Here is a 52,045-nt window from a genome sequence, read left to right as displayed (position 1 = left end):
CCTCCCGCAGTTGCGCTTCACTTCGCTCACTGTGGTCAGCTCGCGGCGGGACTTGCACCCGCAGGAGTGCGCCCATGCTGGGCGCACCAAAAAAAATGCCGCTCAGTCTGAACTGAGCGGCATCAATATCCAGGCAGGGCGAAAATCGTAATGCCTACAGGAAGCGGTCGAGGATCTTGCGGGTGTTCTTGTCGATCTCGAACATGTCGCGTATCAAAAAGTGGATGCCGTGGTTATCGGCGATCAACAGCGAGGTGGCGCCGATGCGGCGGATGTCTTCCTCGCCTTTCAGCACGAACTGGGTCGGACCACGGTCCGTTTCCACCTGCCAGGTGCAGGGCGTGGCGTAGCTGCTGACGCTGACCACGCGTGAAATCTCGGGCATGAATTCGCGCCCTTCCAGTTCTTCCTTCACCAGCGTGCGGGCAGGTTCCGGCAAAGTGTCGACGTGATCGATCCACGCCACTTCCTTGCCGTCGCCCTGGACCAGCGAAATGCCTTCATCGGGCGACTGGATAGGGAAGGCGCGCACGGGCGCCACTCCGTGGTAGACCTGGCCGTCTTCGGCCGTCATCACCAGCTTGCCGAAATTGTCACGCGTCAATGTAAATGTGGTGCTGGCCATGCTTATTCCTTGTCTTCCAGTGCGAGTTCGGCGTTGCGCGCCTGCGCTTCATAGAGGCGGAAATAGGCGCCCTCTTTCGCCATCAATTCATCGTGGCTACCCACTTCCACTACCTGGCCACGGTCCAGCACCACCAGGCGGTCGGCCCGGTGCAGGGTCGACAACCTGTGCGCGATGGCAATCGTCGTGCGGCCCTGCACCAGGTTGTCCAGCGCCTTCTGGATCTCTTTTTCGGTTTCCGAGTCCACCGACGACGTGGCTTCATCCATGATCAGGATGCGCGGATCGATCAACAGCGCGCGGGCAATCGAGATGCGCTGGCGTTCGCCGCCAGACAAGCCCTGTCCCCGTTCACCGACCATGGAATCGTAGCCTTGCGGCAGGCGCAGGATGAATTCGTGGGCGTGCGCGGCGCGCGCGGCGGCGATGATTTCCTGGCGCGTGGCGTGTGGTTTACCGTAGGCGATATTTTCAGCGATGGTGCCGAAGAACAGGAAGGGCTCTTGCAGCACCAGGCCGATATTGCGGCGGTAGTCGGCCACGGCGAACGAGCGGATATCGACGCCGTCAAGCAGGATCGCGCCTTCCGAAGCGTCATAGAAGCGGCAGATCAGGTTGACCAGCGTGCTCTTGCCCGAACCGCTGTGGCCCACCAGGCCGATCATTTCACCGGCCTTGATGTTGAGCGTGATGCCACGGTTGACGGCGCGGTTGCCATAACGGAAACCGACTTCGCGCAAGTCGATCCGGCCTTCGATCTTGTCCAGCTTGACCGGGTTGGCCGGTTCCGGCACGCTCGACACGTGGTCGAGAATGTCGAAGATGCGCTTGGCAGCCGAGGCCGATTTTTGCGTCACGGAAACGATGCGGCTCATGGAATCGAGACGGCCATAGAAGCGCGTGCTGTAGGCGATGAAGGCGGTCAGCACGCCGACGGTGATTTCGCCGCGCGACAATTGCCAGATGCCGAAGCACCAGATCACCAACAAGCCCATCTCGGTCAGGAACGATACGGTCGGAGAGAACAGCGACCAGACTTTATTGAGCTTGTCGTTGACGGCCAGGTTGTGCGCGTTGGCTTCGCGGAAGCGGGCAGCTTCGCGCTTTTCCTGGGCAAACGCTTTGACTACGCGGATGCCGGGAATGGTATCGGCCAGCACGTTGGTCACTTCGCTCCACACGCGGTCGATCTTTTCAAAGCCGGTGCGCAAACGGTCGCGCACCAGATGGATCATCCAGGCGATGAAAGGCAGCGGCGCCAGTGTCATCACGGCCAGCCACGGGTTCATCGACCACAAAATGGCGCCGGTCATGATGATCATCAGCACGTCGGAAGCGAAATCGAGCAAATGCAGCGACAGGAAGACGCAGATGCGGTCACTGCCGCTGCCGATACGCGACATCAGGTCGCCCGTGCGCTTGCCGCCAAAGAATTCCAGCGACAGCTTCATCAGGTGTTCATAGGTGGCCGAACGCAGGTCGGCGCCCATGCGTTCGGAGACGATCGCCAGGATATAGGTTTTCCACCAGCCCAGCAGCCAGGCCAGCAGGGCTGAACCCAGCAGGCCGCACATATAGTAGACCACCAGCCAAGGATCGATATGCTTGCCGTTTTGATACGGAATCAGCACATTGTCCATCAGCGGCGCCGTCAGATACGGCGGGATCATGTGGGCGCCAGTACTGAGCAGCATCAGGAAGAAGCCCAGCGCCAGCTGGCCACGATAGGGATGGGCAAAGCGCCACAGGCGCAGCAGGGTCCAGGTAGATGGCGGCGTGTGCAGCACCTTGGCGCAGATCGGGCATTCTTCCTGGTCCGGCTCCAGAGGCGCCTTGCAGCTGGGGCACACTTCCTGTTCGGCTTCCACCACCGGCTGCCCCGTCAAATGGCTGTCGAGGCGTTCGACGAATTGCTCCAGCACGCGGATCGCATGCAGGTTCTGCCCCAAAGTAAAGCGCCACGACGCCAGGCGGCCGTGGTCATCGAGCAATTCCAGGTGGCCGACACCGGCGTGGTCATGATGCGTCAGGCGCAGGCCGGGACGGTAAGACCAGCTTTGCCACGCGCTTTCGCCGGGTGCGCGCGCTAACAGACGCTTCTCGGTAACAACTATTAAGCCTTTTGTGAAACGTAATCGTGCATCGAGGTCAACCTCAACGCTACTTAAAACGTTCTCCCCTGGAGAAAGATTCTTTTCCACTTCCGCCAGCCACGTTTCTGGCAATGTTGTCGGTAACGAGTTGGCAGGAATGGTTGTTGCAGGAACACTCAGTTCAGTTGTCATCGTAAAGCATACTCCGGCTCAAGGCCTGGCCCTCAGGGGCGGGATTTTGGGGGATGGGGCTTCGCCCGATCAATGTTTGTATTCTTGTATTGCGCGGTGGCGGCTGGCGGAATGCCAGGGCAGTTCCTGTATTGTATCGAATGGATGCGTGCCGATCAGAGTTTGACTAGGCAAAGACGCAAGAAATAATCAGACACCGCTGCGCTTTTGCAAGTATACAACAGCTCGCTGTTGCGTAAATGCTGGTTATTCTGGCAAAAACACTATCTTTATAACAATGATGACAATAAAAAATAGCAACTGGAGTCAGAATACAATAAGCAAACGCGACAAAAGGCCGCCAAAAGTGGCACACTGCGCATACCCGGGATAAAGAACACAGCACGAGCCTGAAAAGTCTCTGTAAGCCACCCTATAAAGTATCTGGCGCCCAGACGCCTGGCTTGTTATCAAGAAACCACTTACATGATCAAGAAGAAGAACATCGATTTTCTCCGCATTACCCATTTGCGCGGCCCCAACATCTGGACCTACCGCCCGGTGATTGAAGCCTGGGTCGATATCGGCGAACTGGAAGACTCTCCCTCCAACACCCTGCCCGGCTTGTACGAGCGGCTGATCGCCTGGCTGCCAGGCTTGATCGAGCACCGCTGCGGCGTGGGTGAACGGGGCGGCTTCCTAGAACGTCTGCGCGATGGCACCTGGGCCGGCCATGTGCTGGAACACGTGGTGCTGGAATTGCAAAACCTGGCCGGCATGCGCACGGGCTTTGGCCAGACACGTTCGACCAGCCAGCGCGGTGTCTACAAGATGGCGTTCCGCACGCGCGAAGAGCAAGTGGGCCGCGCTGCCCTCGACACTGCCCGCACGCTGCTGCTGGCCGCCATCAACGATGAAGCCTACGACCTGGAAGCGGCCCTGGTGCCGCTGCGCGACATGGTGGACTCGCGCTGCCTCGGTCCGAGCACGGCTTCCATCGTCGATGCCGCCACCGAGCGCCGCCTTCCTTCGCTGCGCCTGAACGACGGCAACCTGGTGCAACTGGGCCATGGCGCCGCGCAGCGCCGCATCTGGACGGCTGAAACCGACCGCACCAGCGCGATTGCCGAAGGCATCGCCAGCGACAAGGACCTGACCAAGTCCCTGCTCAAATCGTGCGGCGTGCGCGTGCCCGATGGCAGCCTGGTGCGCAGCGCCGAAGCGGCCTGGGAAGAAGCACAGGACATCGGCCTGCCCGTCGTACTGAAACCATACGACGGCAACCATGGCCGTGGCGTCTCGCTGAACCTGATGACCGAAAGCGACGTAAAAGCCGCCTACGACCTGGCGGCGCGCAAGGGCGACAGCTCGGCCGTGCTGGTGGAAAGCTTCATCACGGGCGACGAACACCGCTTGCTGGTGGTCGGTAACAAGCTGGTCGCCGCGGCCAAGGGCGAATCCTTGTGGGTCGATGGCGATGGCGTCTCGACCATCCTGGCACTGGTCAACACGCAGATCAATACCGACCCGCGCCGTGGCGAAGGCGAAGACTTCCCGCTGGGCGTGGTCAAGCCGCATGAATCGGGCGAAGTCATCCTGGAACTGGAACGCCAGGGCATGACCGCCCTGTCCGTGCCGCAAGCTGGCCAGAAAGTGCTGATACAGCCGAACGGCAACGTGGCCATCGACGTCACTGACGAGGTACACCCATCGGTCGTGCATGCCGCCCTGCTGGCCGCGCGCGTGGTCGGCCTGGACATCGCCGGCATCGACCTGGTCACCACCGATATCACGCGTCCACTCGAAGAACAGCGCGGCGCCATCATCGAAGTCAATGCCAGCCCCGGCCTCTTGGCCCACATCAAGCCTGGCGTGGGCAAACCGCGCCCGGTCGGCACGGCCATCGTCGAGCATCTGTTTGCGTCTGACGAATCGGGCCGCATTCCACTGGTCGGCGTCACGGGCACGCAAGGCGCCAGCCTGATCGTGCGCCTGCTGGCCAAGCTGCTCAGCCTGTCGGGCAAGCACACCGGCGCCGTCTGCGGCGAAGGCATGTTCCTCGACCAGCGCCGCGTCACCAGCAGCGATTGCGTGAACTGGGATGCGGGCCAGCGCCTGCTGATCAACCGCAGCGTGCAGGCAGCCGTCTTTGAAAGCAATCCGCGCATGATCCTGGCCGAAGGCCTGGCCTATGACCGCTGCCAGGTCGGCGTGGTCACCGACATGGGCAGCCTCGATAGCGTCAAGGATTTCGACGTGCAGGGTGCCGACGCCTTGTACAAGGTGGTGCGCAGCCAGGTAGACGTAGTGCTGTCGACCGGCGTGGCCGTGCTCAACGCCAACGACGCCCAGGTACTGGAACTGGCCGACCTGTGCGATGGCACGGTAACCCTGTACGCCCAGAACGGCAGCCTGCCCGCCATCACGGAACACCTGGCAGCCGGCCGCCGCGCAGCCTTCGTGCGCGAGCACCACATCGTGCTGGCCGAAGGCGGCATCGAAACCGTCTTGCTGTGCCTGGACTTGCTGAAACCGGCCACCGCCGGCCATGTCGACAGCGTACTGGCAGCCGTGGCGGCTGCCTGGGCGCTGGACCTGTCGGCAGACCTGATCTGCGCCGGCCTGCGCACTTTCGATGCAGCGCCTGGCAGTGTCGGGAATTAAGTCGGCAACTAAACTGAGCCCAGTTTTAAAATAAGCCCCGTTTCGGCCGGGCCCCAAGAACATAACAGGATTAACGGTTTAACTATGGAAGTATCTCGCGTACGGGCCTTGCGTGGCCCTAACCTCTGGAGCCACGACACTGCCGTGGAAGCCATTGTGTCCTGCACCACGCAGGAACTCGACATCGCCCAATTGCCTGGATTCGAGGCGCGCCTGCGCAACCTCTTCCCGCAACTGAGCCCGCTGCAGCCACTGGGTAACTACAATGCCGCGCCAATGGCGCAAGTGCTGGAACTGGCGGCGCTGGGCCTGCAGGCGCAAGCCGGCTGCCCCGTCACCTTCAGCCGCACCACGCCTACACTGGAAACCGGCATCTTCCAGGTGGTGGTCGAATATTCGGAAGAAGAAGTGGGCCGATTGGCGCTGAACCTGGCGCAGCAGCTGTGCCGCGCCGCGCTCGACGACGCGCCGTTCGACTTGCCCGGCGCCCTGCAGCAATTGCAGGACCTGGACGAAGACGTGCGCCTGGGCCCATCGACGGGCGCCATCGTCAACGCCGCCGTGGCCCGCAACATTCCGTTTCGCCGCCTGACCGAAGGCAGCCTGGTCACTTTTGGCTGGGGCAGCAGGCAGCGCAAGATCCAGGCCGCCGAAATGGACGGCACCAGCGCGATTGCCGAAGCCATCGCGCAAGACAAGGAACTGACCAAGAAGCTGCTGGACTCGGCCGGCGTGCCGGTGCCGCAAGGCCGTGTGGCGGTTGACGCCGACGACGCCTGGGCAGCGGCCTGCGAAATCGGCTTGCCGGTGGTCGTCAAGCCAAAAGACGGCAACCAGGGCAAGGGCGTGACGGTCAACGTCACCACGCGCGAACAGCTGACGGCCGGCTTTATCGCGGCGCAGGAATTCCGCGACGACATCCTGATCGAACGCTATCTGCCGGGCCATGATTTCCGCCTGCTGGTGATCGGCAACAAGATGGTGGCGGCAGCGCGCCGCGACCCGCCACAAGTGGTGGGCGACGGCCAGCACACAGTGCGCCAGCTGGTCGATCAAGTGAATCAAGACCCGCGCCGTGGCAGCGGCCACGCCACCTCGCTGACGAAAATCCGTTTCGACGACATCGCCCTGGCCAGCCTGGCCAAGCAGGGTTATGTGGCCGACTCGATTCCGCCGGTCGGCCAGCGCGTCATCCTGCGCAATAACGCCAATCTGTCGACCGGTGGCTCGGCGACCGACGTCACTATCGACGTGCACCCTGAAGTGGCAGCGCGCGCGGTAGCCGCCGCGCACATGGTGGGCCTGGACATTTGCGGCGTGGACGTGGTTGCCGACAGCGTCTTGAAACCGCTGGAAGAACAGAATGGCGGCATCGTTGAAGTCAATGCTGCACCGGGTTTGCGCATGCACCTGGCGCCTTCGTTCGGCCGGCCACGCCCGGTCGGCGAAGCGATCATCGCGGCCATGTTCGAAGAAGGCGATGACGGCCGCATCCCGGTCGTCGCCGTCACGGGCACCAATGGCAAGACCACCACCGTACGTTTGATTGCCCATTTGCTGACGGCTTCCGGCCTGCGCACGGGTATGACGAATACGGATGGCGTGTATATCGAAGGGCGCCAGATCGACAGCGGCGACTGCAGCGGCCCGCGCAGCGCACGCAATGTGCTGCTGCACCCTGACGTCGATGCCGCCGTATTCGAAACGGCGCGCGGCGGCATGCTGCGCGAAGGCCTGGCCTTCGACCGCTGCCAGGTGGCAGTGGTGACCAATATCGGCGCCGGCGACCATCTGGGCCTGAACTACATCACCACCGTGGAAGACCTGGCGGTATTAAAACGCGTGATCGTGCAAAACGTGTCCGACAGCGGCGTGGCCGTGCTGAACGCCACCGACCCGGCGGTCGCCCGCATGGCGAAAAACTGCAGCGGCTCGGTGACTTTCTTCGCCGCCGACAAGAGCCATCCGGTGATGGCCGCGCACCGCGCCCAGGGCAACCGCGTAGTCTACGTGGAAGACGGCAAGCTGGTGGCCGCCGAAGGCAAGCAGCGCCATGAAATCGCGCTGTCGCAAGTGCCGATCACCCGTAACGGCGCAATCGGCTTCCAGGTTGAAAACGTGATGGCCTCGCTGGGCGCTGCCTGGGCCGTGGGCCTGGACTGGGATGCCATCGCCAGGGGCTTGAAATCGTTCGCCAACGAAAACGACAATGCGCCCGGCCGCTTCAATGTGTTCGATTACAGGGGCGCTACCCTGATCGCCGACTACGGCCATAATCCGGACGCCATCCTGGCGCTGGTGCAGGCGGTGGAAAGCATGCCGGCCAAGCGCCGCTCGGTGGTGATCAGCGGCGCCGGCGACCGCCGCGACGAAGACATCCGCCAGCAGACGGAAATCCTCGGCGCCGCCTTCGACGACGTGCTGCTGTACCAGGACCAATGCCAGCGCGGCCGCGCCGATGGCGAAGTGGTGGCCCTGCTGCGCCAGGGTTTGACGGGCGCCAAACGCACCAGCCATATCGATGAAATCAATGGTGAATTCGTTGCCATCGACAAGGCTTTGGCGCGCCTGGGCGAAGGCGATCTGTGCCTGATCCTGATCGACCAGGTGGAAGAAGCGCTGGCGCATATCGCCCAGCGCGTGGCAGAAGCGTAAGCGTTCCTGCCCCATATGACGGCGCCCTTGCGGCGCCGTTTTTTTTGTCGGGGCGCACGATACATGGTGCAAAAATCTGGTCAAAGTTGATCTGGCTCAATATCAAACGACAGCTCCCACCTAAGCTGATGGCTAGCCAGGAGGTGCCAATGGGCAATATTTTTACAGTCGACAGCACGCTATTTTCCCCTGATATCCCCGCACGGCTGGACATGCGTACGGCCGCACTGGTCGAGCATGCGCTGGCCTTGCAGGAAATGGCCGGCACGGGCGCCGCCGCCCTGTTCCTGCATTGCCACGACGTGGGGCTGGAGATCGCCTTGCGCATATTGACCACCGGACCGCGCCGGCAAAGCACCGCCCCCCATTTGTTTGCCCGTTTGCGGCCCAGGACTGGCAACAGCCGTGATGCACCGCACTATTGATGCAACATCGCATGTTTCAAGTGACAGTACCGCCCTCCAAACTCACCGAAAGCAGCCCATGAGCCATGTCTTCCACCGTAGCCTGAGCAGCAACTACCCGATCGCCACCGGCGGCGATGGCCCCTATCTGATCGATGCCGATGGCAAGCGCTACCTGGACGCCTGTAGTGGCGCGGCCGTCTCATGCCTCGGCCATTCCGATGCAGCCGTGATCGCCGCCGTGCAGCGGCAAGTGGGTCGCATGGCGTATGCGCACAGCGCCTTTTTCAGCAGCCAGCCGATGGAAGAGCTGGCCGACTTTTTAGTGGCTAGAGCGCCGGCCGGCATCGACAGTGTGTATTTCGTTTCGGGCGGTTCGGAAGCGGTGGAAAGCGCCCTGAAAATGGCGCGCCAGTATTTTGTCGAACGGGGCCAGCCGCAGCGCCGTCACCTGATCGCGCGCCGCCAGAGCTATCACGGCAACACCCTGGGTGCGCTGGCCACCGGCGGCAACGCCTGGCGCCGCCAGCAATTCGAACCCTTGCTGATCGGCGTGACCCACGTGGCGCCCTGCTATGCCTGGCGCGACCAGCAAGTCCATGAAACGGATGGCGATTACGTGGCGCGCCTGGGCCAGGAGCTGGAAGACAATATCGTCGAACTGGGGCCGGAAAACGTCATGGCCTTCATCGCCGAACCCGTGGTCGGCGCGACTGCCGGCGCCCTGCCCGCCGTGGCCGACTACTTCAGGCATATGCGCGCCATTTGCCAGCGCCACGGCATCCTGTTCATCCTCGATGAAGTCATGTGCGGCATGGGCCGCACGGGCAGCCTGTTCGCCTGCGAACAAGAAGGCATCACAGCTGACCTGATCTGCATCGCCAAGGGCCTGGGCGCCGGCTATCAGCCGATCGGCGCCGTGATGGTGTCAAAAGATATCCGCGACACCATCCGCGCCGGCACCGGCTTCTTCCAGCACGGCCATACCTACATCGGCCACGCCACCGCCTGCGCCGCCGCACTGGCCGTGCAACAACAAATCGAACAACGCGATTTATTATCGAATGTGCGGGACATGGGTGACTTGCTGCAGCAGCGTTTGCGCCAGCGCTTCGGCGGCCACCCCCACGTGGGCAACATCCGTGGCCGGGGCCTGTTCCTGGGACTCGAACTGGTGCGCGAGCGCGGCAGCAAGCAAGCGTTCGACCCCGCGCTGCGCCTGCACGCGCGCATCAAGGCGCAAGCCATGCAGGCGGGACTGATGTGCTACCCCATGGGCGGCACCATCGACGGCCTGCACGGCGACCACGTACTGCTGGCGCCGCCCTACATCATCGACGCCAGCCATGTCGAAGAAATCGTCGACAAGCTGGGGACAGCGATCGATACCAGCCTGGCGTAAATCTTCTCTTCAGCCGCGCCCGCTTGTTCCCACCGTGGAAATCAGGCTGGCGCCGCAACTGGTCTTGTGGCCGTCAAACGCCACGGGCACACCGTCGATCAGCACATTGGGGTCTCCCTCGGCAATGACGCAGCGGTCGTGCCCCCGTATAGGACAGCTGCAGGCATCGCCCTTGCGCGCCACCGCCAGACCCAGCACCGTGGTCTTGGGCGCCGCCCCCGCCACCTTGCCGCCATGACTGGTGGGATCATTCAAGCGTATCACGCCGCGCATGGCCTTCTCCTGTGAATGTTTTTCATTGCGAAAACCCCTGCTGGTATTCCCGTGCATCATGGCGCAGCCCCCACCATGGCAGATAGGCATAGTTGCCGCTACGCGCGCGGAACCACGGCTTATCGGCCTGTATCGGCCGCACTACCGCTGGCGGCGCCACCACCAAGGCCACAGGCGCAACCAGGTCGCTGGTGCCGGCCACCAATACCGGCTTGCCGAAGTGATGCGCATAAGCGATCCCCAGCGCCACACTCGTCAAAGCCGTGCCGGCGCCTGTCTCGCCCAGCAAGGCTGGCATATTGAAGCTTTGTTTCAGGAAATCGAATTCCGGCAATTGCATGGTCAGCGTTTGCGCCAGCGGGCCGATACGGTCCGAGACATCCTTGCTGGTATTGCCCGCATCGTGGATCACATAGCCGATATCAGTCTCCGGCCGATTAATCTTGCCGGCCGCCTCGCCAATCGCCGCCGTCCACGCCTGCACAGAACGGGAAGGCTCGCCCTGCTTCGCTTCGAATGCACTCACGTTTTTCGTGACCGGATAGCCGAGCCAGGCCAGCGGCGCCCGCTCCGTTTGATAGTCAGGCCCGGCCAGCACCAGCAGCACCAGATTTTCATTGATCTGCCTATCCTTGGGCCGGCTGGGCGCATCCCAATTCATGGCCCAGACGGTTTCTTTCGGATGCTGTTGCAGGTAATCGAGGGCGGCGGACAGTGAAGTAAAGCCCGCGTTGGGGCCACCCATGGTGACGCGGACATCGGGCGGAGTTGAACGGGTCCACAGCGTAGGTGAATAGACATTGCCGATGCTAAAAGTATTGGCGACATATTCACGGACGAAATCTGCTGCTTCTACCGGGTCGAGCTTGCCTTCTGGCAGTGCATATTCGATATGAATACCGGCCAACTCACGCCAACGGGACTTATTTTTAGCAGAGTGAACGTTATAGAAATATTCTGGATCTGAGTAATAAATATCATGGAACAAATTCATTGCTATACGAATGTATTTCCTATGATAGCCTCGAAACGTTTCAGCTCCCTCATTTCCAGCAGCGATAGACCCGATACTCTGTAACTTTAAATATTTCTCAGGTTTTTCTCTGACCATATCATCGTCCGGATTTGGCTGCGCCAGTCCCAAGGTCCATAACAATTGCCACTCAGTCGGATAATCCTTGCGCTGCAAAGGATTCAACCATTGCAAGCCAACCACTTGCGCCATGAACGGGCCGCTGCTTTTCATGTCATCGCGGGCAGGCATCGATGCACAAGCACCGAGTAAAAGAAAAACGAGAATGCCGCTCAGCGCTTTCATTGCGAAAACCCCTGCTGGTATTCCCGTGCATCATGGCGCAGCCCCCACCATGGCAGATACGCATAGTTGCCAGTACGGGCTCGGAACCATGGTTTATTCGCCTGTATCGGCCGCACTACCGCTGGCGGCGCTACCACCAAGGCCACAGGCGCAGCCAGGTTGCTGGTGCCGGCCACCAGCACCGGTTTGCCGAAGTGATGCGCATAAGCGATCCCCAACGCAACATTGGTCAAAGCCGTACCGGCGCCCGTCTCGCCCAGCAGGGCTGGCATATTGAAACTTTGTTTCAGGAAATCGAATTCCGGCAATTGCGTGGTCAGCGTTTGTGCCAGCGGACCGATACGGTCCGAGACATCCTTGCTGGTATTGCCCGCATCGTGGATCAGATAGCCAATGTCGGACTCTGTCCGGTTGATCTTGCCGGCCGCCTCGCCAATCGCCGCCGTCCACGCCTGCACAGAACGCGAGGGCTCGCCCTGCTTCGCTTCGAATGCACTCACGTTTTTCGTGACCGGATAGCCGAGCCAGGCCAGCGGCGCCCGCTCCGTTTTATAGTCAGGCCCGGCCAATACCAGTAGCACCAGGTTTTCATTGATCTGCCTATCCTTGGGCCGGCTGGGCGCATCCCAGTTCATGGCCCAGACAGTTTCCTTTGGATGCTGTTGCAGGTAGTCCAAGGCGGCGGACAAGGAAGTAAAACCGGCGTTGGGGCCACCCATGGTGACGCGGACATCGGGGAGCGTGGAGCGGGTCCAGAGGGTGGGGAAACTGGGGTTGCCTATGCTAAATGTACTACGGACATAATCCTGTAAAAAAGCGCCTGACTCCACCGGATCAAGCTTGCCTTCTGGTAGCGCATATTCGATATGGATACCGGCAAGCTCACGCCAACGGGACCGGTTTTCAGCCGAGTGAACATTGTAGAAATATTCAGGATCTGAATAGTAAACACCGTGAAAAAGATTTATTATCTTTCGAATGTACTTTCGATGATAACCAACAAAAGTCTCTGAACCCTCATTGCCAGCGGCGACAGGAGAGATCGCCTGTAATTTCAAATATTTTCCGGGCTTTTCTCTGACCATATCGTCGTCTGGATTTGGCTGCACCAACCCCAAGGTCCACAACAACTGCCATTGTGTTGGGTAATCCCTCCGTTGCAAGGGGTTAAGCCATTGTACGGCTACTACTTGCGCCATATAAGGCGGCTTAGCAGTTTCAGAAGATGCAACGCTAGCATTCGAGGGCGTAGTCGCCGATACGCGTAAGCGCGCGCAAGCAGCTAAAAAAGTTAAAGCCAAAAATGAAATCAATGCATATAGGAAAAGGGTTTTCAACATACCAGATTCTCCATTATCAATATAGATTCATCCATGAGCTAACTCGCCCGATGTAGGCGTAGCACTTCGTGGCGGGTTTTGACGCTGATCGACGATTGAATCGGGCATACAAGCAGGACAATCAGAGCGCCCTACCCATTCTGATATCGAGACTTCATCAAGCGTGGCCTTAGCAAAATATTCTTCAAATATCTTTGCAGAATTAGTTTCACCCACCCACTCCAACAACCGCCAATCCGCCGCCACCCTTAACTTGCGCAACGCTTCCGGCTTGATACGGCACTCGCCCACCGGCACGTCATAGGCCAGCGCCCGCTCGGCGTGCATGGGGTTGGTCATGATGGTGGAATGGTCGGTGGCGTAGCTACCCACCTGCTCGGCCATCCTTTCCTTGATCCGCGTGCTGCGCCATTGCAGGAAAGCCGCGTCAGGCGTGGCGTTGGGCATTTCCTGCTGCACCTTTTGTCCGGCCGGGCTTTTGTTTTCCCGCTGCGCCAGGGCGCGTATCTCCGCCCGCTGCTCGAATTTCAGGCGCGCTTCGTCCGCCGCCGTACCCTTGGCGCTATCCATCCGTTTGGCTTCAAGCTTGCCTTGCTGGCCTTGCAAGCCACCCAGTGGAATTTCATGGTCGGCAAAATGATCGTCTTCCGGCGAGCGCGGCTTGCCTGCCTCGCGCGATTCGCCGACCGGGTCATAGCCTTGATCGAATTCCTCGCTTTTTTGGCCAAAACGCAAGGATTGGGGCGTGAATGGCGGCTCCAGGTCGGGAGCGTTCAATTCGATCTGCCACCCCTTATCTGGCGAACCGTTGGTCGGCTGCTGGGCCAGGCCCAGGCCAACGATCGTCAACGGCGCCGAGGCGATGGTCAGCACGACGGCAAGCCAGCTCTCGCTGGCGGCGATACCTTGCTTGATGGAATAGCTCGCATACTTTTGCGCCGGAAACCAGAAACCATCACCACCAGGCTTGGGCTTGCGCCAGTGGTCTTTCCAATAATGGTAATGACCTTGCTTGCCGACCTCAAAACCTTGCGCAAACACGCGCTGTACAAACACGCCGGCCGCATTGGTCGCCGCCAGTTCGCCGCCATTCTTGCTGCCAGGCGCAAGCGAGCCGGACAAGCCACGCCAACCCATGCCCTGGATGGCAATCGAGGACACCACCAGATCATGTGGATTGCAATACACCGTCACCCGGCCATACGAAGATTTTTTACCTCCCCGCTCAGCCCCGGCGATGCCATATTTTTCACGGTCTGCCGCAGCGGAAAAACCGTGCTCGGCATTGGCCATGCAGCGGTCGATGCGTTGGTCCGTCTGCACCTCGCCCAGGCTGGCCCGCTTGCGGATAATGTCAAAGAAATTCTTCAAGGTATCGATGCGCGCCTGCAAGGTCAGCCTGCCGGTGCTGCCGTCTGTGCCACGCAGGTTGCTGCCTACCCAGTTTTCGGAGCCGTTGCTTTCTAGCAGGCTGTACGGCGAATTGCAGATGACATAGTTATCCGCCACGCACGCCATCGCCTGCACCGGTGGCAGGCGCGCACCGAGAAAGGCGGCGGCCATCGCCACCATCGTGCCCTGGCTGTGGCAAACAATGGTCACGGGCACATCGGCCTGCTGCTGGCGTATGGCTTCGACCAGCTTGGCGAGCCGATAGGCGGCCAGCACGAAATACGGGCGCGGCGGGCAACTGAATACTTCCCGCTCGCCGAAGGGATTCATGTGCTGGATCTTGTACCACAGGAAAAGACCATCGCTGAGGCCATCCTTCCACAAGTCGGCCAGGGCGCTGCAGCCATTGGCAAACGGCCCGCCGCCCCAATAATCCTGTTCATTCAGGTAAATGCCCTTGCCATATTTTTGCAATTCCTCGCCGCAAGCCTTGTAGCCCCAGCGAAAGCGGATCACGGGCGAAAAAGTACCGGCCTCCTGGATCAAAGTATCGGCCGACATTTCCGGGTTGATGAAACCGTCGGCCGTTATTTCGGCGCCATAGTTTACCGGCGTCAATTGCCCGCCTTCCGGACCGGCGTGGACCAGGTGGGTGCACTCGCGCTTGAGGCGCGTGTTCAGGCCCGCGCACAAACCCTGCTCGCTCTGCTGATACCACTCGCCGTCGGAATTGACGCCATGCACGAAGATGACGATACCGGGCAGTGGCAATTGCTGCAGCATGTCGTGATCACCGTGATGCGGCAGGGCCAGGAAGCCGCATGCTGCATGCACGTCGATATTCGGGTCGTCGCATAGCGCTGGATGTGGATCAAAGGTCATCGCGATACCTTTTAATGTCAGGAACGGCGCACGAAGAAGAAGGTTTTCAGCTTTTGCAAATGATCGCTGAGCACCTTCGGCCCGCGTCCATCGCCGCCACTGGTAGCCGTCAAGGGGCTGCCGCCTTCGCGTTCGACATGCACTTCCACGCCTTCCACGGGCAAGCCATCGGTCGGACGCAGCAAGCGCGGCGTGCGGCCCAGGTCACCTTCACCGAAGATCGGCAAGTCCCCTTTCATGCTGCCCGGACCATTCCAGTGATGGCCATCGGTTTTCACCGTCAGCGCGCCCGGCCCGCCCAGTTCCACCGCCCCGCCCGACAGTTTCAGGTACGCGCCACCGGCCGTCATGAAGGTGATTTCGTCTTGCGCCACGCCGATCATCCGCGTACCGGCCGTGAGTTTCATTTCCTTGGCGGCATCGGCTTGCAGTGCGTCATGCTGGCTTTGCAACAAAAACTTGCCGAAATGGGCCACTTGCACGATGCCGTCCTTGTGTGCAAACAGGGAAATGCCTTTACCCGCATTCACATTGCAGCGCTGCGCCGCCGTCAGTTGCAAATGCTGTTGGGCGACCAGGTCGATATTCGCGCCCGCGTGAGTGGCGACGGTCTTGGGCGTGCTCAGCGCCACGCCGTCCGGTGCGGTAATGCTGATAGTGGCTTTATCAGCGGCAATGTCGCTGCTTAATGCACGGCTACCGGCAGGGTCCAGCGCCAGCGCCTGATGCTGGGCGGCGAACTCGCCCAGCGAACTGAATAATTCCAGGCACTCCTTCATCAAGCTCAGATGTTCAGCGCTGTCGAGTTGTTTGCCCTGCGCATCGATTCTTTTCCAGGCCGAAATCAATAGCGAACGCGCCGTGCGCAAGCTGCCGCTGGCGTCGCTGCGCAATTCAAAACCGTCGCCGCGCTGCTGGCCCGCGCCATCGCTGCGCGGCTCGACCAGATAACCGAGGTTCAATTGGGTGGCCGCCTGGTCGCTGGCCAGCTGGGCGCTAATTTGCGATGGCGTGTCGTCAAAGCGCAACTGGTTGCCGCGCCCGCCCTTTATTTCGCGGCTGCGCATGCCGGACAGATAACGGTTGCCCGGCAATCCACCACGCTGACTCAGCCCTGGCGGCACACCCACGGCGTTGTACAACTGGCCGATGATGATGGGCTGGTCAGGATCGCCACCGAGAAAATCCACCAGCACTTCCGTGCCGATGCGCGGCAAGGTCAAAGTGCCGCACTGCTGGTTGGAACCTGGACCATTGCCGGCCCAGCTGGAGGCGACGCGCACCCAGGCCGAATCGCGTTCCGTGTCAGAGGCGCCCGAGCCACCGGCGTGCGCATGGTCTTGCGCCCGCGTGGCGCCAAAGCGCAGCTTGACCCTGCCCAGGCCATCGCAATGGACCTCTTCGCCAGCCGGCCCCACCACCAGCGCACTCTGCAGGCGCACGACCGGCAAATCGCTGCGTACATCGTAGCCCGGCACGATCTCGATGCCGCGCCGCACACAGGTAAAACGGCTGCGGTAGCGCAAGGCCGAGCTGGAGTCCGCCATGCCCGGCGGCGCCAAGCCGCTATCCAAAGGCCAGCCGCTCTGGGAAAACAAGCGCTCTATCCTCGCATCCAGGCCTTTCGGCAAGTTGTTGCTGGCCAATACGCTGACCGCCGTGAGGACGAAACAACGCTCGGCCGCCGGATGGCTATCGATCTCGGCATGCCCTTCCAGGCTGAACCATTGACCAGCACAAAAGTCGCGCACGCAGGCCTCGCCCTGGAAACATTTGCTTTCCAGATCGTGGCGCGCCATGGCCAGTTGCCCAAGATAGCGCTGATCGTCATTGCTGGCGCCGGCATTGGGCATTTCCACGATGTAGTCGTCAAGGCTGGCTGCCAGGCGATTGCCATTGCCGCCCTGGTCGACCATGCCCACCGCCTGCGTGCGCATGAATTGTGGACTGTGCGGATGGCCCTCGTCCCAGCTGTAGCGTTCGGACTTTCCCGGTTGTAAACGGCGCACGGCGCTCCAGGCCGTGACCGTATCGCGTTCTTCGGTCGCATCATCGCGGTGATAACGCACTGTGCCAGCCGCGTTCTGCGGCAGCCGGCTGGCGTCATCGAACAAGAACAAGGTGTGGACAGGAAACTTTGCGTCCGCGGAAGCAGTCGAGGATCCCGGCTGGAAGCACCAGGCGATGCCCCGGCGGCGCAGCAGGCGGCGGATAAAGGCGGCATCGGATTCATTGTGCTGCATGGTGAATTCACGCACCGGCAGGTTGCGCGCCACCAGTGCCGGATCGATGGCGTAGTCCAGGCTGGCGGCCAGCACGCTATTACCCTGGCGCCATTCATCGACCAATATCTGCACCACCTGCAATTCATTCTTGCCGCGAAACACGCGCGTATTGATGCGCTTTTCCATCAAGGCCAGGGCGTCGCGCAACACCAGCTGATAGGTCGCCAGGCCACCATCGCTTTGCCCCGCGCATGCTTCGGCCACGATGCCGCAGACGCGGCGCAGCTGGCCCCGGTCTGTGACGATCTGCAACTCGGCCGGCACGGCAATGAATTGTTTAAGGGCAAGTTGCACCTCGGTCGCCACGCACAGGATGCGGTACTCGATGCCGCCACAAATAGCCTCGCTACCGCTGATGCGCTGCGGCAGCAGCACATCTTCATTGATGCCTTCCGGATAGGCAAGGCGCAGCCGCAAGGGGCGGTTATCCGAGCTCAAGGTCTTTTCAGACGTCATCCATTGCGCGAAATCTTTCACGTCAAGCCTCCCATCAAGTTGATTGATATCTGCATGGCGTCAGGCCGAGCCATCGAAGCGTATGTCGTAAGCCATATCATCACGGTCATGCTGCGGCGGTGTGGTGAGCAGAAAGGTGTCGTGCCCCAAACCAACTGGCATGCCCAGCACGCAGCCACGCACTGCTTCGCGCCGCAGCACCAGCCGCACTTCGATACTGACGGACGGCAAGCCAAACAGCGCCAGCATTTGCCGCAAGGCCAGCGCGCCTGGCCGGCCAGGCAAAAAGTCGTCATAGGCTGCGCGCGCCAAAGGCCCCAGCACCAGGCGCACGCGCAAATCCGCACGCCGGCAGCGTTCACCCAGCATGGCGCCCCGCCCCAGCAGACAATTGGCCGTCGCCAACAAGCTATGTTCCTGCGGCGCGCGCCAAAACCAGTCGCCTATCCAGCGCTGTAGCTGCACCGGCACCTCAAAATACTCGGCCAGCACAGATTGCATCACTTCGGCCGTCGCCGGACGATGGCGCAGCATGGCCGCGTAATGAGCATGCACATGGGCCGGCAAACCATCAGGCTGCTGCGCCAGCTGGGCCGGCCAGCTGCCAGCCAGGGCCAGTTGCAGCTGCAAGAAATCGCCGCCGTCCGCGTCCGCCTGGCATTCGATGCGATAGCGGGCCCAGGCTTGATAAAACAGGCCCAGGGCCCGCTGCGACAAAGTGTCCAGCCAGGCGCGCGGGCCGTCATCGCCGGTTTGCCGTTCGACGCGGTTGATCATTTCCGTGTAATGCAAGGGCAAGCTGCCATGCACGCCCAGGAAACCGGTCATGGCTGGCTGCAGATGCACGTGCATCTCATCGGTATCGCTCAGCTCCAGCCACAGCTGTTCAATCTCGCTCGCGGCAAACGACAGCGATGTGCTGCCATGCAGGCGCAGACAATGCTCGAAGACCTGTTCGTGCGACATGCCCTGCTGTATCAGCCAGGCTGCCAGCAGGCGCACCGCCTGGAAGAAATCGAAGCGGGACGGATCATCGAGCAAACGCTTGATGACATGACTGGTTAAGCCAGCGCCTGGCTTCCATTGCGTGGCAGGCAGCACAACAGCTCCTTTCCATTCTTGTGCGACAAGACGATCAAGCGGGTAAAGCTGCCCAGATGCACGTACAGGCCCAGGAAATGCTCGACCACTTGCGCAAACGCATGCAGGCCGCTGCCGACAAACGCTTCTTCATCGACCGTCAGCAAGACGTCAATACCGAATACCAGGCTGCCACCCGCCGCATCGTGCAGCCAGGTACTGGCAGAGCGATGGCGCAAGCCCATGATGCCGGCGATCTGGCGCGCAGCACTGACGGAACCCGGCAAGTTATACAGTTCCAGGATTTGCTTGAAGGCCGGCAAACCCTGCTCGCTCAGCGACTGGTGGTTCAAGGACAATTGCGCGATCAGCCGCCAGTGCGAAGCGGCCCCCGCCGGAAAACGGCAGGTACTGGTGGGTTTGCGCAGCAGGCGTACCGGCAAGGTGCTGGCCAGACCATCGTGGTGCAAATCGCCGCCAGCGGCGCCATACGCCAAACGGCTGGGCAAATCACGGTTGCTGCAAGTGAGCATGATGGACACTGTTTGCGTGACGTCGGACAAGGGCTGCATGGCGCCGTCGACAAAAGCGATGCGCATGTCGTAGCCTGGGTTGCTCACAGCCATGTTTTCATCGCGCCGCGTGACCCAATAGCGGCCCAGGCGTCCGCCCGCCTCGCCATGGCGCATCGAATAATAGGGATGGAACTCGTCGAGCGCATTACCCTGCGACGTCTCGCTGAGCACCTGCACGCTATCGACGCTGTGAATATCGTAGAACTGTGCCTGCCGCACCGATGGCAACAGCACGTGGTCGGCGCTGGTCTGGCTCAGCCGGATGGGATTGGCCGGCTGGCTGAACAAGTTAACCACCGGCGTGCATCCTGGCAACAGATGCTTGGTAGAAAGAGGCCGCAAGATGCGCGCGATATCCGAATCGGCATGCAGGTCGGCCAGCAGCAAGTGCACCGTACAACGCCGGCTGCCCGCCGCCAGATGCGGCTGCAGCGCGGCTATATCCAGGTCGACAAAATTGAACTTTTCAGGAAAGGCAAACCATTCGCCAAGCAAGCGATACGCGGGGTGAGACCTGGCCGTGTACGGTATCAAAGCTTCATCCAGGGCAACACCCACCGGTTGCAGCGGTATCTGCTTCAGCTCCTGCCAGGCGCCCTCGGCCGTTTCCACATAGGCGGCGCGCACGCGCATGAACAGGCAATCGCGCAAGGTGGCGCCAAACGAGGGCTCGCCATCAATAAACAAACGCAACGCCGGCAGCGCCAGGTCCGGCAGCGTCTGCGTTGCCCCGCTCGCTTCCAGCGTGATGCTGATGGCCGAACCAAGGCCGGGCGCAAACCGTATCGCAGCCGGCGCCGCAACGATGGACTGATAGCGCACCTCGGCCAGGCGCAGCGGCGCCACGGCCACGTCATACGCGGTGCGGAACTTGCAGGCGACGCCTTGATGCTCGGCGGTATGCATGATGGTGCCGCGTGGAATGATGGCCAGGCCGGTAGTGTTGTCGCCATCATTATCGATACGGGCAATCGAGCAAGCGGGAAACGGACGCAAATAATGGGGGAAATTGACTTCCAGCAAGGTTTCACTGAATAGCCCAAAAGCATCGGCCAGGCGCTTGGCCGTGCGTGCATTGAACATGGCAAACGCCTGCACCATGCGCGCCATGTGCGGATCCTGCGGCCCTCCTGCTACGCCATCTGCCAGGCCCAAGGCGCCGGCAATGGCTGGATAACGCCGGGCGAAAGCCTGGTTGTGCCCATTCAAGGTGCCCAGTTCGCGTTCGTAATACTGCAGCAGCTCGTCCATGCCCGCCCCTCCGCTGTGGGCGGGCGGCACATGCCGGCACGGCCCCATCCGCATTATTGGGGCAGGCGATCAGGGAGAAATTGCGTTTGGACAAAATGGCTGGCATGGCCCGGCAAGCAACACTGAAAAACTCCCCGGCTGGCCTTTTGTTCATTCCTTGCCAATATTAATTGACTTATTCGAAACAATCGTTTTAAATCAGTATGTTACTTAAAATCAATCATCTTGCGCATTCAAACACATTTAATGCTTGGTGCACATGTTGATGCACTCTCAGCCAAGGTCTATGGAATTGCTCGATCCCCTGCGTCAGCCCACTTTGCAAGACGGCAATATCAGCGAGCATTATGAAGTGCGCCGCTTGCTGGGCGAAGGCGGTTTCGGCCATGTATTCGAAGCATGGGATACCAAGCTGTGCCGCAGCGTGGCGCTGAAGCGCCTGAAACCGCAAGCCGATGTACTGCATCCCGAAAAACTCATCAATGAAGCGCGCCTGGCCGCCTCGCTGCGCCATGCCGCCTTCGTGCGTATCTTTTCCATCGAAGGCCAGGGCACAGGCCAATCCATCGTGATGGAACTGGTCGAGGGGCAGACGCTGGGCCAATTCATGCACAGCGGTGCGGCTACCGTGGAAGCGGCGCTCGATATCGGCTACCAGATCGCCGACGCCATGGACGAGGCACACGCCATGGACCTGGTGCATGGCGATTTGAAACCATCAAATCTGATGCTGGAAGCGAACGGCAAGGTGCGCATCCTCGACTTCGGCCTGGCCCGCCACATGGATCCCCAAGCCACGCAAACCACCGCCCTGTGCGACTTGCAGGGCACCATCGCCTACATGGCGCCCGAACGCCTGATGGGCCGCCTGCCCGACACGCGCGGCGACGTCTACGCGCTGGGCGCCATGCTGTACGAAATGCTGGCCGGCCAGCGCCACTTCGCCCACCTGAACGGCCTGGCCCTGGCTGCCGCCCACATGCAGGCGACAGATCCCTGGCCAGACCTGCCCGACACCGTCCCGCCCGCCATCAACGCCCTGGTCCGCGCCATGACGGCGCACGACCCGGGCGACCGCCCACGCACCATGCGCGACGTACGCGATGCGATCGGGACGCAACGCGGGGAAGCGGCAAGATCGGCAACGCCTCTTGTTAATGAGAAACTTGCGCAAAAAGAGCTGCCAGCCACCGTTTCCATCCAGCTACCCATCCCCCGCAAGCGTACATTGAAATGGGGCGCCGCCATCGCGTTGTTGGCAGTACTGGCGGGATGGCAGTTGCCAAATGTGCTGCCTGTGGTGAAATCGCTTGTAACTGGCGAAAAAGCACCGCAACCGTATTCGGAAATGGCCAGCATGGCAGCGGGTATGGAAGCACTGCGGGTGTTTGATCGCGATACCAGCCAAAGAACTGCCATCGAAGAGTTTAGCAAAGTACTAGAGCACAACCCATCAAATGCGGCAGCTGCAGCCGGTTTATCGCTAGCTTCGAGTTTACGCTATACCGGCAACGGTCGCGATGAAACCTGGCTACAAAGGGCAGATGTCAGCGCAAAGCAGGCTTTGGCGGCAGATAATCAACTCGCTCTGTCTCATGTTGCACAAGCTTGGGTATACGAAATCCAAGGAAAAAATGAAGAGGCATTACGTGAGGCGACAATATCGTTAAATTTAGAACCGAATAATTTACTAGGTTTGTATGGAAAAGCTCGTCTATATATCATTAGTCATAAATTCGAATCAGCCCACTCCATACTAGAAAAAGCAATTGCAGCATACCCTCAAGAGCGCTTGTTCAATTCCATGCTGGGCTATATGTATTACAAGCAGGGCGATTATGTTACCGCAGAGAAAATATTTCGTAACAGTATACGTATGGACCCACAATCGCCTAGTGCTTACGCATCCTTAAACGCAACATTACTTCGACAGAACCGAGGTGATGAGGCCCTACAAGTTCTACAGCAGGGCCTGCAGATACATCCACACTGGGAGTTGTATACAAATCTTGGTACTTCTTTGTTTGCAAAAGGTGACTATCTTGCTGCTGTCCAAGCATTTGAAAATGCCGTCTCCGAGAAAAAGGGAAGTCCGGGAACATATTTACTATGGGCTAACTTGGCTGATGCTCAACGCTGGGTACCTGCACAAATAAAATTATCAAGAAAGTCATATTCCCGCGCTATTGAACTGTTAAGCCCTATGCTCGCGCGCATGCCTAACGATATTACGATGAACTCACGGATGGCGCTATATCAAGCCTACGTAGGCGAAAAAAAACAAGCCTTAAACATAGTAAAACACGCGGTTAATCTGGCCCCACAAGCAGCCGAAGTCCAGTTCCGGGCAGCTCTAACATACGAATTAATTAACAACCGTAGTGAAGCGCTGAATGCGCTGATACGTGCCAGCAAGCTTGGCTACCCACTCAATCTGATCGAATCAGCCCCCGATCTGTTGAACCTGCGGCGAGATGCCCGCTACCAACAATTTCTCATTACCCTGGAAAGAGACAATAAAAAATGACCCCTGTAAGCCCTTGGATGAAGTTATCCGTACATTTTGATGCAGACCAGATCACCAACCAGCTCGACTACAGCTTTACCTCATGCGATGGCACGGCCGATCCTCGCCACGGTCCCTATATGGGCGGCGTGCACTTCCAGAAAGGCCAGCATGTATATCTGGATGTCACCTGCTGCGGCTCCAAGGATAGTGGATTCACCTCGTTCCAGATCGTCGATTGCTGCATCATCACCTTGCCGCAACTGACACAGATCGGTCCGAAGGTCCCCACCATTTATTCACCACCGTCGCCATTTCTTCAGTCTGTGGGCGCCACCTATCACTTGCCGCTGGATTTTGAGATCCAAAAGCTGCTGGGTGAACCGGCCGAACCGCCGCTGCACCATATCCGCCAGGAATGGAAACACAATCTGGACGTAGGCTATGCCTCCGGCCGCTGGGAACTGTCATTCGTTATTACCGTGCGCATCATGCGCGGCGAAGACACTCAACCGGAATTGCGCGTATTTTCCTTCGACCCGGAAAGCTCAGTTGGTGGCGACGTAATGATGTAACTCTTAGCTGAGACATAGCCTGTAGTATATCGATCCTGTCTTTCATGCACGCCCCTTCCTTAACTAAGCGATGTCACAGGGTTATGCATAGCCTCACCTGCATAGCCCGTCCATCGAAATAAATACCAACCTGGCTGACCTTTTGCTGTGATGCCGAACAACAGCGGCATCAATGCTCGTTCAAGCTATGCACAGTGAATGCGGCGCGTCAGACGCCCTTCCATCAACGTTCCCTAAAAAAATAAATTCCCCGCTACACGCGTGCGGCGCTTTTCTTTCTCTATAATATATTGCGCTACGGAAACATTTGCATTTATTGCTTTTGTTTCCCAGGCTCACAATATTTCACCAACCACATCTTGCGAGATCGCCATCATATGAGCACCTTCTTCGAACTGGAAAACCAGCGCCGCAGGCAATGGTTGAAATTGCTTGCTGCATCGGCCGCTGCAGGCGGACTGAGCGCCTGTGGCGGGGGTACATCAAATACCCCTGCTGCGCTCGCTGGTAATACTACGGTCGCCGTCCCGGCGCCGCAGCCAGCCCCTACCGCGGCGGCGCCAAAAAGCGCCAAGCGCGGCATCGCCTATGACTTGTCGGATCCTGCCGACTTCTCGGCGCTGTTGCCTGGCGTGAGCTGGTGGTACAACTGGGGCAGCCGTCCCAACAGCGCGGTGCCAAGTGACTACGCCACGCGCTACAACATGGATTATTATCCGATGCTGTGGAATGGCAATTTCAACGATGCCGACACGGTCACTTATCTGAAGGCCAATCCCGGCATCAAGTACTTGCTGTTATTGAACGAACCGAACCTGACGGACCAGGCCAATTTGACGCCGCAACAAGCTGCCGCCCTGTGGCCGCGCTATGAGGCGGTAGCCGCCAGTACCGGCGTCAAGCTGGTCGGCCCGGCCATCACCTGGGGCACCATGCAGGGCTTCAGCGATCCCGTGGTCTGGCTGGACGCTTTTTATGCGGCCTACCAGTCTGCCAATAACGGGCGTAATCCGCAGATCGACTACCTGGCGTTTCACTGGTATGACTATGGCCTGGGCGGCCAGCTCGATCGCCTGCTCAAATACGGCAAGCCATTCTGGGTCACGGAAATGGCCAACTGGCATAGCCAGAATGACGGCGCGCAAATCGATACGGTGGCGAAACAGAAGGCGCAGATGGCCGAGATGGTGGCCCTGTGCGAAGGCCGCGCCGACGTGTTCCGCTATGCCTGGTTTATCGGCCGCATGAGTCCCGATCCGCACTTCACCAGCCTGCTGGGCGCCAGCGGCCAGTTGACGGAGTTGGGACAATATTATCTGTCCTTGCCGTTCAATACCGCCAAGCAATAAGCCAAATCACAACAGGCCAACGCCGGTTTCCCGGACGCTGGCCTGTTGCCTGTCAATTTCTTGCCTATTTACTTCTGCAACGTCACCACGCCGCACGCCAGGCGCGCGCCCGAATTGCCGGTCGGCTGAGTCTGCAAGTCGTCCGCGACTGCATGCAAAATCACGCTGCGGCCAGCCAGCGCATTCGGCGCAGCCGGGTCCAGGGTCAGCTGCGTCAGCGGAATATCGATAGTAAAATCCACATTGCCATTGGCGTCCGCCGTCACGTTGCCGAAATCGCCCACATGGTGATGCATGGCGTGCGGACCGCCATGCTCTTCCTTGGTCGGATTAAAGTGGCCACCGGCGCTGCTGCCATCGGCCGAGCTGCAATCTCCATGCTCATGCACATGGAAACCATGCAAGCCCGGCGGCACGCCTTGCGCATGCAGCGACACGCTCAGATGGTCAGCTTGCTGCACCACCGTCAGCAGGCCAGTGGCGGTGTTGCCTGCCGTCGGCTGCAGTTGCGCCTGGGCAGTCGGCAAGTTGGCGGGCGTAGTAGCGCAGGCGCTCAGCGCCAGTGCGGTAAAGCCGATCATGGCAGGGTAGAAAAATTTCATTGTGAATCCTTGAGTGTGGAATTAACCGTTTATGCCTGCAACACGGCAAAAGGTTCAATCGGACACAAAATCAATTTACCATCACCACCGCCTGGCCCACATACGCCCTGCCTTGCAACTGCTGCACCAGCCATAGCGCCAGATCAGCCCGCGTCACTGCGCGGCCGGTTTCGCCCTGCTCCAGCACGTGCACGCTAGCTATCGCCGGGCCATCGATCAGGACCGGCGCGCGTGCAATCACCCAGTCCAGTGCGCTCTCACGCACGATGGCCTCCATCGCATTCTTGTCTGCAATGATGCCGCGCAAGAATGTCGGCATCAGCAGCCAGCGATACCACCACGGCGCCTGCCGCGCGCTATCGGCAACACCCATCGCCGAGACTACCACCAGCCGCCGTGCCCCCGCCCTGTCCATGGCGCTGACGATATGGCGCATGGCTACACGCTCCAGTGTCTGATATTTCCACGGCGCCACGCCGCCGATGCACTCCACCACCGCTTCCTGCCCCTGTATGGCCAGCAACACATCTTCCCCGTTCAATGCATTGCCCTCGATCACACGCACGCCGGCGCGCTGGAAACGTGCGGCATTGCGCACCAGCACGCTCACCGTATGGCCCAGTTCAAGAGCATGCTCCACCACCAGGCGGCCCGTCCTGCCATTGGCGCCAAGAACCAAAACCTTCATCGACTGCCCCTTTTTCATTGATCCATGGGGAAAATGGCGACCGCCGCCAGACAGTGGCACCCGTCAGTTCCTACCCTGCTTGCTTAAATAAACGCGTCGCGTGCGGCACGGGCGCACTCGCCATCCTGTTCATCCGTCGCCCCGGCCGACCCCACGCCGGAGCAACCGATGCCGGCGATCAACTGGCCTTGCTGGTCGCGCAAGACTGTCACGCTAGCCATCGGCAATATCGCGCGCGCCTGCATCACGGACAAGGCTGCAATCGTGGCAGCAGGCATCTGTTGCAATTTATCGCCATCCTGCCGCAGCAGCGCAGCCGTGTAGGCTTTTGACTGGGCAACCTCGATCGACAGCCAGTGCGTGCCCTCCATGCGTCCAAACGCAAACAGGCGGCCGTCTGCATCAACGATCGCGGTCGATACCGCAATGCCCAGCGAGCGCGCCTTGTTCTGGCTGGCGGCGATCATGCTCTGTGCAATTTCCAGGTTTAAAGACATGTTGTACTCCTCTCAGGCGCCAGGCACGATATCGGTCGACGCGGCCAGCTCCTGCTGCGCTTCGACGGCCGCCAGGCGCTCCGTCAATGCCTTGCGGATGATGCCCCAGGAATCGCTGCCCAGCACGATGCGCCTGGGCGCAGGCGTTTGTTCCACGCTGTCGATGATGATGGAGGACATCTTTGTCGGATCGCCCAGAGGCAGACGCGAGGTGTCCTTCAGCATGGCATGCACCATCGCTGCCGGTGTGCCCTGGTAAGCGTCCAGCGGCTGGCCCAGTTGCGCGCCGCCGTGGCGGAAATTGGTACGGGCGCTGCCCGGCTCGATGATGGTGACGCCGATCTGGAAAGCGGCCAGTTCTTGCCCGATAGACTCCAGGAAACCTTCCAGTCCCCATTTGCTGGCGTGATACAACGATCCGCCCGGCAAGGTTGCCTGGCCGCCGAAGGTCGACAGGCCGATGATGCGGCCGCCGCCCTGCGCCCGCAAGTGGGGTAAGGCGGCCCGCACCAGCATGATGGGACCCAGCAGATTGGTGGCCAGCTGATGCACCACCTGCTCATCGCTCAGTTCTTCAGCCGCGCCAAACAAGCCGTAACCGGCGTTGCTGACGATGGCGTCGATCTTGCCCAGCTCGTCAAATGCGGCGCCCACCACCTTTTGAATCTGCTGCGTCTGCGTCATGTCCAGCTGGGCCAGCCACAAACGATCGCCATACTGTTGCTTCAGATCAGCCATCGTTTCCAGCTTGCGGACGGTGCCTGCCACGCGGTCGCCGCGGGCCAGTAATTGTTCCGTCATCAAACGGCCGAAGCCACTGTTGACGCCGGTGATAAACCAGGTACGTTGCTGTGTCATCTCATGCCTTTCAAAGTAATGCCGTTGGATACTTCATGGACCGGCGCTGAATCGCCGTCTGTTGAAAACAGCATCCAGCGCCGGAAGACTGAAGAATAGTCCCTCCACACAAGATTTTGAATGCTTGAGCGTCGATGATTCATGCGCTAAAATCTGAATATGATGCTCGATCCTTTTTCCGACCTGTTAAAACTGCTGAGCGCGCAGTCGGTGATTTCCGGCGGGCTGATCGCTGGCGGGCCATGGGCGGTGGCGATCCCCAGCTCCGACAAGCTCAAGTTCTGGGGCATCGTGCGTGGACACTGCTGGCTGGTGCTGGAGGGGCAGGACGCGCCGGTCGCGGTCAGCGAAGGCGATGTATTCCTGCTGCGCGCGGCGCGTCCCCATGTCATCGCCAGCAGTCTCGATGTGGCGCCCATCGACCTGGAGCAACTATTAGAAAAGCGTCAAGGTGCGATTGCGCGGCATGGCGCCGGAGAGGAGTTTTTCATGATCGGCGGCAAGGTTGATCTGTCCGACGACAATGCGCAGCTGCTGCTCGATGAATTGCCACCGCTGATACATATCCAGGCGACATCGCCACATGCGCCCTCGCTGCACTGGCTGCTGCAGCAGCTGGTCAGGGAGCGCGACGGCAACCATCCGGGCGTCGCTGCCGCGTCTGCGCAGCTGGCCCATCTGATGCTGATTCAAATCCTGCGGGCCTATTTCGAGAACGCCGAGTCGATCGCCAGCGGCAGGCTGCGCGCCATCGGCGACCGGCGGCTGGCGCCCGCCCTGCAATTGATCCATGGCGATCCGGGACGCGCCTGGCAGCTGGCCGAGCTGGCGCAAGCGGCCGCCATGTCGCGCGCGACCTTTTGCGCCTATTTCAAGAACATCGCGGGCGTAGCGCCCATGGCTTATCTGACCGAGTGGCGCATGCGCCTGGCTGAACGCCTGCTGCGCAGCGAGCGCACGTCCGTCAGCGCGATTGCCGCCTCGCTCGGCTATGGCTCGGAGAGCGCCTTCAGCAATGCCTTCAAGCGCATCAACGGACGTTCCCCCAGGCACTACCAGCGCGCGCTGCAAGCGCGCCAGGAGCAACACGTGGCAGCTTACTGACCGGCCTGCAGTCGCTTCCACTCTTTGACGTAATCGATAAACGCCCGGAACGCCGCTGAAGGCAAGCGCATGCGCGGGTAATACAAGGCTTCCCCATCGAAGGGCGGCGTCCATGCCGCCAGCACTTGCAGCAAGCTACCGTTGTCCAGCATGGGCTGGGCTTCGCGCTGCTCCACGCAAGCGAGACCCACACCAGCGGCGGCGGCCTTGGCAGCGAGCAAGGTACTGCCCAGCAGCAAGCGTCCTTTCACGTCGATTTCCGGCAAGGTGGGGCTCGCGGAAAACTCCCAGCGCATGATGCTGCCGCTGGGCATGCGTGCGCGTATGCATTCATGCCGCAGCAAGTCGCCCGGCGTGGCCGGTGTACCGTGGGCAGCAAGATAAGCTGGCGACGCCACGATGATCAATGCCTCCGGTATGCCCAGTGGCAAGGCCACCATATCTTGCGGCGCGATGGTGACCAGACGCAAGCCTGCGTCAAAGCCCTGGGCGATGATGTCGACCAGCCGCCCTTCCGTCACCAGATCGACGCGTACGTCAGGAAAGTCGCGCATGAAGCCGACCACGATGGGCAGCAAACGGTCGGCGCCCCAGCTGGACGCATTGATACGCACCAGTCCGCTGGGCCGGTCACGCAAGGCATGCACGCCGTCGATCGCCTGCGTGATTTCGCTCAAGGCGGGCCGTACCCGGCCCAGAAAAGCAGCGCCCGCCTCCGTCAAGGAAACGCTGCGCGTGTTGCGCAGGAATAAACGGATGCCCAGATGACTTTCCAGATTGGCCACGATATGGCTGACCGACGAGGGCGACATGGCCATCTCACGCGCTGCACCCCGGAAACTGCCATGCGTGGCCACCGCCTGCGCGACTTTCAAGGCGCGCAATCCCAAATCTTCCACTGTACGGTTTCCTTCATCAGTCTGTTCAGTACTGGCTAGCTTACATCATCAATCATTAGCCCGTACATTAGCAGCATCGAATCCAAGGAGAATTGAGTATGACCACTGTGAAAACCATTTTGATTACCGGCGCCTCGTCCGGCTTCGGTGAGGCGGCTAGCCATTTTTTTGCCAAGGCTGGATGGAATGTCATCGCCACCATGCGTACGCCGGAACAGGCGCCGACTGGGGTGGCCGAGGCTGGCCAGGTACTCGTGACACGCCTGGACGTGCAGGATAGCGACAGCATCGCCACGGCGATTGCCGCTGGCATCGCACGCTTCGGCAAGATCGACGTGGTGGTGAACAATGCAGGCTACGGCCTGTTCGGTGTGTTCGAAGGCTTGACGCGCGACGCCATCAAAAAACAGTTCGATACCAATCTGTTTGGCGTCATGGACGTCACGCGGGCGATTTTGCCGCACTTCCGCAGCCAGCGTGCAGGCACCATCATCAACGTCAGCTCGGGCGCCGGCGCCATCGGTTTCCCGATGGCTTCGCTGTACTGCGCCTCGAAGTTTGCACTGGAAGGCTATTCCGAATCGCTGTCGCACGAACTGGCGTCACTGGGCATCCAGGTCAAGCTCGTCGAACCGGGCGGCGCGATGCAAACGGGCTTCATGGCCAGGGTCGGCACGGAAAGCGCCGACTCCGCCGCCATCGCAGACTACACGCCCTTCCTGGAACACGTGGGCGCGCTGTATGCAGGCCTGGGCGCGTCAGCGGACGCCGATGCGGTGGATACCGTGGTGGCAGCCATCTACCAGGCGGCCACCGATGGCAGCAAGCAACTGCGCTACACGCCGACCCGCGATATCGCCGCCCTGCTCGATGCGCGCCGCAGCTCGTCGGAACAAGAATATCGTGCTTTAACTACCGGCTTGTTCTCGCTGCCAGCGTAAGACTGAAACTGCCATCAACCCCGGTACAGGGGGTTGCTGGCAACATAGACCAGGACCGGTGTGGCGGTGAAGCCGGATGGGGCAATCTTCGACAAATCGAAGCGCGCCTCTTCCGGGAAGGTGTCGAAATGCCAGCTGAACATTTTGTCACCGGACTTGAATTGCACGGTTTCGCCATTGCTGACACTGACATAGCTGGTATCTGCCGTGACAGTGATCACGCGGCCGGCAATACCGGTGGTCACTGGCGTGCCGTAATCGACGGAAGCGCCGGCCCAGCCTGCCGCCTGGGCGCCAGAGATTTGGGTGGCGGCAGCAAAGCCGGTGATGGCCAGAACGATAGCGGCGCGTTTCAAATTCAACATGGTCCTGCTCCTGATGGTTGGTGTGTTAATCGAGATCCTTGTCTCGATACAAACCAGTGTAAGGAGCGCCCGCTGACCTGGGCATGACAGGACCATTACAAAAAAATGACAGCCCAGGCCTCGCTGCCGGAATGACGAAACTGTCATTTCTCCGTCATTTCCGCGTCATTTTTCACTGCCTACAATAGGACCTCCATCCCATTGCAGGAAACTTCCCATGCCCATCCCCCCCACAGGCAGCAAGCAGCTGGCACGCATGCTGCCGCTCGCCGTCATTGCCGTCACGGGCGCGGCCCTGGTGGCAGCGTATGCCTACGCAGCCGGCTGGCTGAGCCCAGACCGATTGACCCCTGTCCTCATCATCGACAATTTTCATGCCGACTTTGGTCAGCATCCAGGCTTTCGCCGCAACCATGCCAAGGGCATGTGTGTCGCCGGCTACTTTGAAGGCAATGGACTGGGCACGCCCTATTCCAGCGCGGCAGTGTTTGACAAGGTGCGCACGCCCGTGATCGGCCGTTTCGCCGTTCCCGGTGGCAATCCTGCCGTGGCGGACACGGCAGGCCCCGTGCGCAGCCTGGCGCTGCAATTCACCCAGTCCAACGGTGAACAGTGGCGTACCGGCATGAACAACACACCGGTCTTCATCGTCAATACGCCGCAGGGTTTTTATGACAACCTGCAAGCTTCGCGCCCCGTGCCAGGCACGGGCAAACCGGACCCGACGCGCCTGCCAGCCTTTTTTGCGGCCCATCCCGAATCGTCCGCCTTCCGTCTATGGGTGAAGGGCCACCCGCCGACGTCTTCGTTTGCCAACACCCGTTTCTACAGCATCAATGCGTTCGAACTGGTCGATGGCAAGGGCGTGCACCATCTTGCGCGCTGGTCGGTATTACCAGAAGCCAACGCCGCACCGCTCTCGCCTGCCGCAGCCAGCGATCCGAACGCCTTGCAGGATGAGCTGGCAGAACGCCTGCGCGCCGGGCCACAACGCTGGCATTTGCAATTGCAACTGGCCAAGCCTGGCGATCCCGGCAACGACGCCACCATCGCCTGGCCAGACGACCGTCAGGTGATCGACGCCGGCGTGCTGACCCTGGAAAGCACGGTCGCGCAAGATGACGGCCCCTGCCGCGACATCAATTTCGACCCGACCGTATTGCCGCGCGGCATACAGGTGTCGAACGACCCGCTGCTGGCCGCCCGTTCCGGCGCTTATGCCCGTTCCTACAATCTGCGCACCGGCGAACAGGCGGCGCTGCACGCTACACCAGGAGCATCACGATGACATCACCGCGCTTTTCATTGACCTTGCGCCTGCTGCACTGGACCATGGCGCCCTTGCTGCTGGCCATGCTGCTGATCGGCACCGGCATGGTGGCGACCGTTTCACACTGGCATGTGACCTTGCTCAACTTGCACAAACCGCTGGGGCTGGCACTGCTGCTACTGGCCGTGCTGCGCCTGCTGCTGCGCCTGTTCAGCCCCGTGCCGGCATTGCCATCGACCTTGCCGGTCACCTTGCGCCTGGCAGCGCATGGGTCACACTGGCTGCTGTACGGCTGCATGCTGGCCATGCCGCTGATCGGCTGGGCCATGCTGTCGGCCGGCAACTTCCCGCTGCCACTGCTGGCCGGAGCCACATTGCCGCCGCTGCTAGCGCCCAATGTGGCCCATTACGCCCTGCTGCGCTCGCTGCATACCGTGCTGGGCGAGCTGTTCTTCGTGCTGGTGCTGGGCCACATCCTCGCCGGCCTGGTCCACGCGCTGCTGCTGCGTGATGGCGTGTTCGACGCCATCAGCCTGCGCCGCAAGCGCAGGCCAAAAGACGAATAAACACCGTTACAAATCGAACTGGGCCGACAGCAGCGCGGTACGTGGTGCAGCGGCGGTACTGACCGTCAACAAGGTGCTGCTGGACAACCAGTAGCGCTTGTTGAATACGTTCTCTACACTGGCGCGCAGTACCACCGGCGTGCGCAGGATCGTGGTGCGGTAGCGTGCGCCGATATCGTAGCGCTGCCAGGATGGCATCTCCAGCGTATTGGCCACGTCATACGGCGTGGCCGCCGTGTAAATCGCGCGCGCATTCACACTCAGACCGGTTACGCCCGGCAGGTCCCAGTCGGCGCCCAGGTTGAGCGTGTGCCTGGGCACGCCAATCGCGTCCTTGCCCTGGTTCAGACCACCGGCCGCACGCTGCAGCTTGGCGTCATAAAAGGTGGCGCTGGCCATCAGGCGCAGATCACGCACGGCTTCGCCAACGACTGACAATTCCAGGCCACGGTTACGCTGCCTGCCATCCATGCTGTAGATATTGCTGATCGGGTCGGTAATCGCATTCGGGCGCTCGATCTGGAATAGCGAGACACCGCTGATGACCTTGTTACGGTCCACCTTCAGCCCGATTTCATACTGTTTCGACTTGAATGGCGCAAACACTTCGCCCACATTGGCCGTACCGAGCGGCGCCGTCGAGCCGCGCGTCAGGCCGGAAGTAAAGTTACCGTACAGCGACACATCGTCCCAGGGGCGCACGACAACGCCGGCAATCGGCGACACCGCGCTTTCGCCATACGAAGTAGTCACCGCGCCCGCCGCGTTGAAGTTCTGGGCTTGCACTTTCTGCTGGCGCAGGCCGGCAGTCAGCAAGATGCGGTTATCGGCAAAGGACAAGGTATCGGTTAAAGACATGCTGGTCAGCTGGGTCGCCGAATTCTTGCTCGGTGAAACACGATTACCGCTGAGCTGATAGACCGGCAGCGGCGCGTAAATAGTCGAATCGACGGCCGTGCCCGCCGGCGCCGGCAGATAGAAACTGCCTGCTTCCTGCTCCAGGCGCGAAGCGGAAAAACTGAGCATATGTTCGATGCCTTGTGTATTAAAGCGTGCACGGGCGCCAATTTCGCCAGTCTTGCTGCGCGAGGCCGCGTCATACCAGGCGCTGCTGACGCGGATATTGCCCTTCTCATCCATCGCATCCATGCCGCGCGCGGAAGGAAAATCCTGTTCGCTGGCGCCATAGTGATAACCGGCAGCGGCGTACAGCATGACTTGTGGCGACAAGTCGTACTCCAGGCGCGAAGCGATCGTCGAGTCGCGTATCTTCAGGTCGGCGCCTTCATAAATGGCGCGGTGGCCGGAAGGCGCTGCCGGCAGGCGGGTGATGCCAGGCCGGAAACCGATCTGGGCGCGGAAATTGTCGGTATCCTCGCGTTGCGCGTAGGCATCCACCGACCAGCGCAGATTGGCTGCGCGGTAGTCCAGCGCCAGCGCGGCCAGTCCGAATTGCTGCTGGCCATTGTCGATATTGGTGTCGCCGTTGCGGTACACCCCATTAAAACGCAGGCCCCAGGCATTGTTCTCGCCAAACCGGCGCCCCACGTCGAGCTGGCCGCCCAGCAAGGACTTGCTTTCGTAGGTGGTCGTCAGGCGCGTGATAGCTTCATCCTTGGCGCGCTTGGTGACGATGTTGATGTTGCCGCCTATGCTGCCGTTCGGGCTGATCCCGTACATCAGGGTGCCCGGACCTTTCAACACTTCCACGCGCTCCATGAAGGCGGTGGGCATGCGGTTCGACGAGGCCAGTCCATACAGGCCATTCAAGCCGACGTCGCCGCTGGTGACATTGAAACCGCGTATCTGGAAATCTTCGCTGAAGCCGCCGGTCGAGGTCATGGTGCGCACCGATGCTTCGTTGACGACCACGTCCGCCAGGGTGCGCGCCTGCTGGTCTTCGAGTATTTGCGCGGTATAGTTGGTGGTGCTGAACGGCGTATCCATCAGGTCGGCAAAGCCCAGCACGCCCAGGCCGCCACTGCGCGCCAGGCGCCCGCCGGCCAGCGGGGTCTCGCCACGGGCGCCGTTGATCAGCACGCGGCTGGCCGGGCTGCTGTCATCTTCGCTCATGGCGACCACTTCCGGCAGCATGGTGCTTTGCGTAGCGACCGCCTTACGCAAGGCGTAAGCGCCGTCCGCCTGGGGCAAGGCTTCCAGCCCGCTGCCGTGCAGCAAGGCGGCCAAGCCCTCCTGGGGCGTGTAACTGCCACGGATGCCATTGCTGGTTTTGCCTGCGGTCAACTTACCGTCGATGGCCAGCAAGATGCCGGTGCTGCCCGCAAAACGGTTCAGCGCGCTGTCCAGCGTGCCTGCAGCGATCTCGACGTGGCGCCGCGTTTCCGGGTTTGCGCCCTGGGCAAGAGCGGTGGTGGAGGCGGCGGCAAGCGACAAGCCCGCGAGCAAGATGGCCTGGACGATATGACGGCGGCGGAATGGGAGCGGTTGTTGCAACATGAACAGTCTATCCTTTCAAATCAAGAGGGTGATATCTACATCCCGAATGAAAAGAAAAAAGATCTACCCATTTTTTACTTTTTTTTCGCCTGCACTGTGACCCAGTAAGGCGTCGCGTAGCTGATGCGCACCGGCAAGGCTTGTTCCAGGGCGGCCAGCACCTTGTCGGTATCGCCCAAGGGATAGCGCCCTGACACCACTTCATTGGCGACGGCAGGGTCGCAGCGGATCACCCCTTTACGGTAACGCCCCAGTTCTGCCAGGAAATCCTGCAAGCGCATTTGCTCCGCTTCCAGCACGCCATCGAGCCACGCCGGGTAATCCGACGGCAGCGCGCGCACAGCATCGGCCGCTGCCGCCGTAAAGCGCAGCTGCCTGCCTGCGGGCAGGCGCAGGGGCGCATCCGGGCTCAAGCGGGGCCGCACCTCGACGACGCCCTCGTAGACTTCCACCCGGGTATGTTCGCCACCTTGATACACGGTGAAGCGGGTGCCCAGCGCGCGCGCCATGCCATGCCTGGTGACCACCACAAAGTCGCGATGAGGTGTGGCCGGCTCATGCGCGGTGGTGACGAGAATTTCACCCTTGTGCAAATCGATACGCCGCAAGCCGGCGTCAAAGTGGACATCGAAGGCGGTGGCCGTATTCATGCTGATGCGGGTGCCGTCTGCCAGCACCAGATCGCGGCGTTCGCCGGTGGCAGTGGCATATTGCGCCGTCATGGTTTGCCACGGCGAACTGCCACGCAAGGTGTACACCGCAGCGCCCCCACCGCAGACCAGCAGCAAGCCACGCAAGAGCACGCGGCGCTGATTGCGGCGGCCACTTTCACGCAAGGTCAGCCCGGCCGTTTGTGGCGGTACGCTACGCAAGCGCTGCGCCATCTTCGCTAGCTGCAGCCAGGCAAGCTCATGCTCGGGCGCCGCCTGGCGCCAGTTGCTCAGCGCAAGCTGCTCTTCCGGCGTGACCTCGCCCGACCACATGGTCACCAGCCACTCCAGGGCCTGTTGACGGTGTTCGGCCGATACTATGTCGTTCGATGCCTCCAAGGACTAGACCATCACCGAAAAACAGGCTTGCGCGGCCTGGAACATATACTTGCGCACCGATCCCAGCGAGACCCCCATGCGCTCGGCAATGGTTTGGTAAGTCAGGCCATCGAATTGCGACAGTAAAAATGCCTCGCGCACACGCAAGGGCAGGCGGTCAAGCGCCGCATCGAGCAGGCACAGGGTTTGCAGCGTGATGGCGCGCTGCTCCACCGACGGCATCTGGTCGGCAGAAAAATGCGCCAGCGCTTCCAGGTAGGCATATTCCAGCCGCCGCCGGCGCTGCAGATCCACCACCAGGTGTTTCGCAATCCGCGCCAGATAAGCGCGCGACTGCTGCTCATACTCGGGCAGCCGGCCAGTGTCGATCACCCGCACATAAGTATCTTGCGCCACATCGGCGGCATCGACGGCACTCCCCAGCTTGCTGCGCAACCAGCCCAGCAGCCAGCCATGGTTCTGGCGATACATATTGCTGATAAAGTCAGGGGCGATGCTGTCAGCCATTACGATTCCTGGAACGTAGCCACAAGGTCCTGGAGCGGGAACTTGGATAAAACCTGATTGAGAATAATTCTCATTATTATATCGAAGTCGCGTGGCATGTGCTACTGCCGCAGCCTATGCGGGGCGTATGCCGGCTATGAACGAGCTGTGCTATCTCAGATGGCAAGCGATGGGTTTTACAAGATGCTGTGCGATGATTTTGCAGATACCTCATTGATCATTTTTAGATAATGAATCACGACACCTTGATCAACATATTGATTTAAAAAGGTTTTTCCGAGAAGATTTGAGATAGTTATTGACACCACTGTCAATAACTTCTAGATTCCCTCCATGGATAAGCCCAAGTTTGAACACTTCGAGCTCAAGTTATGCAACCCGACATTTGATTCACCGCTAGTGGATGTCGTCAATGAACTTGAGCATCTTCGACGCCTGCAATTGGGCGGCAGCACGCCTGCGGGCGCGTTCTTCCAGCTCAAGCACATTTTCCACATGCTGGAAAGTCTGGGGTCTGCCCGCATCGAAGGCAATCACACTACGCTGGCCGATCTTGTCGACGCAACAGTACGAGGCGATGACGGGGCTGGCAACGGTGAACAGATGAAAGAAATCAGCAACATCGAAGTAGCGATGCGGTATGTTGAAGAAGCCATGGAGCCTGGTGCACCATTGACCGAAACGTTCATACGCGAGTTGCACGCCATTGCCGTGAGCACCTTACAGCGTGAGGGCGACAAAACACCGGGGGCATATCGGGAAGGACCGGTAAACATCGCCATGTCGGCGCATCTTCCACCTGAGGCACTTGCCGTGCCGCAATACATGAAAGAGTTGACTGATTTTGTCAACACCGCCTCAGCGCCCAAGTACGATCTGATGAAAGTAGCCCTCACGCATCACCGGTTCGGCTGGATTCATCCTTTCTCGAACGGAAACGGAAGAGTCGTCCGCCTCCTGACATACGCTCTCCTCATCAAATACGGCTTCAACGTCAAAGATGGGCGCGTGTTAAACCCGACAGCAGTCTTCTGCAACAACCGGGAGCGCTACTACCAGATGCTTGCCGCCGCAGATAGTGGAACCGCACAGGGAATTGAAAACTGGTGTATCTACGTACTGGAAGGAGTGTTAATTGAGCTGCAAAAAGTAGATCGGCTGACACACTACGATTACATCGAGCAAAAAATTCTCATTCCGGCACTCAACATTTCACGAGCGCGACAGCTGATAACGCTCGCCGAATATCACGTATTGCTTGAAGTTGTACGGCTGAAAAGTGCAAAATCGGCGGACCTGAAAAAGATCATGCCAAAGTTGACTGACAACCAGCGCACATATCAGATAAAACGGCTGGTAGAACTGAAAATGCTGCAAGCAATCTACCCAGGCGCCAGACAGTACGCGATCTGCTTCACCAACAATTACCTATTGCGCGGCGTCATAAAGGCCCTGACCGAAGAGGGATTCGTTCCCAGTTCCATGGAAAAGTGAATGACATGGAGAACGCGATTGCCGCCGCTGGCGAGATCGGCAAAAGTGGCAACCATGTGCTGGCCATCGCGTAATCTTTTATAGCGACAAATCCATCATTCCCTCGACTTTGTCGCCGCAAGTGGCAGTGCCGGGCAGCCGCTAATGGTAAAGTATGGCCTGCTGCGCAATAGCGCAAACGCAGCACCGAATTCCACACAGAACAACGATCAAACTCAAAGACTTACAATGAATATGCAGTCAAATCAAGAGCTTGCCAACCTCCAGCGGAGCAAGCTCACGCCCATGATGCAGCAATATATGGCGATCAAGGACAATCACCCGACGATGTTGGTGTTTTACCGCATGGGCGATTTCTACGAGCTGTTTTTTGAAGATGCGGAAAAAGCGTCGCGCTTGCTGGGCATTACCCTGACGGCGCGCGGCGCGGCCAGTGGCAATCCGATCAAGATGTGCGGCGTGCCGTTTCATTCGCTCGATGGCTACCTGGCCAAGCTGGTCAAGCTGGGCGAGTCGGTGGCGATTTGCGAACAGATTGGCGACCCGGCCACCAGCAAGGGACCGGTCGAGCGCAAGGTCATGCGCGTGGTCACGCCAGGCACTTTGACGGATGCCGACTTGCTGCCAGAAAAATCCGAGCGGCCACTCCTGGCCATGTGCAGCGTGACGCAGCGCAAGACGGTGACGACGGGCCTGGCCTGGCTGTCGCTGGCCAGCGGCGCCCTGAAGCTGATGGAGTTTTCGGGCGATAGCGCCACCGTCACCACCCGCTTGCGCCAGGAACTGGAACGCATCGTACCGGCCGAGATTCTCAGCGGCGACAATGGCGACCTGTTCGAAAACGATGCCGGCACACATGTGAACCGCGTGCCGGACTGGCATTTCGACGTGGTCGGCGGCCACAAGGCGCTGCTGGACCAGCTGGGCGTGGCCACTTTGACCGGTTTTGGCGCCGATGGCCTGGGTGCGGCGTTTGGAGCGGCCGGTGCGCTGCTGCGTTATGCGCAGTCCACGCAAGGCCGTGGCTTGCAGCATGTGCGCTCGCTGACGACGGAAACCGAAAGCGAATTCATCGGCCTGGACGCCGCCACGCGGCGCAACCTGGAATTGACGGAAACCATACGCGGCCAGGAATCGCCGACCCTGTTCTCGCTGCTCGACCATTGCCGCACGACCATGGGTTCGCGCATGCTGCGCCACTGGCTGCACCATGCACGGCGCGACCAGAGTGTTGCCCGCGCACGCCACGAAGCGATTGCCGCACTGGCGCAAAGCGAGGCGGCCGGTCCGCTGGCGGCGACCCTGGCGCAAGTGCCCGATATTGAACGCATCACCACCCGCATCGCGCTGCTGTCGGCGCGCCCGCGCGACCTGGCGGCGCTGCGCGATGGCTTGCTGCAATTGCCTGCCTTGCGCGAACAAGTAATCCGCTGCCAGAGCCAAGGCAGTGACAACGTCTTGCTGGCCGCCATCCGCACTGCCCTGGCCACGCCGGAAAGCTGCCTGGAACTGCTGATGCGCGCCGTGGCGCAGGAACCGGCGGCGATGGTGCGCGACGGCGGCGTGTTTGCACGCGGCTACGACGCCGAACTCGATGAATTGCGCGCGCTGTCGGAAAACGCGGGCCAGTTCCTGCTGGACCTGGAAATACGCGAACGGGCCCGCACGGGCATCGCCAACCTGCGCGTGGAATACAACAAGGTGCATGGCTTCTATATTGAAGTCACGCACGGCCAGACCGACAAGGTGCCCGACGATTACCGCCGCCGCCAGACCCTGAAAAACGCCGAGCGCTATATCACGCCGGAATTGAAAGTGTTCGAAGACAAGGCCCTGTCGGCGCAAGACAAGGCGCTGGTGCGCGAAAAGCTGCTGTACGACCTGCTGCTGGCGGAGCTGGCGCCGCATATCGGCACCCTGCAAACCATCGCCCAGGGCCTGGCCCAGCTCGACACCTTGAATGCGCTGACGGAACATGCACAGCAGCACAACTGGGTCGCGCCGCAGCTGGTCAGCGAACCGTGCATCAACATCGTCGAAGGCCGCCACCCGGTAGTGGAAAAACAGATCGAACGCTTTATCGCCAACGATTGCCGACTCGTCAATGAACGCCGCTTGCTGCTGATCACCGGCCCGAACATGGGCGGTAAATCGACCTTCATGCGCCAGGTGGCCCTGATCACCCTGCTGGCCTATGTGGGCAGTTATGTACCGGCTTCCAGCGCGACCATCGGCCCGATCGACCGCATCTTCACGCGTATCGGCGCCACCGACGACCTGGCGGGCGGCCGCTCGACCTTCATGGTGGAAATGACGGAATCGGCCGCGATTTTGAACGGCGCCACCGAACACTCGCTGGTGCTGATGGATGAAGTGGGCCGCGGCACCTCGACTTTCGATGGCCTGGCCCTGGCTTGGGCCATCGCGCGCCACCTGATCGACAGCAGCCGCAGCTTTACCCTGTTCGCCACGCACTATTTTGAGCTGACGCAATTGCCGGACAGCCATCCGAGCGCGGCCAATGTGCATCTGTCGGCCGTCGAGCACAAGGACAGCATCGTCTTCCTGCACGCGGTGCAGGCGGGCCCGGCCTCGCAAAGCTATGGCTTGCAGGTGGCGCAGCTGGCAGGCGTGCCGCAGCCGGTGATCAAGGCCGCGCGCAAGCATCTGGCGCGTCTGGAAGCGCAGGCGCTCGATGCTACGCCGCAACGCGACCTGTTTGCCGCGCCGTCAGCCGATCCGTATGCGCAAGAGGAAGAAGAAGCCCAGGCACCGGCCGCTGCCCTCAACGAGGCGCAGCAAGCCTTGCTGGACGCCATCGCCGACCTCGACCCCGATGCGCTGACGCCACGCGATGCGCTGGAACAGTTGTACCAGCTGAAACGGCTGGCGCAGGCATGATCAGCCAATCCGGCAAAGTCAGCCTGGCAAGGCTCGCCGCCAGTACGCTGGCGGTGTGCCTGCTATGGCAGAGCGCGCTGGCAAAGGCAGAAGAACCTGGCTTCGACTTTGCCGTGCTGGGGCATTCCTTCAAGGCGGGGCCGGACGATGCCCCCTTAAAACATGCGATCGAGGATAGCAACAACCTGCATCCCGCCTTTCTGGTGGCGACCGGCATCAAGGCAGCCAGCGAATCGTGCAGCGACAAGCTGTACAGCCAGCGCAAGGATTTGCTGGACGCGAGCAGCCAGCCGCTGGTCATTTCGCTGTCGGCCAGCGACTGGGCCAACTGCCGCAATTCACGGGGGCGCGCCAACGCCATCGAACGCCTGAACCGCTTGCGCGAAGTATTCTTTGCCGACGACAGCAGCCTGGGCCAGCGCAAACTGAGCCTGTCGCGCTTATCGTCGACGGCCAAGTTCCGCAGTTATGCGGAAAATGCCCACTGGGAATATGGCGGCGTGCTGTTTGCCACCGTCAACCTGCCAGCAAACAACAACCATTTCCTGCCAGAAGCAGGCCGCAACAGCGAATTCGAAGACCGGCTGGTGGCCAACCGTTCCTGGCTACAACGTTTATTCGCCATGGCCCAGCGCAAGAAACTGGACGGCATCGTGCTGTTCTCGGACGGCGACGTGCACATACTGGAAGAAGAGGAAAGTTCGCTGCTACCCAATTTCAGCAGCAAGCAAGATGGTTTCGCCAGCCCGCGCAAGCAAATCCGCCTGCTGGCCAAGAAATTCGAAGGCAAGGTATTGCTGGTAGACACCCAGGCGGGCAGCAAAAAGACGGGCAAGAAAAGCACCCAGGGACCAAAAATCAACTGGAAAGACAACCTCGGCCACATCAGCATCGACAGCGACTGGGCCACCATCGCAGTCCAACCCGGCAAGTCGCCCCTGTTTGACGTGCGTGAACGCACGCTCAAACCAGCGCAAGCCAGAGCCAAGTCCCCGACCGTGCGCCGCTAAGCGCACAGCCCAGGACAACCCACACGTCATGATCCAACAGGCGTCACGACGCCTGGCCAGACCGTAGCGAGCGGAAGGGAGAGGCGGCTAAGAAGCGCAACCGTACTCAAGTACGGTGAGCATCGCAGGCTACCTATACCGACGCGCAGCAGGTCTGGTCAGGCGTTACCACTTAGTGGATAGGGTGGGTACGGAAGTGATCGCCTTCGGCGCCTTCGTCATCACCCTCATCATCACCATGGTCATGGCCATGCGCGCCATGCACGTGGCCGTGGGCGATTTCTTCTTCGGTGGCTTCGCGCACGTCAGCGACGGTCAGCGAGAAGCGCAGCGCGATGCCTGCCAGTGGATGGTTGCCATCCAGAACGACTTTGTCGTCGGCGATATCGGTGACGGTGAAGATCATCGCTTCTTCGTCAGGCGAGTCGCTTTCCGGCATGCCTTCGAACTGCATGCCCACTTCCAGCGGCTCAGGCAGGCGGTTGCGTGGCTCGACCTTGACCAGCGCAGGATCGTATTCACCGAAAGCATCGTCTGGTTCGATCTGGATCGTGTTGGAATAGCCAACTTCCTTGCCGTCGAGCTCTTCTTCGATCTTCGGCAGGGTGTTTTCATAATCACCGTGCAGGTAGACCATAGGCTGACTGCCATCTTCGATCAGATTGTCTTGCGCGTCTGACAGTTTGTAGTTGACAGTAACGACTGTATTTTTGGCAATCTTCATTATGCTTCCTTTCATTGTATAAGCTGGCAAATTATACCTTTCCGACGCATGCGGCGAGCGCATTCCTGCATTTGCGGTTGTTATAATGGGCGCATGAAAACATTAACTCTCCTCGGCGACATCACGCCAGCGCAATTCCTGCGCGACTACTGGCATAAAAAACCCCTGCTGATCCGTCAGGCCGTGCCTGGCTTCAAGCCCCTGCTGGACTTCAAGGCCATGGCTGAACTGGCCAAGCTCGACCATGTCGAATCGCGCCTGGTCAGCCATGTGGATGGCCACTGGTCCATGCAGCAAGGTCCATTGACCAGCCTGCCCTCACCGAAACAGAAGGAATGGACCCTGCTGGTGCAGGGCGCCAACCTGCACAATGCACAAGCCGATGCACTGCTGCGCCAGTTCCGTTTCCTGCCGGATGCGCGCCTCGACGACCTGATGGTCAGTTTTGCCACCGATGGCGGCGGCGTGGGCCCGCATTTCGATTCCTACGATGTATTCCTGCTGCAAGGCCAGGGCAAGCGCCACTGGCGCATCAGCGCGCAGAAAGACCTGAGCCTGATCGACGGCCTGCCCTTGAAAATCCTCAGCAATTTCACGCCGGACGAAGAATTCACGCTCGAACCGGGCGACATGCTGTATCTGCCGCCCCACTACGCGCACGACGGCGTGGCCATTGGCGACTGCCAGACCTATTCGATCGGTTTCCGCTCGCCGTCGTTCCAGGAGCTGGGTGAAGCCTTTTTGCAATTCATGGCCGACTCGATCGACTTGCCGGGCCGCTATGCAGATCCTGAGTTGAAAGCCTCGGCCAAGCCGGCGGAAATCCCGCGCGAGATGCTCAGCACCATCACGGAAGAGCTGAACAAAGTGCGCTTCACGGAAGAAGATGTGACCATTTTCCTGGGGGAACACCTATCCGAACCAAAACACAATGTGTTTTTCACGCCGCTGTCCAAACCACTGACGGTAGGCCGCTTCACGGATGCCGCACACAAAAAAGGTGTCGTGTTGTCACGTAAGACCTTGATGCTGTATCGTGGCAAGAATGTCTTCATCAATGGCGAATCGTTCGCCATCGGCCGGGCCGATAAAACGGCGCTGGAGACCTTGGCCAATGACCGTGCGCTAGCTGGCGCGGCCGTGGCGCAAGCCTCTGATGACGTGATGGACGCTTTGTACACCTGGTATCAGGATGGCTGGATCGAACTGGCCTGATAGCTGCGTTGCAATAAAAGTGGCGCTACACGCAGCAGGTATTTATGTTTCTGCGTTAGCGCAATAAAACATAATATTTTTATATCGTTTTGTGGCGCTTACGCAAAACACTTACACTTGCTTGCAATTTGCTTTGCTAATTATTGCGTTATCACAAAATAGTTGCGGATTTGCCTCTTGCTGCTATTGCGACGCACCAAAAATCGCTATAATATTCGGTTAGGAAGTTTCCGTTGTCTGGCAGGCACCACCTGGTACGAAAAGCCTTCGAAGACGACCTAACGAGCGATAATTACCGGTAATTATTCATCGCAACAATGTTGATTTATTTTTTGAAATAATTAAGGAAAACAAATGAAAAAATCCCTGCTGATCGCCTCCCTGATGGTTGTTGCTCTGGCCGCTTGCAGCAAAAAAGAAGAAGCTCCTGCACCAGCACCAGTAGTTGAAACCCCAGCACCAGCTCCAGCAGAAGCTGCTCCAGCTCCAGCTGCTGACGCTGCTGCTTCGGCCGCTACCGACGCTGCTGCTGCTGCTTCGAGCGCTGCTTCGGCTGCTTCGGACGCTGCTGCTGCTGCTTCGACCGCTGCATCGGCTGCTAAGTAATAGCACCCTGCTTCAAAGAAAACCGGCCTTCGGGCCGGTTTTTTTATGCCCGCACCTTTTATGCTCTTTAAGCAGAGCCGCTAATAAATAGCGCAGGCAATAAAAAAGGCTGGCTTCCGCAAGGAGCCAGCCTTTTTTTATCAGCAGGCTTTATGCCTGCCGCCGTGCTTATTTCAGCTGATCGTTCAGCAAGCCCAGGATCTTGCCGGCCACTGGCGTGGTATCTGGCTTGCCTTCGTTGCTCAGAATGCTGACCAGGCTGGTCGAACCATTGCCGGCCTTGACCGCCACGCGGTAGCGCTGCGCTTCCTTGTCCTTGTCGGACGAACCCCAGCTGAACAGCTTCGTGAAGAAACCTTCTGGCTTGACTGCATCCGGATCGACGTAGCGCACGAAATATGTGCCTTGCGTGCGGTCGCGGTCTTCCACGGTGAAGCCGACGCGGTCCAGCGCCAGGCCGACACGGCGCCAGGCGCGGTCGAAACCTTCATCGACTTCGATGGCGTGCGTGACACCCTCGCCCACCAGCTTGGCGTGCAGCGGCTGGACGATGGCCGAATCGACGGCCGTCTTGGCTTGCGCGTCATCGGTGGCGGCGCCCAGGCGTATCATCAGCTTGGCCAGAAATTGCGCTTCCAGGCCCGGATCGTTAGGACGCGCGGTCCAGGTGGTGGTTTCCTTGTCGCGGCCCGTCAAGACCTCTTCCACGCCACGGTGGCTGATGTAGATTTCGGTCGAGCCGTCCGGCAGGCGCTCCAGGCGGGTACGGTACTTGTCTTTCTCGCCCGTCGAATACAGGGAGTCGAAGACCTTGCCGATGGTGTTGCGAATGATGTCTTGCGGCAGCTTGGCGCGGTTTTCATTCCACTCGGTTTCCATGATGCCGGCGGTCGGCTCATCGATGGCGAGATTGAAACCGGAATCTTCCCAGAATTGCTTCAGTTGCGGCCACAGCACTTCAGGCGACTGCTTGACCACCAGCCAGCGCTGGTTGCCTGCACGTTCGACCTTGACGCCACCTGCCGCAACGGGCACCACGTCGACCGCGCCGCCGGTGGCGCTGGTGGCGACCGGTGCGCCTGCCGTGGCATTACGCTGCGCGTTGTAGCCCGATGCCGTAGCGATGCCATTTTTTGAATCTGGCAAAGCGTAGCGGTTGTCTTGCTGCAATTGGGTCAGATCGGGTGGCACGTCCAGGGTGCTGGCTTTCTTGACCGACTTGTAGTCGACCTTGTCGCCACCGACCACCGAACTGATCATGCCACAGCCGGCGAGGCTGGCTGCGACGGCGCCAATGACGAGGCCGCGAACGGCGATGGTGGCAGGTGCCGGGTTGGTTTTCTTGCTATTAGTCATGTCGTTACTGGATAAGAAGCTAAGAGGCAGCTGAAATCAGGGAAGGTCCGGACTGTGCTAGTCAGGGCTTAAGATAAGACACCGGCGTCGCGCAAGGCTTCGCGTACCGTGGCATGGCAATTTTCAGCCAGCGGTACCAAAGGCAAGCGTATGCCGGCGGGCATCATGCCCATTTCCGCCAGCGCCCATTTGACAGGCACTGGATTAGGCTCGACAAACAATTTCTGATGCAGCGGAAATACCTTGTTATTGATGGCGATGGCCTTGGCACGTTCGCCAGCCATGGCGGCCACGCACAGTTCGTGCATGGCGCGCGGCGCGACGTTGGCGGTCACGGAAATATTACCGTGGCCACCGCAGAACATCAGCGCCATGGCGGTCGGATCGTCGCCCGAGTAGACGGCGAAATCGGCTGGCACCAGGCGCAGCAAATCAATGCCACGGCCGATATTGCCGGTCGCGTCTTTCACGCCAACGATATTGGCAACCGCCGACAGGCGCACGATGGTCTCGTTGCTCATGTCGGCAACGGTGCGGCCAGGTACGTTGTACAGGATCACAGGAATCTCGACGGCTTCGGCGATGGCCTTGAAGTGCTGGTACATGCCTTCCTGGGTAGGACGGTTGTAGTACGGAACCACTTGCAAGACAGCATCGGCGCCCGCTTCTTTGGCGTAGCGCGTCAGTTTGATGGCTTCGGCTGTGGAATTGCCACCGGCGCCGGCGATGATAGGAATGCGTCCCTTGGCATGTTCGACGGTCAGCTTGATCAGTTCGCAGTGCTCTTCCACGCTCACTGTTGCCGATTCGCCCGTGGTGCCCACGATGACGATGCCATCCGTCCCCTCGGCGATATGCCAGTCGATCAGCTTGCGCAGGCCTGGAATGTCCAGACTGCCATCTGCGTGCATCGGGGTGACGATTGCTACAATGCTGCCCTTGATCATAGTAATTTTATAGCGCCGATAAATAAAACAACGATTGTAGCGGATAGCCCGCGCCTGTGGTGCATTCTGCAGTAGAAACGCCGCTCAAAACGGTGGCAACAGGGCCGCCAACCGTGGAAAATCCGGCCGAACAGCACAAATTCGTTGCACCAGAGCAGCTTTTGGCTGCTCTACCCTTCCCTCTTCATAGGCCACCACGCGCAAGCCCTGCTGCGCGGCCCAGGTCAGCATTTCGCCTTCCTTGAGCAGGAATTTCGGATTCGATGGCTTGCCGAATTGCTCATTGCCTTCAGAAAAAGTTTCGTAGACCAGCAGGCCATCGGGCGCCAGGCTGGCCACCAGCGATTCGATCAAAGGGCGATGCAGATAATTCGTCACCACGATGCCGGCAAAGCGGCCGGCCGCAAAGGGCCAGACGGCGCCCGGCGCTTCCAGATCCACCAGCGAGGTAACGATGCCCGTGCCTGCCGCCTGTTCCAGCATTTCGGGATCATGGTCGAGCGCGATCACCGGGTGGCCCAGGCTGACCAGGTGGCGCGCATGGCGGCCGTTGCCACAGGCCAGGTCCAGCACTTCGCCACCGGGGATCAAAGGCGCCCAACGGCGCACCCAGGCTGAAATTGTTTCACTCTCTACTAACGGCTCTACTTGTTTTATTGCTTGCATTCATATTCCATCATTTAATTTGCTTGTCGCTCAATTTGCCTGGCCTCAAGCCAGCAGCATTCGCAGCGGCAACGTCAGCGCATACACACCCTGGATGACGACCTGCACGATGCCCGGCAAAAATTTACCAAGCACGCCGGTATAACTGAGCAGTATCAGTCCGACGAAGATAAACGGCGTATACCGGTCGAGCCGCGCATATTGTTTCGACAATTCCAGCGGCAACAGGCCGGTGACGATACGGCCGCCATCGAGCGGCGGCACGGGGATCAGGTTAAACACGCACATCACTGCATTGACCAGCACGCCGGCCTGGGTCACTTCCAGCAGATACGCCTGCAAGGGCGAGGCCGACACCTTGTCCGCCAGCACGATGAAAGCAACCATCCAGGCCAGCGCCATGACCAGATTGGCCGCCGGGCCCGCAGCGGCCACCCAGGCCATCTGTTTTTTGGGATTGCGCAGGCGGTTGAAATCGACTGGCACCGGCCGGGCATAACCGAACGGCACTTGTATCGTGAAATACAGCAGCAGCGGCAAGAGGATCGTGCCGAAGGGATCGATATGCCGGATGGGATTGAGGCTCAGCCGCCCTTCATTGGACGCCGTGGGATCGCCAAAATACCGGGCCACATAACCATGCGCGGCTTCATGCAGGGAGATCGCAAAAAGAACCGGTATCAGGTAGACCGCGATGGTCTGGACTATCTCGTTGAAATTGCTCATGACCGCGATTCTACCAGAGCGGCCCGGCGCCTTTCTTATGCTGTCATGAAGACCACAGACAGCAAGCCGGGCCAGCCGCCCTTACAAGCCCAGCGCAGCCGGGTCGCCGCGGCCCACGCGCACCACTTCCGGCTCGGCGCCCGTCAGGTCGATCACCGTGCTGGGACCATGCGCGCACACGCCGCCATCGATGATCAGGTCGACCAGTTTTTCCAGGCGTTCGCGGATGGTGTCCGCATCGGTCAGGCTTTCTTCATCGCCGGGCAGGGTCAGGGTAGCGCCCAGCAGCGGCTGGCCCAGCTCTTCCAGCAAGCACTGCACGATGCGGTGCTGCGGCACGCGCAAGCCGATGGTCTTGCGCGACGGGTGGCTGAGGCGGCGCGGCACTTCCTTGGTCGCTTCCAGTATGAAGGTATAAGCGCCCGGCGTGGCCGCCTTGAGCAAGCGGAACTGGCGGTTATCGACGCGGGCATACACGCCCAGCTCGCTCAAATCGCGGCACAGCAAGGTCAGGTGATGCTTTTCATCCACACCCCGGATGCGCCGCAGGCGCTCGACGGCGCCCTTGTCGTCGAGCTGGCACACCAGCGCGTAGCAGGAATCGGTGGGCAAGGCCACCACGCCGCCGGACTGGATGATCTGCGCCGCTTGCTTGATCAGGCGCAATTGCGGATTGTCGGGGTGTATCTGAAAAAATTGACTCATGGTCTCTAAGTTCTGGCTGGCCAGCTGGTGAAAAACGTCATGATTGTACGCCGCGCAAGGCGGCGATGCGTTGCTCGATCGGCGGATGGGTGGCAAACAGCGCGCCCCAGCCGCTATTGCCGCCGCTGATGCCCAGCGCCTGCATCGATTGCGGCAATTCGCCCGGCTGCACGCCGCCCAAACGGGCCAGTGCGTGCATCATCGGCGTGGGGCTGCCCAGGAGCTTGGCCGAACCGGCATCGGCGCGGAATTCGCGCTGGCGCGAGAACCAGGCGACGATGATGGAAGCGAGCAAGCCGAACACCACTTCGCACACCATCACGGTGACGAAATAACCGATACCGCGCCCGCCACCTTCGCGGTTGTTATTTTTCAGCAGCACATTGTCGACAAAGAAACCCACCACGCGCGCCATGAACACCACGAAGGTGTTGACCACGCCCTGTATCAGGGTCAGGGTCACCATGTCGCCATTGGCCACGTGGGCGATCTCATGGCCCAGCACGGCTTCGACTTCATCGCGGTTCATGCTTTCCAACAAGCCCGTGGATACTGCCACCAGGGCCGAATTCTTGAACGCGCCGGTGGCGAAGGCATTCGCGTCGCCCTCGTACACGGCCACTTCGGGCATGCCGATGCCGGCCCGTTCGGACAGGGCGCGCACCGTATTGACCAGCCACAATTCGGTTGACGAACTGGGGTTATCGATCACGCGCGCACCGGTGCTCCACTTGGCCACCGGTTTGCTGATCAGCAAGGAGAAAATCGAACCCGTGAAACCGACCACCAGCGAAAACACCAGCAGGCTGCCCAGATTCAAGGTACTGCCCCGCGCAGGATTGCCCACGCCCAGCAAACTGAGGATGATGGACAACACCAGCATCACAGCCAGATTGGTGACAACAAAGAGGACGATACGTTTCATGGGCGATGGCTCCAGATGAATATTCAAGACAATAGTAGTGAAAATATAAGTACGGGGCCGCACATTTCAAGTGCGGCACGTCTTATGAATACCTTAAGAATCGTGGCGAAGCAGATTCTTTAAGGCATTAAAACCAGTCGTGCCAGATCGGGGTGACGCTGGCGGGGAGCGGTGGCAGTTGCGCAAAGTCCACGCGGGACTCGCCCGGTGCATGGAAGTCGCTGCCGCGCGAGGCCAGGAAACCGTAGTCGTTCGCCAGGCGCGCGTACTCGCCATACTGGTCGGGGCTGTGGCTGCCCGTGACGACTTCGATCGCGACGCCGCCTAATTGCTTGAATTCATCAAACAGCACGCCCTGCGCCGTGTCGCTGAACCGGTAGCGGCCCGGATGGGCGATCACGGCCAGGCCGCCGGCGCCGCGTATCCAGCCCACCGCTTCCGCCAAAGTGGCCCAGCGGTGCTCGACGTAACCGGGTTTTCCTTCTGACAGGTATTTTTTGAATACCTCGGGAATATTCGCACACTTGCCCGTTTCCATGATGTAACGCGCGAAATGGGTGCGCGACATCAAATCGGGGTTGCCGACGAATTTCAACGCGCCTTCATAGGCGCCGGGCAGGCCGGCCAGGTCCAGCTGGCGGGCAATCTCGCGCCCGCGCGCATCTCGCCCGGAACGCGTCTGATGCAAGCCCTGCAGCAGCGCCGGATTGTTTTCATCGATCTGCAAGCCGACGATGTGCACGGTCTGACCGGCCCAGGTAATCGAAATTTCCACGCCCGCGACGAAACGCATGCCCAGGTCCAGGGCGGCGGCGCGTGCAGCCGCCGTGCCCGACACTTCATCATGGTCCGTCAGCGCCCACACATTCACGCCGGCCTGGTGCGCATGCGCCGCCACGGCGGCCGGTGCGAGCACGCCGTCGGAGATATTGGAGTGGCAATGTAGGTCGACTTTAAGCATGTGAAAACAATACCGCGCGCGGGCTGAACATGGAAGAAGTTTTCATTGTACGCTGCTTGCCAGAGACGAGAGCGCTCCTGTGATCAGTATGCTACTGAGCAAGAAATTGCTCCACCAGCCGCGCCAGTTCGGCTGGCTGGTCATGGTGCAGCATATGGCCCGCATCCATCATCATTTCACAGCGCACGTCTTGCAGGAAACCCAGGCGGCGGTCGATCTCGATGCGCGCCTGCTCCTTCGGCCCCATCCATTCCCACATATTTGTCTCGGCCGCTTCCACCCACAGCACGGGCGCCGTGATGCGGCGCCAGCACGCCATCACTTCCTCGACCTGGTACAACATGGGATTGACGCGCTTGTGGCGCGGGTCGCCCATGATTTCCCACTCGCCCGCCTCATTCTGCACCGACCAGTGTTCGGCCAAAAAGGCGGCGCGCTCGTCGATCAGGCGCGGATTGGTCTTTTGCAGGCGCGCCGCCACCGCCTGCCGGCTCGGGTAGCTGCGCATCTGCGGCGGTTCGCGCAATTCGTCCAGCCACCTGGCGTAGCGGCCAGGCGCTTGCGACGGGCGCGTGGCCATCATGCCGAAACCTTCCAGGTTGATGAAACGCACGATGCGCTCAGGCCGCACGCCCGCGTACAGGCCGGCCACGTTGGCGCCCATGCTGTGGCCCAGCAAGTTGACGGGCGCATCCGGCGAGTAATGTTGC

At 60.1% G+C, this 52,045-nt stretch carries 43 protein-coding genes (1 of these 43 running past the window's edge); 16 read left to right on the top strand and 27 right to left on the bottom strand.

Going from position 1 to position 52,045, the window contains the following annotated elements; genetic code table 11:
* Positions 1-154: 154 nt before the first annotated feature.
* Positions 155-625, bottom strand: a complete 471-nt coding sequence (locus HDE72_RS22965) for a cyanophycin metabolism-associated DUF1854 family protein (RefSeq protein WP_183746373.1) — start codon at positions 623-625, stop codon at positions 155-157.
* Positions 626-627: 2 nt separating this feature from the next.
* Positions 628-2,910 (bottom strand): cyanophycin metabolism-associated ABC transporter, encoded by a 2,283-nt coding sequence (locus tag HDE72_RS22960; protein WP_183746370.1) that lies wholly within the window; start codon positions 2,908-2,910, stop codon positions 628-630.
* 465 nt (positions 2,911-3,375) lie between these two features.
* On the opposite strand from HDE72_RS22960, the gene HDE72_RS22955 reads away from it, so the two are divergent.
* The 4 genes from HDE72_RS22955 (at position 3,376) to HDE72_RS22940 (ending at position 10,014) form a co-directional block, all read left to right on the top strand.
* Positions 3,376-5,553 (top strand): cyanophycin synthetase, encoded by a 2,178-nt coding sequence (locus HDE72_RS22955; RefSeq protein WP_183746355.1) that lies wholly within the window; start codon positions 3,376-3,378, stop codon positions 5,551-5,553.
* 84 nt (positions 5,554-5,637) lie between these two features.
* The gene (gene cphA / locus HDE72_RS22950; protein WP_183746352.1) at positions 5,638-8,208 is read left to right on the top strand and encodes a cyanophycin synthetase; all 2,571 of its coding nucleotides are present in this window, start codon (positions 5,638-5,640) and stop codon (positions 8,206-8,208) included.
* A gap of 149 nt (positions 8,209-8,357) precedes the next feature.
* Positions 8,358-8,633 (top strand): hypothetical protein, encoded by a 276-nt coding sequence (locus tag HDE72_RS22945; protein WP_183746348.1) that lies wholly within the window; start codon positions 8,358-8,360, stop codon positions 8,631-8,633.
* Between the two features lie 58 nt (positions 8,634-8,691).
* Positions 8,692-10,014 (top strand): aspartate aminotransferase family protein, encoded by a 1,323-nt coding sequence (locus HDE72_RS22940; RefSeq protein WP_183746345.1) that lies wholly within the window; start codon positions 8,692-8,694, stop codon positions 10,012-10,014.
* A 9-nt stretch (positions 10,015-10,023) separates the two neighbouring features.
* Here the strand turns inward: HDE72_RS22940 and HDE72_RS22935 are convergent, their stop codons facing one another.
* From HDE72_RS22935 to tssF, 7 genes are read right to left on the bottom strand one after another with little or no spacing between them, the layout of a single operon-like run.
* On the bottom strand, positions 10,024-10,287 hold the full coding sequence (locus tag HDE72_RS22935; protein WP_183746342.1) for a PAAR domain-containing protein: 264 nt from the start codon (positions 10,285-10,287) through the stop codon (positions 10,024-10,026).
* 22 nt (positions 10,288-10,309) lie between these two features.
* Positions 10,310-11,605: a hypothetical protein gene (locus HDE72_RS22930; RefSeq protein WP_260176873.1), complete on the bottom strand. Its 1,296-nt coding sequence runs from the start codon at positions 11,603-11,605 to the stop codon at positions 10,310-10,312.
* Positions 11,602-12,945 (bottom strand): hypothetical protein, encoded by a 1,344-nt coding sequence (locus HDE72_RS22925; protein ID WP_260176872.1) that lies wholly within the window; start codon positions 12,943-12,945, stop codon positions 11,602-11,604. The genes HDE72_RS22930 and HDE72_RS22925 overlap by 4 nt, the downstream gene beginning before the upstream one ends.
* A gap of 27 nt (positions 12,946-12,972) precedes the next feature.
* Complete coding sequence (locus tag HDE72_RS22920; RefSeq protein WP_183746339.1) at positions 12,973-15,219, bottom strand: T6SS effector phospholipase Tle3 domain-containing protein; 2,247 nt, start codon at positions 15,217-15,219, stop codon at positions 12,973-12,975.
* Between the two features lie 17 nt (positions 15,220-15,236).
* Positions 15,237-17,981, bottom strand: a complete 2,745-nt coding sequence (locus tag HDE72_RS22915) for a type VI secretion system Vgr family protein (RefSeq protein ID WP_183746336.1) — start codon at positions 17,979-17,981, stop codon at positions 15,237-15,239.
* A 39-nt stretch (positions 17,982-18,020) separates the two neighbouring features.
* Positions 18,021-19,061, bottom strand: coding sequence for a type VI secretion system baseplate subunit TssG (gene tssG, locus HDE72_RS22910; RefSeq protein WP_183746333.1), 1,041 nt, complete (start codon positions 19,059-19,061; stop codon positions 18,021-18,023).
* The gene (gene tssF, locus HDE72_RS22905) at positions 19,022-20,866 is read right to left on the bottom strand and encodes a type VI secretion system baseplate subunit TssF (protein WP_183746319.1); all 1,845 of its coding nucleotides are present in this window, start codon (positions 20,864-20,866) and stop codon (positions 19,022-19,024) included. Before tssF ends, tssG begins: the two co-directional genes overlap by 40 nt.
* Before the next feature lie 286 nt (positions 20,867-21,152).
* Between tssF and HDE72_RS22900 the strand changes: the two genes are divergently transcribed.
* The 3 genes from HDE72_RS22900 (at position 21,153) to HDE72_RS22890 (ending at position 25,296) form a co-directional block, all read left to right on the top strand.
* A complete protein-coding gene (locus HDE72_RS22900) occupies positions 21,153-23,393 on the top strand; it encodes a serine/threonine-protein kinase (protein ID WP_183746301.1) in 2,241 nt (746 codons plus the stop codon).
* A 17-nt stretch (positions 23,394-23,410) separates the two neighbouring features.
* The gene (locus HDE72_RS22895; protein ID WP_183746298.1) at positions 23,411-23,947 is read left to right on the top strand and encodes a hypothetical protein; all 537 of its coding nucleotides are present in this window, start codon (positions 23,411-23,413) and stop codon (positions 23,945-23,947) included.
* Positions 23,948-24,324: 377 nt separating this feature from the next.
* A complete protein-coding gene (locus HDE72_RS22890; protein ID WP_183746295.1) occupies positions 24,325-25,296 on the top strand; it encodes a glycoside hydrolase family protein in 972 nt (323 codons plus the stop codon).
* Between the two features lie 68 nt (positions 25,297-25,364).
* Here the strand turns inward: HDE72_RS22890 and HDE72_RS22885 are convergent, their stop codons facing one another.
* The 4 genes from HDE72_RS22885 to HDE72_RS22870 all read right to left on the bottom strand — a co-directional run bounded on the left by HDE72_RS22885 (position 25,365) and on the right by HDE72_RS22870 (position 27,941).
* Positions 25,365-25,898, bottom strand: coding sequence for a superoxide dismutase family protein (locus HDE72_RS22885; protein ID WP_260176871.1), 534 nt, complete (start codon positions 25,896-25,898; stop codon positions 25,365-25,367).
* Positions 25,899-25,968: 70 nt separating this feature from the next.
* Positions 25,969-26,586, bottom strand: a complete 618-nt coding sequence (locus HDE72_RS22880) for an NAD(P)-dependent oxidoreductase (RefSeq protein ID WP_183746292.1) — start codon at positions 26,584-26,586, stop codon at positions 25,969-25,971.
* A gap of 83 nt (positions 26,587-26,669) precedes the next feature.
* Positions 26,670-27,083: a GlcG/HbpS family heme-binding protein gene (locus HDE72_RS22875; RefSeq protein WP_183746288.1), complete on the bottom strand. Its 414-nt coding sequence runs from the start codon at positions 27,081-27,083 to the stop codon at positions 26,670-26,672.
* 12 nt (positions 27,084-27,095) lie between these two features.
* Positions 27,096-27,941: an SDR family oxidoreductase gene (locus HDE72_RS22870; RefSeq protein WP_183746285.1), complete on the bottom strand. Its 846-nt coding sequence runs from the start codon at positions 27,939-27,941 to the stop codon at positions 27,096-27,098.
* A 159-nt stretch (positions 27,942-28,100) separates the two neighbouring features.
* On the opposite strand from HDE72_RS22870, the gene HDE72_RS22865 reads away from it, so the two are divergent.
* Positions 28,101-29,045: an AraC family transcriptional regulator gene (locus HDE72_RS22865; protein ID WP_183746282.1), complete on the top strand. Its 945-nt coding sequence runs from the start codon at positions 28,101-28,103 to the stop codon at positions 29,043-29,045.
* Here the strand turns inward: HDE72_RS22865 and HDE72_RS22860 are convergent.
* The gene (locus HDE72_RS22860; protein ID WP_221291369.1) at positions 29,039-29,944 is read right to left on the bottom strand and encodes a LysR family transcriptional regulator; all 906 of its coding nucleotides are present in this window, start codon (positions 29,942-29,944) and stop codon (positions 29,039-29,041) included. The genes HDE72_RS22865 and HDE72_RS22860 overlap by 7 nt on opposite strands.
* A gap of 98 nt (positions 29,945-30,042) precedes the next feature.
* On the opposite strand from HDE72_RS22860, the gene HDE72_RS22855 reads away from it, so the two are divergent.
* Positions 30,043-30,885: an SDR family oxidoreductase gene (locus HDE72_RS22855; RefSeq protein WP_183746279.1), complete on the top strand. Its 843-nt coding sequence runs from the start codon at positions 30,043-30,045 to the stop codon at positions 30,883-30,885.
* Positions 30,886-30,899: 14 nt separating this feature from the next.
* Here HDE72_RS22855 and HDE72_RS22850 read toward each other — a convergent pair whose 3' ends face one another.
* Complete coding sequence (locus HDE72_RS22850; protein WP_183746276.1) at positions 30,900-31,250, bottom strand: CzcE family metal-binding protein; 351 nt, start codon at positions 31,248-31,250, stop codon at positions 30,900-30,902.
* A 217-nt stretch (positions 31,251-31,467) separates the two neighbouring features.
* On the opposite strand from HDE72_RS22850, the gene HDE72_RS22845 reads away from it, so the two are divergent.
* Both HDE72_RS22845 and HDE72_RS22840 read left to right on the top strand, forming a co-directional pair.
* Positions 31,468-32,538, top strand: coding sequence for a catalase family peroxidase (locus HDE72_RS22845; RefSeq protein ID WP_183746257.1), 1,071 nt, complete (start codon positions 31,468-31,470; stop codon positions 32,536-32,538).
* Entirely contained in the window at positions 32,535-33,086 is a 552-nt protein-coding gene (locus HDE72_RS22840) for a cytochrome b (protein ID WP_183746254.1), read from the top strand. Before HDE72_RS22845 ends, HDE72_RS22840 begins: the two co-directional genes overlap by 4 nt.
* A gap of 6 nt (positions 33,087-33,092) precedes the next feature.
* Here HDE72_RS22840 and HDE72_RS22835 read toward each other — a convergent pair whose 3' ends face one another.
* From HDE72_RS22835 to HDE72_RS22825, 3 genes are all read right to left on the bottom strand, one after another.
* Positions 33,093-35,543, bottom strand: a complete 2,451-nt coding sequence (locus tag HDE72_RS22835; RefSeq protein ID WP_183746251.1) for a TonB-dependent receptor — start codon at positions 35,541-35,543, stop codon at positions 33,093-33,095.
* A 74-nt stretch (positions 35,544-35,617) separates the two neighbouring features.
* On the bottom strand, positions 35,618-36,592 hold the full coding sequence (locus HDE72_RS22830) for a FecR domain-containing protein (protein ID WP_183746247.1): 975 nt from the start codon (positions 36,590-36,592) through the stop codon (positions 35,618-35,620).
* Between the two features lie 3 nt (positions 36,593-36,595).
* Complete coding sequence (locus tag HDE72_RS22825) at positions 36,596-37,099, bottom strand: sigma-70 family RNA polymerase sigma factor (protein WP_183746243.1); 504 nt, start codon at positions 37,097-37,099, stop codon at positions 36,596-36,598.
* A 333-nt stretch (positions 37,100-37,432) separates the two neighbouring features.
* Between HDE72_RS22825 and HDE72_RS22820 the strand changes: the two genes are divergently transcribed.
* The 3 genes from HDE72_RS22820 (at position 37,433) to HDE72_RS22810 (ending at position 42,504) form a co-directional block, all read left to right on the top strand.
* Positions 37,433-38,593 (top strand): Fic family protein, encoded by a 1,161-nt coding sequence (locus HDE72_RS22820; RefSeq protein WP_183746240.1) that lies wholly within the window; start codon positions 37,433-37,435, stop codon positions 38,591-38,593.
* Between the two features lie 228 nt (positions 38,594-38,821).
* Positions 38,822-41,494 carry a DNA mismatch repair protein MutS gene (mutS, locus tag HDE72_RS22815; RefSeq protein ID WP_183746238.1) on the top strand — a complete coding sequence of 891 codons (2,673 nt, stop codon included), beginning with the start codon at positions 38,822-38,824 and terminating at the stop codon, positions 41,492-41,494.
* Positions 41,491-42,504: a hypothetical protein gene (locus tag HDE72_RS22810; protein ID WP_183746235.1), complete on the top strand. Its 1,014-nt coding sequence runs from the start codon at positions 41,491-41,493 to the stop codon at positions 42,502-42,504. Before mutS ends, HDE72_RS22810 begins: the two co-directional genes overlap by 4 nt.
* A 172-nt stretch (positions 42,505-42,676) precedes the next feature.
* On the opposite strand, the gene HDE72_RS22805 is transcribed toward HDE72_RS22810, so the two are convergent.
* Positions 42,677-43,228 carry an FKBP-type peptidyl-prolyl cis-trans isomerase gene (locus tag HDE72_RS22805; RefSeq protein WP_183746232.1) on the bottom strand — a complete coding sequence of 184 codons (552 nt, stop codon included), beginning with the start codon at positions 43,226-43,228 and terminating at the stop codon, positions 42,677-42,679.
* Positions 43,229-43,321: 93 nt separating this feature from the next.
* Between HDE72_RS22805 and HDE72_RS22800 the strand changes: the two genes are divergently transcribed.
* Positions 43,322-44,443 (top strand): cupin domain-containing protein, encoded by a 1,122-nt coding sequence (locus HDE72_RS22800; RefSeq protein WP_183746229.1) that lies wholly within the window; start codon positions 43,322-43,324, stop codon positions 44,441-44,443.
* Positions 44,444-44,797: 354 nt separating this feature from the next.
* Positions 44,798-45,049, top strand: a complete 252-nt coding sequence (locus tag HDE72_RS22795) for a hypothetical protein (RefSeq protein WP_183746226.1) — start codon at positions 44,798-44,800, stop codon at positions 45,047-45,049.
* 168 nt (positions 45,050-45,217) lie between these two features.
* On the opposite strand, the gene bamC is transcribed toward HDE72_RS22795, so the two are convergent.
* From bamC to HDE72_RS22755, 8 genes are all read right to left on the bottom strand, one after another.
* Complete coding sequence (gene bamC, locus HDE72_RS22790) at positions 45,218-46,405, bottom strand: outer membrane protein assembly factor BamC (RefSeq protein WP_183746223.1); 1,188 nt, start codon at positions 46,403-46,405, stop codon at positions 45,218-45,220.
* Between the two features lie 68 nt (positions 46,406-46,473).
* Complete coding sequence (dapA, locus tag HDE72_RS22785; RefSeq protein WP_183746220.1) at positions 46,474-47,352, bottom strand: 4-hydroxy-tetrahydrodipicolinate synthase; 879 nt, start codon at positions 47,350-47,352, stop codon at positions 46,474-46,476.
* A gap of 84 nt (positions 47,353-47,436) precedes the next feature.
* Positions 47,437-48,018 carry a class I SAM-dependent methyltransferase gene (locus HDE72_RS22780; RefSeq protein WP_183746217.1) on the bottom strand — a complete coding sequence of 194 codons (582 nt, stop codon included), beginning with the start codon at positions 48,016-48,018 and terminating at the stop codon, positions 47,437-47,439.
* 45 nt (positions 48,019-48,063) lie between these two features.
* Positions 48,064-48,744, bottom strand: coding sequence for a site-2 protease family protein (locus HDE72_RS22775; RefSeq protein WP_183746214.1), 681 nt, complete (start codon positions 48,742-48,744; stop codon positions 48,064-48,066).
* Positions 48,745-48,825: 81 nt separating this feature from the next.
* Positions 48,826-49,449 (bottom strand): L-threonylcarbamoyladenylate synthase, encoded by a 624-nt coding sequence (locus tag HDE72_RS22770; RefSeq protein ID WP_183675786.1) that lies wholly within the window; start codon positions 49,447-49,449, stop codon positions 48,826-48,828.
* 37 nt (positions 49,450-49,486) lie between these two features.
* Positions 49,487-50,374, bottom strand: coding sequence for a protease HtpX (gene htpX / locus HDE72_RS22765; RefSeq protein WP_183746211.1), 888 nt, complete (start codon positions 50,372-50,374; stop codon positions 49,487-49,489).
* A gap of 127 nt (positions 50,375-50,501) precedes the next feature.
* Positions 50,502-51,335 carry a 3',5'-nucleoside bisphosphate phosphatase gene (locus tag HDE72_RS22760; protein ID WP_183746208.1) on the bottom strand — a complete coding sequence of 278 codons (834 nt, stop codon included), beginning with the start codon at positions 51,333-51,335 and terminating at the stop codon, positions 50,502-50,504.
* Between the two features lie 91 nt (positions 51,336-51,426).
* A protein-coding gene (locus HDE72_RS22755; RefSeq protein WP_183746205.1) for an alpha/beta fold hydrolase crosses the window boundary here: on the bottom strand, positions 51,427-52,045 show its 3' portion. It continues 260 nt past the right edge of the window; only the last 619 of its 879 coding nucleotides appear in the window; the start codon falls outside the window, past its right edge — the gene reads right to left on this strand; the stop codon is at positions 51,427-51,429.

It is taken from the genome of Janthinobacterium saanense (assembly GCF_014200675.1).
Lineage (GTDB): Bacteria > Pseudomonadota > Gammaproteobacteria > Burkholderiales > Burkholderiaceae_D > Janthinobacterium.
This window is presented reverse-complemented; position numbering and strand designations above follow the sequence as displayed.

What these genes read in the sequence shown, in the direction of transcription:
- HDE72_RS22965 (WP_183746373.1), bottom strand. Translation starts at nt 625, where the DNA reads ATGGCCAGCACCACATTTACATTGACGCGTGACAATTTCGGCAAGCTG.
- HDE72_RS22960 (WP_183746370.1), bottom strand. Translation starts at nt 2,910, where the DNA reads ATGACAACTGAACTGAGTGTTCCTGCAACAACCATTCCTGCCAACTCG.
- HDE72_RS22955 (WP_183746355.1), top strand. Translation starts at nt 3,376, where the DNA reads ATGATCAAGAAGAAGAACATCGATTTTCTCCGCATTACCCATTTGCGC.
- cphA (WP_183746352.1), top strand. Translation starts at nt 5,638, where the DNA reads ATGGAAGTATCTCGCGTACGGGCCTTGCGTGGCCCTAACCTCTGGAGC.
- HDE72_RS22945 (WP_183746348.1), top strand. Translation starts at nt 8,358, where the DNA reads ATGGGCAATATTTTTACAGTCGACAGCACGCTATTTTCCCCTGATATC.
- HDE72_RS22940 (WP_183746345.1), top strand. Translation starts at nt 8,692, where the DNA reads ATGAGCCATGTCTTCCACCGTAGCCTGAGCAGCAACTACCCGATCGCC.
- HDE72_RS22935 (WP_183746342.1), bottom strand. Translation starts at nt 10,287, where the DNA reads ATGCGCGGCGTGATACGCTTGAATGATCCCACCAGTCATGGCGGCAAG.
- HDE72_RS22930 (WP_260176873.1), bottom strand. Translation starts at nt 11,605, where the DNA reads ATGAAAGCGCTGAGCGGCATTCTCGTTTTTCTTTTACTCGGTGCTTGT.
- HDE72_RS22925 (WP_260176872.1), bottom strand. Translation starts at nt 12,945, where the DNA reads ATGTTGAAAACCCTTTTCCTATATGCATTGATTTCATTTTTGGCTTTA.
- HDE72_RS22920 (WP_183746339.1), bottom strand. Translation starts at nt 15,219, where the DNA reads ATGACCTTTGATCCACATCCAGCGCTATGCGACGACCCGAATATCGAC.
- tssF (WP_183746319.1), bottom strand. Translation starts at nt 20,866, where the DNA reads ATGGACGAGCTGCTGCAGTATTACGAACGCGAACTGGGCACCTTGAAT.
- HDE72_RS22900 (WP_183746301.1), top strand. Translation starts at nt 21,153, where the DNA reads ATGGAATTGCTCGATCCCCTGCGTCAGCCCACTTTGCAAGACGGCAAT.
- HDE72_RS22895 (WP_183746298.1), top strand. Translation starts at nt 23,411, where the DNA reads ATGAAGTTATCCGTACATTTTGATGCAGACCAGATCACCAACCAGCTC.
- HDE72_RS22890 (WP_183746295.1), top strand. Translation starts at nt 24,325, where the DNA reads ATGAGCACCTTCTTCGAACTGGAAAACCAGCGCCGCAGGCAATGGTTG.
- HDE72_RS22885 (WP_260176871.1), bottom strand. Translation starts at nt 25,898, where the DNA reads ATGAAATTTTTCTACCCTGCCATGATCGGCTTTACCGCACTGGCGCTG.
- HDE72_RS22880 (WP_183746292.1), bottom strand. Translation starts at nt 26,586, where the DNA reads ATGAAGGTTTTGGTTCTTGGCGCCAATGGCAGGACGGGCCGCCTGGTG.
- HDE72_RS22875 (WP_183746288.1), bottom strand. Translation starts at nt 27,083, where the DNA reads ATGTCTTTAAACCTGGAAATTGCACAGAGCATGATCGCCGCCAGCCAG.
- HDE72_RS22870 (WP_183746285.1), bottom strand. Translation starts at nt 27,941, where the DNA reads ATGACACAGCAACGTACCTGGTTTATCACCGGCGTCAACAGTGGCTTC.
- HDE72_RS22865 (WP_183746282.1), top strand. Translation starts at nt 28,101, where the DNA reads ATGATGCTCGATCCTTTTTCCGACCTGTTAAAACTGCTGAGCGCGCAG.
- HDE72_RS22855 (WP_183746279.1), top strand. Translation starts at nt 30,043, where the DNA reads ATGACCACTGTGAAAACCATTTTGATTACCGGCGCCTCGTCCGGCTTC.
- HDE72_RS22850 (WP_183746276.1), bottom strand. Translation starts at nt 31,250, where the DNA reads ATGTTGAATTTGAAACGCGCCGCTATCGTTCTGGCCATCACCGGCTTT.
- HDE72_RS22845 (WP_183746257.1), top strand. Translation starts at nt 31,468, where the DNA reads ATGCCCATCCCCCCCACAGGCAGCAAGCAGCTGGCACGCATGCTGCCG.
- HDE72_RS22840 (WP_183746254.1), top strand. Translation starts at nt 32,535, where the DNA reads ATGACATCACCGCGCTTTTCATTGACCTTGCGCCTGCTGCACTGGACC.
- HDE72_RS22835 (WP_183746251.1), bottom strand. Translation starts at nt 35,543, where the DNA reads ATGTTGCAACAACCGCTCCCATTCCGCCGCCGTCATATCGTCCAGGCC.
- HDE72_RS22825 (WP_183746243.1), bottom strand. Translation starts at nt 37,099, where the DNA reads ATGGCTGACAGCATCGCCCCTGACTTTATCAGCAATATGTATCGCCAG.
- HDE72_RS22820 (WP_183746240.1), top strand. Translation starts at nt 37,433, where the DNA reads ATGGATAAGCCCAAGTTTGAACACTTCGAGCTCAAGTTATGCAACCCG.
- mutS (WP_183746238.1), top strand. Translation starts at nt 38,822, where the DNA reads ATGAATATGCAGTCAAATCAAGAGCTTGCCAACCTCCAGCGGAGCAAG.
- HDE72_RS22810 (WP_183746235.1), top strand. Translation starts at nt 41,491, where the DNA reads ATGATCAGCCAATCCGGCAAAGTCAGCCTGGCAAGGCTCGCCGCCAGT.
- HDE72_RS22805 (WP_183746232.1), bottom strand. Translation starts at nt 43,228, where the DNA reads ATGAAGATTGCCAAAAATACAGTCGTTACTGTCAACTACAAACTGTCA.
- HDE72_RS22800 (WP_183746229.1), top strand. Translation starts at nt 43,322, where the DNA reads ATGAAAACATTAACTCTCCTCGGCGACATCACGCCAGCGCAATTCCTG.
- HDE72_RS22795 (WP_183746226.1), top strand. Translation starts at nt 44,798, where the DNA reads ATGAAAAAATCCCTGCTGATCGCCTCCCTGATGGTTGTTGCTCTGGCC.
- bamC (WP_183746223.1), bottom strand. Translation starts at nt 46,405, where the DNA reads ATGACTAATAGCAAGAAAACCAACCCGGCACCTGCCACCATCGCCGTT.
- dapA (WP_183746220.1), bottom strand. Translation starts at nt 47,352, where the DNA reads ATGATCAAGGGCAGCATTGTAGCAATCGTCACCCCGATGCACGCAGAT.
- HDE72_RS22780 (WP_183746217.1), bottom strand. Translation starts at nt 48,018, where the DNA reads ATGCAAGCAATAAAACAAGTAGAGCCGTTAGTAGAGAGTGAAACAATT.
- HDE72_RS22775 (WP_183746214.1), bottom strand. Translation starts at nt 48,744, where the DNA reads ATGAGCAATTTCAACGAGATAGTCCAGACCATCGCGGTCTACCTGATA.
- HDE72_RS22770 (WP_183675786.1), bottom strand. Translation starts at nt 49,449, where the DNA reads ATGAGTCAATTTTTTCAGATACACCCCGACAATCCGCAATTGCGCCTG.
- htpX (WP_183746211.1), bottom strand. Translation starts at nt 50,374, where the DNA reads ATGAAACGTATCGTCCTCTTTGTTGTCACCAATCTGGCTGTGATGCTG.
- HDE72_RS22760 (WP_183746208.1), bottom strand. Translation starts at nt 51,335, where the DNA reads ATGCTTAAAGTCGACCTACATTGCCACTCCAATATCTCCGACGGCGTG.